The organism is Myxococcus sp. NMCA1, from assembly GCF_026810205.1.
Lineage (GTDB): Bacteria > Myxococcota > Myxococcia > Myxococcales > Myxococcaceae > Myxococcus > Myxococcus xanthus_A.
On the sequence record NZ_CP113950.1, the window covers coordinates 7,006,882 to 7,064,360 of the forward strand.

Below are 57,479 nucleotides of genomic sequence, written 5' to 3' on the forward strand. Positions count from 1 at the left end.
ACGTTGGCCTTCGGCGTAACAGGGATGGCACCGCGCTCCCTCACGGTGGATGTCCCTCTGGAAGGCGACGTGGACCTGGGCGACCTCCACATGAGTCCGGGTCGTTCCGTCCAGGGCCGGCTGCTGGACGCCGCGACCTCCGCGCCCATCGAGGGCGCGAGACTGACGCTCTATTTCAGGGCCGGTACCGCAGGACAACGGGTTTCGCATGACAGCGACGTGTCGAATCCGGATGGCACCTTCACCTTGGAGCATGTGAGTGATGCGCCCTCGGAGCTCGTCGTCGACGCCGTGGGCTACCATCGCTACATCGGCACCGTGACAGGAGGAGAGACTCCGCTGATTCGACTTGAGCCTGGCGTTGTCGCCGACGTGACGGTACGGAACCACCAAGGCGCGCCTGTCGAGGCGATGCTCCAGTTCTGGCGGGATGGCGCCCACCAATCAGACACGCTCCTCGTCCGGAACGGAAAAGCAACACATCCAGGTCTGGAGCCCGGATTCTACACCGTCAGAGCCAGCGCGACCTCGGCCGCGGACGGCGCCGTACCCCATTTCGCGCCTCAGCGCGTTCACGTTCCCGACGGCGGCCGACTGACGATTGACTTCGTCGAGCAGACAACAGGCGCGACGGTCACCCTCCTCAATCCCAGCATCAGGGGCGTGTACCTCTCCTTGCATCCCGGGCGGATTCCCGCGCCGACCACCGAGGCCGCCGCTGAGTTCCTCGCAAAGGGGCGGGGATTCATCAATCCCGGCGAGGAAGACGCATCGTTGGAAGAGCACGACGCGCCCAGTCGGACGACGCGCTTCCGCAATGTGCCTCCAGGTCCCGCCACCATCTTCCTGCTGAGCGGATACGTCCCCGTTCATTTCCACCGGGAGGAGTTGACGATTCCGGCCTCCGGGGAAATCGTCCACACGTTGGTTCCCAACTGGCAGCCACTGCCCTCACCTGTGGAATGACGGGACGGTCCATGAACGACTACGAGTTGATTGGCTCACCAGGGTGTGGTTCGGCCATCGTGGAGATGGCGCTGCGAATCACCGGCATCCCGCACCGGCTCACGGACCTGCCCTACCTGGAGCCGGGCCCTGGACGCGACCGGCTGCTGAAGCTCAATCCCCTGGGGCAGGTGCCCACCCTGGTCCTTCCCGATGGCGCGGTGATGACGGAGAGCGCGGCCATCATCCTGCATCTGCACGACCGCTCGCCTCAGAGCAGCCTGGTGCCGGAGCCCACGGCACCCGAGCGCGTGCGCTTCCTCAACCTCCTGTTCCGCCTCGTGGGCGCGGTGTACCCGACGTTCACGTACGCAGACGACCCGCCCAAGTGGACCCTGGCCGGCCCCGCCGCGGACCGGCTGCGCGACACCGTCATGGAGCGCCGCGCCAACCTCTGGCGCGAAATCGAGGCCCAGGTGGGCACGCCCCACGTGCTCGGCGAGCGCTTCAGCGCGCTGGACCTCTACGTCACCGTGATGACGCACTGGCGGCCTGGCAAGGACTGGTTCGCCCAGAACTGTCCCACCCTGGCAGCGGCCGCCACGCGGGCAAAGAAGAACCCGCACGTCGCCGCGGTGCTCGCGCGGCACTTCAGCTGACGGCACTGGCGGGCAGTCCACCCGCAGTGGGAGGCATCGAAGCACGTACCGCAGGCGCAGGAGCGCAGGCTCAAGCACCTGCTCCTCCTGCTCTGCCTCGCCCCCGCCACACTGCTCGCGCAGCCCCGGCCCGCGGAAGAATGGGTGGTGACCACCCAACTCTACGGCGATCTCATCCACCAACGGCTCTTCCTCGAAAGGGAGGGTCACCGGCTGCGCGGCAGCCTGGACGGAGCCCCACTGAATGGACAGGCCGCCGAGGGGCACGTCCAATTCGTCGTCATCAGCAAGAACGGCGCGACCTACACATACCTCGGCACGCAGCAAGGCAACCACCCACGCCTTCACGGAGAGGTCCGGCCCCGCGCGTCCCCCGCGGCCTCCACGCCATCACCGCTTCGAGCCGACGACGTTCTCCAACACCTTCTTCGCGGACCTCCCTTCGATGCTCACCACCCGCACCGTGGACTCCGGTGGCGTGAATGCCCAGGGCGTCACCCGGGCGGTGCGAGGAGACCATCAACCTCTTCGCCCGCCAGCTCCACGCATCCGCGCAGGAGAACGAGCGGTCCATCCAGAAGCTCGATGCCGCGCGCCGGGAGCTGGAGGAGGAGCTCTCCACCATCGAGCAGCAGCGGCTGGCCATCCGGGACTTGTCCACGCCCATCATCGAGCTGCGGGAGAGGACATCCTCATGCTGCCCCTCGTCGGGGTGATGGACACACAGCACTCAGTGGACATGACGGAGCGGCTGCTGCACCGCCTCTCCCAGGGAAAGGCCCGCTGCGCCATCATCGACATCACCGGCATGGTGGTGGTGGACACGGCGACGGCCAATCACTGCATCAAGATGGTGAACGCGGCGCGCCTGCTCGGCACCTATTGCGTCGGCACCGGCATCAGCCCCTTCGTGGCGCAGACGCTCCCCCAGATTGGCGTCGTCCTCCTCGACGTCCTGTTGGAGACGAGGAAGGCGCAGACGCACGACGCCCACGGCAACCTCACCGTCGACGTCAACGCCTGGTACCCCTTGGAGGACGACCTCAAGGCCGACAGGAAGCTCGACAGCTTGCCCGCCCCCACGACACTTCAGCAGGGTGCCGCCAGAAGGGCGCGAATTCCCGCACCTACCTTGTCCACGGGCTGGTCAGCCCTCCCGGCGGCCCTGGGTTCAGCCTTCTGCCTGACCCGGGGTGTGGTCCGGGTCCGGGTAGGGGTGAACACGGTGCGGCGCGTCCTCGTCGTCGCCCTCCGCGCTCCCCGGCGTGTGGCCCGGCTCTTCCTCCATGTAGCGGCCCTGTCGTTCCTGCGCCTCGTCTGGCGGCTCGGACAGCGGCCGCGGCGCTTCCACATCTGGCATGGCGATGTCCTCCTCTTGGAGAACATAGGCAGTCGCCAGCCATGCGATGGTCGCGCCCATATGACGCTTCACCGATTCCTTGGCACCGCCCGGGGACTGCTGCGGAATGCTGTCGGCATTCCCCTCACGCTGTACAGCGTGCTCCGCCCCGGAAAGAAGGAGGCGGAACGCGCGCAACGCAACGCCGAGACGCTCATCGCGGCCTGCCGCGCCTATCAGGCCCGGCACGGACAGCTCCCCGACACCCTGGAGCAGCTCGTGCCGGAGTTCCTCCCCCAGCTGCCACCCGCCAGGTTCAGCGGCCCTCACTTCGGCTTCACCTACGACGTGAGCGGCCCGGCGGACGCACGCCGTCACGTGCTGGGATGGACGGACAGGATTCCCTTCGGGCGCCCCTTCTTCGTCTTCGAGGAGGAGCGCTGGGGCTACCTGGATTGAGCGCGTCCCGGGCCCACGAGCAGGCAGGCGGTCCGCGCTTCGCCGTGGCTCCAAGGAGCGCTCGGGGCGCGTAGCGCCTCATCCGCCGCGTGCCTACCGTTCCCGGTGCGATTTACGGACCGAAGGGAGGCTCGGAGGGTGCGCGGTGCAAGCCGTGTCGGAGTGTTGCTGTTCGGTTGGCTCGCCCTGCTCCTGGGGGCCTGTGACCTTCCACGGGATACGCACGGGACGCAGGAGCGCATCGTTCGAGACGGAGTGCTGCGCGCGGGGCTCGTGCGCCATGAGCCCTGGACGGGCCTCCAGGACGGCAAGCCCATGGGGCCTGAAGCCGAGGCGGTGGCGAAGCTCGCCGAACAGCTGGGGGCGCGCGTGTCCTGGACGGTGGCACCAGAAGCCGAGCTGATGCACGCCCTGGAGGAGCGAGCGGTGGACGTGGTCGTCGGAGGAATCACCGCGAAGTCCCCCTGGGTGAATCAGCTGGGCGCGGGACAGCCCTACCTCACCACCCGGATGCGCGTGGGCGCGCCTCCGGGGAAGACCGTTCCGGAATCCCTGGAGGGTGCGCCCGTCTCCGTGGTGCGGGGCAATGACGCCGGGCCGAAGCTCCAGGCCTGGGGCGCCCGGGTTCGCGAGGTGGAGCGGCTGCATGAAGCCCCGGGCCTCCGGGCCGCCTGGGATTGGCAGCTCGATGCATGGGGCTACGTCGCGGGCGAAGACGTGCTTCGCGAGGAGCAGCGCATCTGGGTGGTGCCCGCGGGTGAAAACCGCTGGCTGCTCACCGTGGACCGCTTCGTCCTCGACCACGCGGAGCCCATCCGGAGGAGCCTCCTCGCCTCCGCCAGAGCCGGCGAGACACCCACGGCCCCCGACGAGGACCGGCGATGAGCTGGCGCCAACGACGGCACCGCGACGGACATGCGCGCGGCCCGGTGGACCCGGGAGATTTGCCTGACGACAAGCACCGCGTCCTCAAGCGCGCGCAGCGGCTGGAGGCCTGGTCGCTGGCGTACCTGGTGGGCTCGGTGGCGCTGCTCTTCATGGGGATGTGGCTGTTCGTGGAGTCCGTGCTCAAGCTGGTGCGCGCCGAATACCCTTCCATCGGTACCACGCAGCTGTTTGGCCACACCGTGTGGATGGGCTGGCTGATGCTGGCGGCCCTGCTGTGGTCGGCGATTCCGTCCGTATTGCTGGGCCAGGCGAAGCTGCCCTTGGCGGAGTCGCTCCACGACAAGGTGCTTCACGCCGACGCGCTGATGAACAAGGCGGACTGGCTCACCGCGGTCGCCGCCATGTTGGGCATACTGGGCATCGGCATGGGCTGGTGGTGGGCGGACGCGGTGGCGGCGGGAGTCATCGCGCTGGACATCGCCTGGGACGGACAGCGGCACCTGCGCACCGCGCTGGGTGACTTGATGGACCGCACGCCGCGCACGCTCGACTCGAAGCACGCCGAGCCGCTGCCGCGCCGCATTCACGAGGCCCTCTGCGGCCTGGACTGGGTGGAGGCCGCCCAGGTGCGCGTGCGAGAGGACGGACACGTCTTCTGCGCGGACGTGCGCCTGGTGCCGAAAGAGCGGGGACCGGAGCTCGTCACCCGGCTGGGCAACGCCGCCGAAGACCTCAAGCGCCTGGACTGGCGCCTGCGCGACGTGCTGCTGGTGCCGGTGGACCGGCTCGGCTGACCCCGCCCGAGCCGCCGAGGGCACACCGTCAGCGCGCCCCGACGCCCGCGTCGCCGAAGGTGTCACAGGCCTCCAGCGTGCCCTGCTTCAGCCCGCGCCGGAACCAGGTGACGCGCTGCTCGGACGAGCCGTGGGTGAAGGACTCCGGGACGACGTAGCCCTGGGCGCGCCGCTGCAAGGTGTCATCACCAATGGCGCTCGCCGCGGCCAGTCCCTCCTCGACGTCCCCCGACTCCAGCAACTGCCGCTGACGCTGGGCATGGTGGGCCCAGATGCCGGCGAAGCAGTCCGCCTGCAGCTCCTGGAGGACGGACAGGGCATTGGCCTCTTCCGGAGACAGGCGTCCGCGCAGCGACTGCACCTGCCTTGAGATGCCCAGGAGGTTCTGCACGTGGTGCCCCACCTCGTGCGCCACGACATAGGCCTGCGCGAAGTCGCCGGGCGCACCGAAGCGCCGGTCCAATTCGTCGAAGAAGCCGAGGTCCAGGTACACGCGCCGGTCCGGTGGACAGTAGAAAGGCCCCACCGCGCTCTCCTGGAAGCCGCACGCGGACTGCACCGCGTCCGTGAAGAGCACCAACCGAGGCTGCGCGTATTGCACGCCCACGGGCGCGAGGACTTCCGGCCAGGTGTCCTCCGTGTCCGCGAGCACGACGGACACGAAGTCCTTGAGCTCTTCCTGCCGGGGGTCCAACGGCTGGCCTGAACCGCCCGTGCCGTCCACGCTCCGAGGGTCCTCGCCTCCGCCCAGCCCGAGCTCGGAAGGGTCGCCCCCGAGCAGCAGCACCAGCAAGGCCACGACGATGGAGGCCGCGCCGCCTCCCAGCGCCAGCGGGCGGCCCAGGCCACTGCCCCGCCTATCTTCGACATTCGAGCTGCGACGTCCCCCCTGCCACCGCATGCGGCGCTCCCCCTGGCTGGTCCCCGGCGGCCTCAAGATAAGCAGCCAGGGACACGGCGGTGGACGACAGCCCCTGCCCGGCGGGACGGACAGCAGGCAGGGGGCCGTGGTGGACTACGGCTGGGACATGGCCTGAATGGCGGACCGCGCCTGGCCCTCGTCGGCGGTGATGGAGACGACGAGCCGCTGGTAGCAGCCTTCGAACTCCTTTCGCAGGGACTCGGCCGTCACCGACTGGAGCAGCGCGGGCCGGCGCGTCACCGTGTCCGGCTCGAAGCCCCGGACGTGCGCGGTCAGCAGCGCGTTCACCCAGGCCTCCGAGCTGATGAAGGAGACCGCCTGAGCCGCCAGCATGCCCCTGCGGGCCCGCTCCAGCGTGTGCTCGGGTACCTCCTTCGCGAAGGACGCGAGAATCTGACGGACGGTGCTGATGCCTTCACCCATGCGCTGCGCATCCACCGCGCCCTCCAGCACCAGATGGGCCGCGCCGCCGCGCCCCAGCCAGGGCCGCGCGGAGAAGCCGTACGTCGCGCCCCGGCGCGAGCGCATCTCCCCCGAGGCGTGGCCGTGGATCAGCTCCGCCATCAGGGCGTAGCGCGCCTCTGCTTCGGGTGTGGCCGTGGGCAGCCGGCAGGCCAGCTGCACCTGCGCCTGGCTCGCGCCGGGACGCGGCGTGAGCAGGGCCTTCGCGGCCGAAGCCGCCACCGGCAGCTCAGGCGAAGGCGGCGTGGCGACGGGCTTCGCCTTCCCCCGGCTCCAACCGCCGAGGTACTTGCGCGCCAGCCCCTCCACTTCCTTCACGTCGAACTCGCCGGCGATGACGACCACCGTGTTGGCCGGCCGGTACACGTCCTTCAGCCACGCCTCGGCCTCCGTCCAGGACACCTGGGCCAGGTCCGCGCTGGTGACCTCCCGCGCATAGGGATGCGTGCCGTACAGCGCCTTCTGGAGGTGACGCTCGGCCAGGAGCTCCGGATTCGAGTCCACCGCCTGGCGCCAGGGCAGCACCTGCTCGCGGTAGAAGCGCACCACGTCTTCGGAGGTCCGCGTGGAGTCGAGCTGCTCGGCCAGCATCGCCAACATGTTGCCGACGTTGCCCGCCGTGCCGGAGATGCCGACGCGCAGGTGGTCGCGCTGGAACGACGAGGTCGAATGCAGGCCCCAGTCACTGGGGCGGCCCTCGAACCAGGACTCCCGGAAGGAGCCCCAGTTGGCCAGGTCCGCCACGCCCGGCTTCTCGCCGTAGGACGAACCACCGCCCAGCGCCGCGCCGATACGGACCACCGGGAGGCCCGGACGTGGAGCGAGCAGCACCTCCATGCCATTGTCCAGCTTGAGCACCTGCACGGGCGAGTCGAGCGCCGCTGTCATCGACGGCGTCACCTGCTCGGCGGGCGTGGTCCAGGGCTCCTCGTCCGCCGACAGTGTGGCGGCCGCCGTCGCCGCGCCGGGTACCTCACCCGGACGGACGACAATCATTCGAACCCGGTCCCGCTGCAGCCACTGGTAGGAGAAGTCCGTCACCTTGCCGCCGGCGAGTCCCATCAGCGCCACCTGCGAGCGGGTGTAGGAGCGCACGTCCTGCGTGAAGTGGGTGAGCAGCGCCCGGCGCTCGGTGCGGGACATGAGGTCCTCCGACTCCAGCACCATGCCCGTCACCACCTGCCGGCGCATCGCCTGGAAGTCGAACTCGCGGCCCAGCACGGAGCCGGGCTGAATCTCCTGCACCCACGCGTTCTGCACCTGGTCCAACACCTTCCCCGCCGAGCGCGCCGGGTCGTCTCCCCGGCTGAGCCGCACCCGCACCACCAACAGCGAGGCACGCGTCCCCGGAATCAGGTTGGTGGAGATGTCCGCGATGTCGCCGTCATTGCGCACCGCGCCCCAGAGGTTCTGGCTGAAGCTGGCGCGAACGAAGTCCTGGACCGCGCTGGACTCGTCGAAGCCGCGCGGCAGCACCCAGGACAGATACACCTCCGGGGTGGGCACGGCGGCGGTGAAGACGGGCACCGACTTCTGGGCGGGCGTGGTGGCCGGGGCCGCGGGCTGCGCGGGCAGGCGCGCCTCCAGCGCCAGGGGCGCGCCCGTGCCCACCCAGGCCTCGGGCAGGTTGGTGCGGAGCGTGGCCTCCACGGCCGCCAGGTCCACGTCACCGGCGATGACCAGCGTGACGTTGTCGGGACGGTAGTGCGCCCGGGCGAAGCGCTGCGCGTCCGACAGGCTGAGCGCGGACAGCGACTCGTGCGTCCCGGCGAGAGGACGCGCGTAGGGGTGGCCACCCGGGAAGGCCGCGGCGTTCATCCAGCTGAAGACCTGCCCCACGTAGCCCGTCTCGTTGCGCTGGCGGAGCTCGTTGCGGACCACCTCGCGCTCCACCGCGAACACCTCCGGGCTCACACCCGCGAGCGGCGCGGCCATGCGCTGGCCCTCCAGCTTCAAGAGGACTGGCAGGGCCTCCTTGGGGGCCAGCGTCTCGTAGGACGTGTAATCCAGGCTGGTGGAGGCGTTGTAGAAGCCCGCGCCCGACGTCTCCAGGCGCCGCCACACCGACGGCCCACCCGCGTGGCGGGAACGGAAGGCCAGGTGCTCCACGACGTGCGCCAGGCCCTCCTTGCCGCCCGGGTCACTGGAGCCCCCTACTCCCACCACCGCGACCACCGCCACCACGGGAGAGCGGGCATCCTGCTCCACCACCACGCGGAGCCCCGAGGGGAAGCGGAAGTCCCGCAACGGGAAGGCCACGTCGCGCATGACGATCTGCCCTCGCTGCGGCAGCGTGGCGCACGCGCTCAGCAGCAGCGCCAGGGCAATGATGGCGGCACCGGGCCGCCAGGCGGGAGGAAGGGCAACACGCGGGGGAGACATCCAGGCTCCAAGGACGAGCCCGGGAGCAGCACGCAGGGGCATGCCCCACCGCCTCCCCCGAGCGGAAGTGATTCCTGGCAGCGACGAGGCGAAGGCAATGCGCAAACCGCGCCGGCCCTGGACTCAAGGCCACACGGACCGAATGCTCATACCATCCACGGGAAGACAGGCCAAGAGCCGGGACTTACAGGCGCGTTTGCCAAATCCAAGCACCTCCGCAATCCTGGCAATTCAAAATCCAACAGGACCGTCGTCGCGACGGGAGGCATCATGCGAGCAACGTGGATGGGCGTGGCGCTGGCTGCGATCTTCATGGGGACGGGCTGTGGCGGCATGGACCCGGTACTGGAGGACCCAGCCGGCACGGACGAGACTCACGGAGCCGAAGCCCAGACGCTGACCACCTGTGAAGACTGCCATACCACCTACACCGCCTGCATTCGCCAGGCCCTTGGGGACCCCGAGGAGACGCAGGTCTGCATCGACCAGCGGCACGAGTGCGCGCTGCAATACTGCCCGTGACGGCATGAGCTTGCCGCCAACGTGGCGCTAACGCGCGGGGCGGGAGAAGCGCCGCCCCGCCCCTGCCCTAATCCTACAACTGTAGTTTGAACCGCGCCCCTCGGGTCCAGTAGTGGCACTGCATGGCAACAGCCTGGAGGTGGCGACGCCAGCGACCCCTCGCCCAAACCCGCGTGAGCGGTGCGACTGCACTCCATAGGAGAGCCAGGGGTTCCTCATCATTCCGCGAGAAACAGCGGGGACCCAGCTATGCACGGATGGCCTAGGCAAGACGTTCAATGCGGCCACGAGGCCCTACTGCCCCAATGGGGACAGTCGGCCTTCACGTCACGGCGAGGCAGCGCCCAATCGCGGCGACTGCCTGCATCGCGTCTGTATTAATATTCCCATGCACACCCGCCCCTGAATGTTCCGTGACCATGAACCTTGTCAAAGTCATTTTGATTATTTCCGTCTTTTGGGCTGGTGAAGGACGTGCTCAGGTGTCTACGTCGGGGGCGCAGCCAGTGGCAAATCCGCCTGCTGCCGCGCCTGTACTTGTCGCTAGTTCCAGCACTGCGCACCTTCAAAAGGGGTGGCCGTTGGTCTTGTCGATAGGTCTGCTGCATCCACGCGCAGTCATGCCGGAAGGCCAAGTGCGTTCCGTGGGAGATTTCGTTATCGAGGCGCCTCACGGTGGGTGGGAACAGCATCTATCCATTGAAATTTTCTTTCGACAAAATCGAAATAGCAAACAAGTACAGTTGCCGCTACGGCGGGTGGATGGCCCTGTACGGCGACTGGTCCTGACTTCGGATAAGTCTAGATTCTTCCTGCGCTACACCTTACCACCAGATGAGACGGCGAATTTGACCGCGGGTCAGTATCTCATCGTTGCCAGACTAGACACGACTCGCGGTTCATCTGACAATGGCTGGAGGGGGGTTCTGAACGCCTCTCAGGTATTTTACGTAATGGAACAGTCATCCGCCCTGCCATCCAGCGAAGGCTGCCGTCGTGCGCTGGCGCATAGTGACTATTTTGAAACAATCGGAATCCCTGATGAGGCGCTCAAGGCGCTGGACGATTATTTGCCAACGGCTCAGCCAGGGACGGCTGCAATGTGCTTGAATCGGCGGGCCTCGTTCGCCGAAGCGGCGGGGGATTTGAAGTTGGCGCGGGACTACTATTGCAAAGCTTCTCATGACTCCACGGTGCATATTTGGGAGTTGGAGAAGTCGCGCAAAAAGGGAGAGCAGGCGCCGCACTATACTCGCTCCATTTTCGATGAAAACTGCGAGAGATTAACCAAGTTGTTCGGCAAGATGAAATAACGCCGCAACGAAGGCACGGGCTTCTTCAGAACTACCACTGTAGGGCCGAGCGCCACCGGCGTCCCGAATCCCCCACCGTCTTTCCGAGACAGGCGCGGGACGGGCTCTGTTGACCGCTCGTCATCCGCACTCCCAGCGGCATCGAGGCGCGACGGGCACGTCGGGGCAGGCGGGTACATTGCGCCCCGCCCAGCACCACGCCCGTTCCGGCGTGCGCAGGCGAAAGGGAGCAACCATGGCCTTGCAGAATGATTACCAGGACGTGCTCGACGTGGCGAAGAACGTGGGCGCCAAGGTCGAGTCGCGCGAGGAGAACGGCAAGCTCATCATCAAGGGGTCGGTGGACTACGCCTGGGACCGGGACCGGATGTGGGACCAGATCAAGGCCAGACATCCGAACTGGCAGAACGAGGTCATGGTCATGCTCACCGTCACGCACGAGACGCCGTACGGCCTGTACACCGTCAAGTCGGGCGACACGCTGAGCAAGCTGGCCAAGGACATCTACGGGGACATGAAGCTGTACCCGAAGATTTTCGAGGCCAACAAGGACCAACTCAAGGACCCGGACAAAATCAAGGTCGGGCAGGTGCTGAAGCTGCCGCCCAAGTCCATCGCGAACGCGTGACCTCGAGCGCGCCAGGCGGGAGCACCGGGACGTGCCCCGCCTCGGCCGTAGCGGCCCAGTGAAGGGGCGCCGCGACGCCTGGCCTGCGAGGGAATGTCCCTCAGGTCAGGCGTCGAACGAGCCGGGCAGGAACGCCCGCCACAAATGTGTTCGGAGCGACATCCTCCGTCACCACCGCTCCGGCCCCCACCACCGAGTTCTCGCCCACCGTCACCCCCGGCAATATCGTGACGGCCGCCGCAATCCAGACGTTCCGCTGGAGCACAATGGGCTTCGCGACCGCGAAAGCACGCCGCATGGCGGGCTCCAGGGGATGACTCGACGTGATGATGTTCACCTTCGGGCCGATCATGACGTCGTCAGCGATGTCGATCCCCCCGATATCCATCAACGTGCAACACTGGTTGATGAACACATTCCGCCCGACGCGGATGTTGACTCCATGGTCGGTGTAGAACGGCGGGATGAGCGAAAACGTGCTGTCGACAGTCCTACCGGTCAGCTCACTGAAGAGCGCCCTGATTTCTTCGGCATCATCGAAGGTGCGCTTGTTCAATTCCGCGGTCAGGCGCATCGCTCGCCGGATGTTGCTGAACATGACCTCGGATTCAGGGGTGCCAATCCGCACCTCCCGAGGCAGGAATGGCTTCTCATTCTGCATGGGGCGGTCCTCGTCGGTGCCAGGCAGCCGCTGAACAACTGCGTGCCGTTCAACAGAACCCTAGCCAACGCTACGCGAGGACATCAAACAACTCGATATCCCTGAGACACAACCACTGGTTGTGCCGCCCTCCCCTGGGAGGACGCGAGCGCCGCGATACACTGCCCGGCGACACTGGGGCAACGCAGGCGGGGTGACATGGATTTCGATGGTGTGCGGACCTTCATTGCCGTCGCCGACGCGGGGCAGTTCCAAGAGGCGGCGTCGAGGCTGTCACTCACGCAGCAAGCCGTCTCCAAGCGCATCGCCGCGCTCGAGGCCACCCTCGGGGTACGGCTGTTCGTCCGAACTCCGCGCGGAATTCAGCTCACCATCGACGGCCAGGTATTCCTGCCTCACGCTCGCAGCATCCTCGAAGCGGCAGAGCGGGCAGCCGATTCCGTGCGCCCCGGCCGCCGTCGGCTCCGTGTCGACGTGGTCAAGCCGAACCTCGGGAGCGCACGCATCCTTCGTGACTTCCACAGCGCACATCCTGAGATTGAAATCGATGTCGTCACGCATCTCTTCGACGCGAAGACCGCGTTGGCCGCTGTGCGGGAAGGGAGCATCGACGCGACGTTTCGCGCCATCACCCGGCCCGCGCAACAACTGACCGACGGCGTCGTGGCGACCCGAGTTCTCGACGACGCCGTGGAGCTCCTCACGAGCGATACGCACAGGCTCGCCGCTGCGACTTCGCTGACGCCGGCCGAGCTCGCGAAGCACAAGGTCTGGATGCCCTTCATCGTCCCAGGAACAGAGTGGGCCGCCTATTACGACGAACTCGCCGCGAGATTCGGGCTCACCATCGACACCCTCGGTCCCGACTTCGGCATCGATGCGCTCCTGGAGGTGATTGCCGGCTCCTCCAGTCTGGCCACACTCGTAGGTGAACACATCCGGCTGGTGTGGCCGGCCGAGTACAACCTCCGCCGCATTCCCATCCGCAACCCGATGCTCGTCTACCCACATTCCCTGGTCTGGCGTAGCGACAACGCGCACCCCGCGCTCACGAAGCTCCGCGCCTACCTCGACGCCCGGAAGGACCGCTATCGGCATCCCAAGGCGTGGTCACCCCCATGGACGAACCGCTGAAGGCAGACGCGTCGATGTGAGGCAGGCCCTAGCCCCTACAAGCGCTCAGCGGACCTGCGCCGGCGTCGTCACAGACGCGGGCTTCGGCAGGTCCGCGTCCTTCAGCACCTTGCCCCGCAGCTGCCGCTCCGTCGCGTCCGTGTAGCCCCGGTCCACCAGCCCGCTCAAGTCGAACGGTACGCTCCGAGTACGCTCCAGCTTCTCCGCGCGCGCCTCCAGTGTCTTGGCGGCCACCTTCTCCTCGTACCCCACGCCCACCAGGATGCGGTTCGAGCTCTGCGGCACGATGAACTCATACAGCTGCGTGAAGGCCACCTGCCACGTGTGCACCATGGCGTCGTAGTGGCGGTTGGGCGGAAAGGCCCACACGTTGCCCACCACCGCGCCCTGGGGGCTCAGCTTCGCCCGCACCGCCGCCAGGAACTCCTGCGTGGCCAGGTGCTCAGGGATGCTGTCCGGGCCATAGGCATCCAGGAAGATGAGGTCATACGCGGGCCGCTCGGCTTCGATGAAGCGCCGGCCGTCTCCAACGTGCGCGCGCAGGAGCGGGTCCTCCCGGAAGCCGAAGTAGCGCCTGGCCACCGTCACCACATCCGGATCGATGTCCACCACGTCGATGTGCGCCCGAGGCACCACCTTGCGCAGGAACATGGGCATGGCCCCGCCCCCCAGCCCCACGATGAGGATGCGCTTGGGCGCGGGCACGTAGGCCAGCCCTACCATGGAGACCTGCGTGTACGGCAGCACCAGGTCCAGCGGCTTGCCCGGCCGGACCACGCTCTGCAGCGCCCCCGAGGCATCGAAGCCCAGATACCGGCGCCCCTCCTCGTCCTCCGTCACCGAGATGAGGGTGTAGGGCGATTCCTTCTCGTACAGGACCTTGCGGGACGCGGAGGCCGTACATGCCAGGAACACCAGCCCCACCAGCAGCAGCCGCTGGGTCACACCGCGCATGTCCATCCCTTCCTGGTACAGAGTACCAAAAAGACAGCATTTCTCTCAAGAAAAACAACAGGTTGACGCATACGGCGCCGAGGTTCACCTTGCCGCGCATGAGCCACGTCGAGGCGTCGCTGCCGGACCATGCCCGCGCCATCATCGCCGAGGAAGAGGCCTTGCTGGCCCGTGTTCAGTCCACGCTGGAAGTCGCGCGGCGCAAGTCCGCACGCGGACAGGACACGCAAGGACTTGTCGCCCAGTTGCAGGTGCTGCGGGACGACGCCTCCACCGCGGCCGTGGCGGACCTGCCGCACATCTTCGCGCAGATGAACCAGATGCGCTCTCTCATGGAACGCCAGGAGGGCGTGAAGCTTCCGGACCCACAGGCCCCCTATTTCGCGCACCTGCGCCTCAATGGCGAAGGCGGCCCGCGCGACTACCTGCTGGGCCGCACCACGTTCGCGGACGTGGGCGCTGGCGTGCGCGTCATCGACTGGCGCTTCGCGCCCGTGGCCCGTGTCTTCTATTGCTACGAGGAAGGCGACGACTACGAGGAGTACTTCGGTGAGCGGCTCGCCGAGGGCAGCGTGGAGACACGCCGGCTGGTCATCATCGAGCGAGGCGTGTTGACGCGCATCATCTCCGGCGCGCTGGTGCTGGAGCGCTTGGCGGACGGCGCGTGGCGCAGCGTGAGCCGCGACTTCTCCACCCTTCAGTCGGGCGGCGCGGGGACGGCAGCGCGGCCGGAGTTCCTGGGCACCGGCAAGGGCGCGCGCCGCATCGAGGATGCCTTTGGCGTCACCGCCATGCTGGACGCCGAGCAGTACGAGGCCGTCAGCACCGGCCCGGACCGGCCGCTGCTGGTGCTGGGCAGCGCGGGCAGTGGAAAGACGACCGTGGCGCTGCACCGGCTGGCGAAGCTGGCCTTCGACGACCCGCGGACGTTCCCCCAGGCCCGCATGAAGCTCATCGTCCCGGAAGAAGGGCTGGCGCGGCTGTCCCGCCGGCTGCTGGCGCCGCTGGGCCTGGGCAACGTGGCCGTGCAGACGCGGGATGCCTGGCTGCTCGCCACCGCGCGCTCCGCCTTCAACGTGCCCGGCATCAAGCTGTGGAATGACACGCCGCCGCTGGTGTCCCGCCTCAAGCGCCACCCCACCCTGCGGCGCGCGTTGGCCGCCCGGGTGGGCGTGCCAAAGACAGACGCGGGCACCACGTTGGAGCGGCTGCGCACGCGGATGGCGGACGCGTACATGGACCGGCGCTTCCTGGAGAGCGTGGTCACCGCCGCCAAGGGTGAGATTCCTCGCACCGCCATCGACGAGACGCTGGAGCACACGCGCCTCCAGCTCGCCACGCCGCTGTCCAAGGTGCTCAAGGACATCACCGACGCGGAGCGGCTCATCACCGTGGATGGGCGCTCCATCGAGGACGACACGCCGGACGCCATGGCCGGCACGGTGGACCTGGACGACCTGCCCGTCCTGATGTTCCTCAAGGCCCAGCACTCCTCGCTGGGCCTGGAGCGGCTGGCGCACGTGGTACTGGACGAGGCCGAGGACTTCTCCCTCTTCGAGCTCTTCGCCGTCCGCCAGTTGCTGGGCAAGGGCAAGAGCTGCACGCTCGCGGGCGACGAGATGCAGCAGACGGACGCGGGCTTCGCGGGCTGGCCCGCCGTCCTCAACGAGCTCGACATCCGCGACGCCGCCACCTGCCGACTCCAGGTCTCCTACCGGTGCCCCCGGCCCGTGGTGGAGCTGGCGCGGCAGGTGCTGGGCGCGCAGGCCCCGGAGGCCGCCGCCACCGGCCGCGCGGGCGCTCCGGTGGGCTTCCACCACTTCCCCGACGAGGCCCAGGCGCAGCTCTTCATCGGCGAGGCGCTCCGGGACCTCGTCGCCCGCGAGCCCCACGCCTCCGTGGGCGTCATCGCCAGCAGCCCGGAGTCCGCGCAGGCCATCTACCGCGTCGTCGCCGACCAGCCCTGGGCGCGGCTGGTGAGCGACGGCGAGTTCACCTTCGAGCCCGGCGTGGACGTCACCGACGTGGGCAGCGTGAAGGGCCTGGAGTTCGACTACGTCATCCTCCCGGACGCGACGGCGCGGGCCTACCCGGTGGACGACGAGTCACGCCGCCGCCTGCACGTGGCGGTGACGCGCACCTCCCATCAGCTGTGGGTGGTGTCCTCCGGCGTGCGCTCTCACCTGGTCACGCCGGGTGGCGCGGCAGCTCCACGGTGAAGGTGGAGCCCTGGCCGGGCACGCTCTCCACGAGGATGCGGCCCTCCATGGCGTCCACAATCTGCTTCACGATCCACAGGCCCAGCCCCAGCCCGCCATAGTGCCGCTCGCTGGCCAGCCGCTCGAAGCGCTGGAAGAGGCGCGCGCGCCCCTCCGGCGGAATGCCCACGCCCTGGTCCTTCACCGACAGACAGGCGCGCGACGCATCCGCCCCCACCCGCACTTCAATGGGGCGGCCCCGGCCGTACTTGATGGCGTTGGAGAGCAGGTTCTGCAGCACCTGCTCCAGCCGCAGCCGGTCCCAATGGCCGGTGGCGGCGCCCCCCGCGTCCAGGTGCAGCGCACAGCCCGCGCGCGCCAGGTCCTCGGTGAAGCGGGGCACCACCTCGCGGGTGAGCGCGGCCAGGTCCAGGTCCTCGCGCTCCAGCCGCAGCCGCCCCGCGGTGATGCGGGACACGTCCAGCAGCTCGCGCACCAGGCTCGACAGGCGGGAGACCTGCCGCTGCACCGCCACCACCTTCGTGGAGAGCGCCTCCGGTGACGCGGGGCCATTGCTGGCGCGCGGCTCCATTTCGCGCCGCAACGCCTGGATGTTGAGCATGAGCGAGGTCAGCGGCGTGTTGAGCTCGTGAGACGCCACGGACAGGAACGAGTCACGGGCGCGCACAGCCTCCTGCGCCTCCGTGTAGAGCCGGCCGTTGTCCAGCGAGGTGGCGGCGCGGCGGGCCAGGTCTTCCGCCAGCCGCACGTCCGCCTCCGTGTACCTGCGCCGGGACTCCGAATTGAGCAGCGTGAGCGCCCCCAGCACCCGGCCCCGGCTGATGAGCGGGACGATGATGTACGCGCTGATGCCCAGCGCCTCCACGGCCCGCCGGTACGCCGAGCTGCCCCCCTGGGCGGCGACGAGCATGGCGGGAAAGTCCGGGGTGAACTCGGTGACGCCGGTACGCAGCACCTTGCCGATACCCGCCGCGTCCTCCAGGCGGATGGGATAGCGCGACTGGAAGTCCTGCGCGGGCGCCACCATCTCCTGCCTGGAGAAGGCGGCGGCGGCACGGCGCACCTGCCCATCCGGCATGGGGAGGTCCACCGAGCACGCGTCCGCCAGGATGGGAACGGCGAGGTGAGCCATGCGCTGCAGGATGAGGTCGTGCTCCAGGGACGACGCCAGCACCTCGCTGGCCTGGGCCAGGAAGGCCGCGTGCCGCTGCGCCCGGCGCATCTCGTCGTAGAGGGCCCGAAGCGTCGCCTCCTGCTTCTTCTCCGCGCTGATGTCCCGAGAGAACAGGACGACCCGCTCATGGACGCGAAACAACCGTTTCACGAACCAGCGGTCCTGGGGCTCGGTATGGCATTCGAACTCGGCGGATTCGCCCGTCCGGGCCACCTGGCGGAAGCGCTCCTGGAAGGAACGTTCCGTCCACTCCGGGTGCAGTTCCCAGAGCCTCCGGCCGAGCAGCTCCTGGCGCGGCCGGCCCAGGTGCCGCTCCAGCGAGGGATTCACATGGACACAGACTGCGTCCAGCGAGCAGACCACGACCGCTTCCGGCATCTGGTCCAGCAGGGCGGTATCCAGCCCGCTGGCGTCCGACCCGCCGTGGCTGGCGCCACCAGGGTCCTGTCCGGTCGAGAGTGAGTCCACGCGGTCGGTGTGAGAACGGGCCAAGGCGATGTACCTGCCGCTTAACATTTCCGCCGCGCCCACCCCACTGTCACGCGCCGGAAATCTGCAAGGCAGCCGACATTCTCACAGCTCGGGGGAAACGCCCTTCCCGCCCCCGCGGCGTGCCGGGCGCGCTCGCGGAGGCACTGTCCGGAGGTGGACAGTCTCACCGCCCGCCCGGGAGCGCGCTCAGGGCGACTGGAGGCCTTGGCGCCAGGCCTCGCGGCGGCGCTCCTGGGCTTCCCGCCGGTCGAGCGCGTCCTGCTCCTGCGCCGGCAGCTCCGCCAGCCGCGTGCGGTGCATGTTGATGCTCAGCTCGTAGAGCCCGCGGTCCCGCTCCGGCAGCACGTCATTGAACCGGGACAACACCTCGGTGGAGAAGGTGATGAAGTCCTCGGACACCTGACGGCGGTGGCCGTAGTACTCGCGAATCTGCTCCACCGTGGCGTCGGCGGACAGCACCTTGCCGTAGAGCTCGTTCCAGCGGCGGGACTCCGATTCGCGGCGCTCCAGTTCGGCCGGGTCCTGCGTGGGCGCGCCCATCCGCCAGTAGAGGTTGTCGGGCAGCTTCGCGCGAATCACCTGCAGGTCCACCGGGTGCACCTTCGGCACGTTGTCGTCCGGCACTTCCTCGGGCGGCCGCGTCAGGTCCAACGGCGGCGGCGTGGCCCGCGGAGGAGGAGGCGGCGTTTGCGCCACGGAATGCGGCGCCATGGACGTGGCGGCCTGCTTGACGACGGCGGGCGACTCCGGCGTCACCGGCTCCGTGTCCTGGCGAAGCGCGTACACCAGCGCCGCCACCACGAGGCCCGTCGCCACGACAAGGCCGGGCAGGCCCTTCCTCCATGCATTCACGGCCATGCTGCTCCGAATACCGCGCACGGCGTGGGCGCGGCAACCACCCACCACGAGATAGCGCAACGCATTACATCAGATGCCGCAATGCGTCGCATCCTTGGCGCAACGCAGCACCCGCGTCCCGCTCGTCGGGAACGTGAAACAACCACAATCCTCCTGACTCTGATGCAACGCCATTGTATACACGGTTTTCCCAACTAAACCCGGAGGTCCCCGAATGAAGAACCTGGTCCTGGCTGGACTCACAGCCGCCGCGCTCGTGCCCGCAGCCGCACGCGCGGAGGTGGTGATGTCCTCCATCGTCGACGTGCTGGTGGACGGTGGCAACAACTACAACTGGCAGAAGGTGGAGCTGCCGGGAACCAAGTGTGGCAATGGCTCCCAGTTCAAGTTCTGGGTGCACCGCACGGGTTCGCCCAACCTGATGTTCCTGTTCGAGGGTGGCGGCGCGTGCTGGGATTATGACACGTGTAGCGGCCGCGCGGGCCAGCTGGGCGCCGCCAATCCGAACGGCATCGCCGACGACTACATCACCCAGTTCACGGCCAAGTACGTGTCGCCGCTCGTCAACGGCGCGGACCCGGGCCTGCCGGGGCGCAGCAAGACGGACCTGGTGACGAAGGGTTGGAACATCGTCTACGTGCCGTACTGCACCGGTGACGTGCACGTGGGCAACAACGTGGCCACCTACGTCGATTCGACGGGGCAGAACCCGCCGCTGACGTGGCACCACAACGGCTACACCAACACGCTGGCGGTGGCGAACTACGCGAAGACGCAGTTCCCCAACGTCCAGAAGATGCTGATGACGGGCTACAGCGCGGGTGGCACGGCGACGGCGGCCGGCTACTACTTCCTGCGCAAGGCCATCAACCCGGCGCGTGGCTACCTGCTCAACGACTCCGGCCCCATCTTCCTGGCGCCCAACGCGAACTTCCGCTCGCGCGCGCTGCACGACAAGATTCGCCAGTCGTGGGACCTGAACTCCGTCTTCTCCCTGCTGCCGGGCACGTTCAGCCAGAGCGACTTCGGCACCATCAACCGCATGGTGGCGCAGGAGTTCCCCAACGACCAGTTGGCCTACACGGGCTACTCGCGCGACTACAACTACTCGCGCTTCTCCTATGAGCGATTCCACACGCCCAACGACAAGGAGTCCGTGCTGGGCCACTGGAAGCAGGACCAGGACGCGCTGGTCACCGAGCTGAACAAGTACAACAACTTCAGCTATTTCATCCCGCACGAGCGCGCCATCAACGCCAGCCACTGCAGCACCATCATCACCTTCATCGGCGCGCACGCCTGCCAGCAGATGGAGAAGAAGCGCCACTGGTACGAGTACATGGAGTTCCCGTGGAGCCAGACGTACAAGTGCTACAGCGAGTTCGTGGGCATGGACACGTTCCTGTCGCGGTGGATCAACGGCAACCAGCGCATCCGCATCTACGAGCCCGCCAACGGCTACAACGCCGAGGACCCGGGCATGCAGATTGTCGCGCCGCTCATCAACGGCGCGCTGGGCGGGTAGCCACCGTCTGACGCCGGGCCTGGCCCGGTGACGCCACACCTGGAGCGGGACGTCGGGGATTCCCGGCGTCCCGCTTCGCCGTTTCAGGAGCCGGGCGAATGGCGCCTCTCCTGCCGCTGGCCACGCGGCCCGTGGGGCGATAGACGAAGCCACGCCATGGACAACCTCACCCACGGACTGCTCGGGCTCGCCATTGGCGCCATGCGCAGGCCCGACGTGCGCCCCGGCGCCCCGGAGCGCGCCTCCCCCACGGACCGCGCGGTGCTGGTGGCGTCGGTGCTCGCCGCGGAGCTGCCGGACCTGGACACCCTGCTGGCGCGCGGTGACGCGGTGACGGTGGCGCTCCAGGCCCACCGGGGGCTGTCCCACGCGTTGGTCGCCGCGCCGCTGGTGGCGCTCACCGCCACGCTGGCCGCCCGCGCCTGCTTCCGCGGCGCGCGGCTGGCGCCCGTGTTCCTCACCAGCCTGGCCTCCGTCGTCTTCGCGCACCTCTTGCCCGACTTGTGGACGGGCTGGGGGACGCGGGTGCTGCTGCCCTTCTCCGACAGCCGCCTGAGCCTGGACTGGACGATGGTGGTGGACCCCTGGGTGACGCTGCCGCTGCTCGCCGGAGCCATCCTGGCCTGGCGCCGGCGCGCGGACTGGCGACGGACGCTGCTCTGGGGCGCGGCCTGCTCCGTGGCATACGTGGGCTTCCGCGTGGCCACCTGGGCCGTGCTGACGCAGCGGGTAGAAGCGGCCTACCCCGCCGCGCAGGCCGTGCGTGTCTTTCCCCTGCCCTTCTCCGTGGGCACGTGGCGCTACGTGGCCACCCTGCCCGGTGACGTCTTCGCCGCGGGAGATGTCCCCTTGCTGGGTCCACCGTCGGAGGCCCGGCGCGCGCAGGCTTTCGGTAGCATGCTGCCGGAGGACGTGCAGGCCGTGCCGACGGTGCGCGAGGCGCTCGCCTGGGCCCGCTTCCCGCTCGTCCACGTGGAGCCGCTAGCCGAAGGAGGCCGGAAGGTGCGCATCGCCGACCTGCGCTACCACCTGCGCGGCGAGCCGACGCTGGCCTTCGTCATCCACCTGGACGCGTCCAACGCGGTGACCCACGCGCAGTTGGAGCGCGGTGGCAGCGCCAGCGAGCTGCTGCGCAGGTGGCGGGGCACTGACACCGCGGCGCCCTGAAGAAACACGAAGGCCCCGGCGGAGGCACGCAGCGCCCACCGGGGCCCGGACTTCAAGCCCGAGCGCCGCTCAGGTGAGGCCCGGCAGCTCCCCCGTGTAATCGGGGTTGCCGAACGTATTCACATTCACGCCGAAGGCCCGGGCAATGGACACCAGCAGCTTGTTGTGCGCCACGGCGCCACGCAGCGGCGTGCCGGGGCCCGTCCAGCCGCCCAGCGGGTTGGAGCCCGCGGCGCGCACGCGCAGGAAGCGGCCCATGCGGAAGCGGCCGCCCGCCCCGCCCGCGAGCACGGTGGGGACGCGCACGTTCATGTGGCCGGACGCGTCGCCCAGTTCGTTGCCCCAGTAGATGAGCGTGTTGTCCAGCGCGGTGCCGCTGCCCTCCGGGATGGCGGCCAACTGCGTCATCAGGTAGGCCAGCTGCTCGGCGTACCAGCGCTGCACCTGCACCATCTTCCCGCGGATGGTGGTCCGGCGGGGCTCCTCCTGCACGTCGAGCAGGTGGGCGATGTCGTTGTGTGTGTCCTCGTGGATGCCCAGCCAGGGCATGGACGGCCCCGGAATCGTCATGGAGACGACGCGCGTCAGGTCACACGCGAAGGCGCGCGCGATGAGGTCCATGTGCAGCCGCGTCAGCGCCGGCATGTTGTTGAGGTTGCCCAGGCCGCCCAGACCGTAGGACGGCGGCGCGGCGCCGCCACTGCAAGCGGCCTCGCCGGACTGCTGCTTGGGGAGCGGCGCCGGGTCCATGGCCAGCGCCCCCAGACGCCGCTCGATGTCGCGCAGCGCCTCCAGGTGCGTCTCCAGCTTCTGGCGCTCGGCGCCCGCCAGGCGGTTGCGCAGGCGCGTGGCGTCCTTCATCAGGAAGTCCAGCAGGCTCTTGCGGCGCGCCCGGTTGCTCGCCACCTGCGCCGGGTCGGCGGTCGGCGAGGGCGCGTCACCGAAGAGGCGCTGGTACACGTTGGCCGGGTCGCGCTCGAAGGGGACGCGCGAGCCGTTCGCCGTGAAGCTGATGCTGTTGTAGACGTGCTGGCCACCGAACTGCTCCCAGGCGTTGAGCTGCAGGGAGCGGAAGCGCGTGCCACCACCGATGTGGTTGCCCAGCACCTGGTCCAGCGAGGCGCTCTCCGGCAGGTGGTCCCCGCTGCCGGTGTTGACCTTGCTTCCGGTGAGGAACGTCACCGGGCCGCCTTCATGGCCCGTCAGGCCCTGCTCGTAGAGGACCTGGTAGTCCAGGCCGTCCAGCACCAGGAGCTTGTCCCGGTGTTCTTGGAGCGGCGCGAGCATGGAGTTGGGGAAGTCGAGCGTGAAGTTCGTCTCCGAGCCCTGGGGATTCCAGAGCTCCGGGAGGCAGCCGTGCGAGGTGAACAGGGCCACGAAGCGCAGCGGCGGCGTGGTGCCCTGGGCATAGGCGTCGGTGGTGCCGAGCAGGTTGGCCAAGGGGAGCGCCGCCGTCGAGCCGGCCAGCGCCTGGAGCAGGGAGCGTCGGGAAAGTTCGCGGAGCATGGGGGCTACTCGGGGGAAGAGGTACGCCGGTGGACGAAATACGGGGAGCGCACGAGGCCAACGAGTGCATCGCCCATGCGCCACTCCGGGTTGGCCCGGAACATGGACCGCATGTCGGCCAGCATGTGCTCGTCGACGGGGGCCTCGTCACGTCCCATGGCGAAGCGGAAGAGCTGGAGCGGCACGCAGTCCCCCACGTCGTCGCTGGTCGCCAGCACGCGCGCCAGCGCCGCGGCGCCCGTGAAGGGGACCGTCCCCGTGGAGAGCTCCACGGCGCCGGAGGCATCCACCGCCAGGCCGTTCTCCACCGTGCGGTGCTTGCCCAGGCCGTCGAAGTCCTCGAAGCCGAAGCCGATGGGGTCCAGGGTCCGGTGGCAGCCCGCGCACGTCGGATTGTTGGTGTGGGCGGCGAAGCGTTCGCGCGTGGTGCGGTCCAGCACCGGCTCCGGCGGGATGATGGAGATGGTCGCCGGCGGCGGCGGCACCTCGCGGCACAGCAGGCGGTGCATGATGAACTTGCCCCGGCGGATGGGCGAGCTGGAGTCGAAGAGCGCGTAGGTGGCCAGCACGCTGGCGTGGGTGAGGATGCCCGCGCGCTCGGACGGCAGCGGCAGCCGGCCCAGCGTGCCGTCCGGCATGGAGGGCTGGGTGCCGTAGAAGTACGCCATGCGCGCGTCGGCGTAGGTGTAGTCGGCGTTGAGCAGCTCGCGAACCGAGCCGTTGCGCTCCTTCAGGATGTGGTTGATGAAGGCCCGCGTCTCCGCCTGGCTGGAGACCTTGAAGGCCGCGCTGAAGACCGGGAACACCTGGTTGTTCTTGGTGAGGTTGGCCTGGCCGGTGATGCCAATCCACTCCTCGACGAAGCGGTACAGGTGCCTCTGCGCCGCGGGCGTGGCCAGCAGCCGGCGGGCGTGCTTCTCACGCTCGTCCGGAGCGTCGAGCTGGCCCGCCTCGGCCGCGGCCAGCAGCTCCGCGTCGGCGGGGCCGGCGGTGATGGCGAAGGCCAGCGCGGTGGCGACTTCATGCGGCGTCATCCGCACCACCTGGTTGGCGCCGGCCCCCTCCGCGCCCAGCTCGGTGCGGTACAGGAAGGAGGCCGAGGAGAAGATGCCCTGGAGCACCATGCGGGCCCCGGTGCCCGGGTCCGTCCCCCTGCTCGACTCCTGCCACAGCACCAGGAAGTCGGCGACCTCGTCGTCGGTGACGGGCCGGCGGTAGGCGTGCGAGGCGATGCCGCGGATGAACTTCTCCGCGCACTCCAGCTCCGGAACGTCCGCCGCGCACGTCCAGTCCGCGCGCAGCTGGACCTTGCCGTACTCCGCGAGGTTGTTGGCGGCCACGTCAATCTGGTCCGCCAGCAAGGACGTGACCTGCAGCCGGTCATGGGTGGAGAACCCGAGGATGGTGTCCTCCGGCGCGAAGGCGTACGTCATCACCAGCGGCACCGTCGTGGGGAAGATGGCATTGACGCTGTTGTCGTACTCCGCACGCGTCATGCGCCGCACACGCGTCGCCGAAGCCTCGTCGACTTCAGGAGGCGTCCCCCCTGGCGGGGTTTTGTCGGAAGAGCACGACGCTGCTGACAGCAGCAAGGCCGCGGAAACAGAGAAACGGAAGAGTCGCATACGCAAGGCACCCTCGGACCAGCCACCCCCAGATTGGCCCCCTCTGAAGTGCTGGCTGGCGGACGATTCTAACCGCTTCACCAACACGGTCCGTCACGATTCTAGCGCGGCGCTTCAACGCCCCTGAGCGTCCAGGCGAGCTGCGGGATTGCGCTCGGATTGGCTCCAAACGCCAGCGAATGCAAGGAATGCAGAATATACTGGCCACACAGCCGCCTACGTTGCCGCTGTTTGTCTTCTGGGTGCGAGAGGACTCCGGGTGCGCGAGCACACCGCGTTGACATCAGCGCGCGTGGTGCTCCACGCCCTTCGGACCGGCCACCACCAGGTCCGTGGTGAGGTTCAGGAACAAGCCGTGGCCCACGATTCCCGCGCGCGCGCCCAGGCTCGCGGCCAGCGACGCGGGCGCGTCGATGGGACCGAAGGCACAGTCGAGCACGAGGTTGCCCTGGTCCGTGAGGAAGGGCTCGCCGCCAGCGCCGTGCCGGACGGTGACGCGAGCGCCAAGCGATTCGAGGAAACGCGCCTGGGAGCGCCAGCCGAAGGACAGCACCTCCACCGGCACCGGCCAGTGCGTGCCCAGCACGGGGGACAGCTTTCCCGCGTCCACCACGATGACGACGCGCCGGCTTGCTTGCGCGACGATCTTCTCGCGCAGCAGCGCGCCACCACCGCCCTTGATGAGGGACAGGTCCGGCGCCACTTCGTCCGCGCCGTCGATGGTGACGTCCAGCACGGGGTGCGCGTCCAGCGTCGACACGGGCACGCCCAGCGAGCGAGCCAGCGCCTCCGTGGCGCGCGAGGTGGGCACGCCCACGATGTCCAGCAGCCGCCCCTGCGCGCGCAGCGCGGCCAGCCGATGGACGGCGAAGGCCGCGGTGCTGCCCGTGCCCAGCCCCACCACCATGCCCGACTGGAGGAAGCCGTCCACCGCCCATTCGGCGGCGGCTTGTTTGTAGCGGGCCGTCGCCGCGCCGTCGTCCTGCTGGCTCATGACGGAAGCGTAGCGCGGCGGCGCGCGGTGGCTGCGGGTCCCCGCGCGCGATGTCCCGTGCTGGACGGCGAACGGCTCAGAGGCCCTTGGAGTCCCCTCGGGGCCCCCACGGCCCTGGCTCATCCGGCAACGCGGCGCCATCCAGGAAGCGGTACAGCACCGCGTCGTAGCCCCCCGCGCTGGGGAAGCTGGACGTCTGCCCCAAGGTGTAGCCCACCAGATAGACGGCGCCGTCCTCCGCGGTGGCCACGCCCTGGCCACGGTCCGCCGACGCGGAGCCCACCTGCCGGAAATCCAGCCACGTGCCATGGCTGTCGTAGGTGGCCAGGAACATGTCGGTGCTCCCGAGCGACGGTTCGCCACCCATGGCACCGGAGGTGAATCCCGCCAGGTAGACACGGCCCTCCTTGCCCACCGCCACTGACTGCGCGTAGTCGGTGGTCGCCGTGCCAATCTGCCGCGTCCAATGCCAGTTGCCTTGGGTGTCGTACTTCACCAGCACGGCGTCATAGGAGCCCAGGCGGGCGTTCCCCTCCAGCGCGCCCGACGTGTAGCCCGACACGTAGACGCTGCCGTCGTCCGCCACCGCGACGCCGGTGCCGAACTCGTCATGCGAGGAGCCGAGCTGGCGAACCCACTGCGGCTCACCCAGGACGCTGTACTTCGTCAGGAACAGGTCCACCGTGTTGCCCGGGTTCGTCACGCCGTCCAGGCTGCCGTAGGTGTAGCCCGTGACGAAGACGTCCTCGTTGGGGCTCACGGCCACGCCCAGCGCCACGTCACTGCGCGCGGAGCCGTACTGGCGCAGCCAGTAGGGATTGCCGCCCGTGTCGAACTTGGCCACCACCACGTCGTAGTTGCCTTGCGGCGCCGAGCCATCGAAGCGCCCCAGTGAATAGCCACTGACGAAGACGACGTCATGCGACGCCAGCCGCGTGGCGGCGATGCCCGTGGCGTAGTCATCCGTGGCGGTGCCGAACTGCCGGACCCACTGGAAGGCCCCCTTCGCGTCGTACTTCGCCACGAACAAGTCCGTGCCGCCGGCGTTCTCGTAGAAGCTGAAGCTGCCCCACGTGTAGCCCGCGACGTAGACGTTGCCGGCTTCATCCGCGGACACCGCGAGCGCACGGTCATTCGCGGACGTTCCCAGCTGCCGCGTCCACAGCAGCGCGCCCGAGGCGTCGTACTTCGAAACGTAGGCGTCCTGTCCCCCCGCCGAGGGCTCCGCGCCGAGCTGCCCGCTGGTGTAGCCCGCCGTATAGACGGCGTTGCCCGAGGTCGTGACGGCCTGTGCCAGTTCGTCCTGCGGGCCGCCGGACTGGTGCACCCAACTGGTGACCTGCTGCAGCGGAGGCGCCTTCGCGATTGAGGCCCCGGGAAGACTCAGCAGCGCCCATCCACCCAGGACTCCGCACGCGCTCCACCGCTGCCAACCACGAACCATGGGCGACTCCTCGGGATGAAAATCTCGCCCGCACTCTACGCAGCCAGCAGGCGTTGAGAATCCCGAACGACGACGTCCCTGATAGGGAAACATGTGACGCGGCGTGTTGGCACCGCGTCACTTGAGACTGCGCGTGAAACACAAACCCGGCTACTCCGGATTAGAGGTTCCAGGTCCCGCGAACCCCGAGCATGAGCAAGCCATAGGGGCCATCACCCACCTGCTCCAGCGGCGTCTCCTGCGTGAGATTGACGGCGGGGATGTTCACCGTCGAGGTGCCGCTGCGCGTGGTGTAGCGAGCATACGTGCCCGTCAGGTACGGGCCGAATGACAGCGAATCCGACAGCCGCCACTTGCCGCCGAGGGTCAGGTTCACGAACTCAGGGCCGCGCGTCTGGCCGTCAATCTCCACCGTTCCGGGCGCGGGCTGGGTGATGGGACCGGAGACCTTGTTGTTGAGCAGGACCATGCCCACGCCCAGCCCCACGAAGGGGTCGAACGCGGCGTCCGGCGCGAAGTGGTACTGCACGTGGGGACCGAAGCGGATTTGCGACGTGGAGCAGTCGTAGCCTTCCGGGCACGTGTACGGGTTCGTCTTCGTCAGCACGTGCGAGTACTGGCCGAACGCGCCCACGTACCAGCGCGAGTTGACGCGGTAGCCCGCCTCCAGCAGGAAGGCGATGCCACCATTGGCCGCGTCGCTGAGCTTCAGGTCGCGGACCTGCCGGTCCAGCCCCGCGCCATCCCGGTAGACGTAGCCGGCGCCCACCTGGAAGCCGACACCCACGGTGAGCTCCAGGCCACTGCGCTCATCCCGCGCGGAGGACTCCAGCGCCTGCGCCTCCTCCTGCGCGCTCGCGCTCGTGGAAGCCAGCAGTGACACCACAGCCAGGGCCCAAGACAGCTTTCCCGTCATATACCCCTCCGTCGAAGCGGGTGCTCTCGGAGCACCTCACTGTGAGGGACTGTAGGGCGGCCCGCACACCCGGCATAAGGCGCGCTGCGTCACGCGTCATGAAGCAGCCGGCCCAGCGCAGAGGACGTGGCACGAGCACAGAGAACTGCCTGTATCTGTCTGAAGATTGCACAATGTCGGGCATGAACGTCACGTTGGAGCATGCCCGCGCCCTGGACGCCCTCGCCCGCCACGGCACCTTCACCGCCGCGGCGGAGGCCCTGCGAAAGGGACACACGGCGGTGATGTACGCGCTGCGCACGCTCGAGGCGCAGACGGAGCTGACGCTGCTCGACCGGCGCGGCTACCGCACCCGGCTGACGCCCGCCGGGGAACGGATTCTGGAGCACTGCCGCAAGCTGCTGGCCGCCGAGCGCGAGTTGGAGGCCGCGTGCGCGGAGATTCGCGCTGGCTGGGAGCCCGCGCTGCGCATCGTCTTCGACGGCATCTTCCCCGCCGAGCCCCTGCTGCGCGTGGTGAAGGAATTGCGCGCCGAGGGCGCCAGCACCCGCTTCCACGTCTCCGCGGAGTTCCTCTCCGGCGTGGAAGCAGCCTTCGTGCGCGAGGAGGCGGACCTGATGGTGACGCTGCTGCCGCCCACCGTGCCGGGCCTGCGCACGTACCGCCTGCCGGAGCTCAAGGCCATCCTGGTGGCCCACCGGGGCCATCCCCTGGCCCGGCGGCGGGGACCGTTGAAGGACGAGGATTTGGCCGAGCACCTGGTGCTCACGGTGCGCGGCTCGGACCCTCGGCTCCAGCTCAGCACCGGCGAGCTGGAGGCACGCTCCACGGTGCATCTCAATGACTTCGCGGGGAAGAAGGCGGCCATCCTGGAGGGGCTGGGCTTCGGGTGGCTGCCCGAATACATGGCCGCCCGCGAGCTGCGCCGGGGCGAGCTGAAGGCCCTGAAGCTGGCGGGTGACGCCACCCACGCGTTCCGCCCCCAGCTCCACCACCACGCGGGCATCCCCCTGGGACGGGCCGCCCGCCGAATCGTGCAAGCGCTCACGGAGACGGAATCCACCTCTTGAGTGCGCCAGGAATCAGCTCAGGGTGCGCGTGCTAGCTTCGCGCGCATCATGAAAGGCAGTGACCTCCGAGAAGGCGTCGTTCGCGTGTTGAGCCGGGATCGGCAGCGCGTCCTCGGGACAGGGTTCCTCGTCACCGAGCGCCTGGTGGTGACGTGCTGGCACGTGCTCGACACGCTCAGCGACACCGAGCGCGACGCCATCTGCCTGGAGGTGCTGCAGAGCCAAGAGAAGGCCACGGCGCGGCTGCGGCTCGATGCATCGAGCCCCACGGAGGTGGCGGACCTCGCGGTGCTGGCGCTGACGCGCCCGCTCCGAGGGCCGTCCACGCCGCTGCCCCTGGGCAGTGCGGAGCGGAGCGCGGACCACCGCTTCGCCACGTTCGGATTTCCACGGGGCTTCGATGACACGGGCACGTGGGCCCGCGGCACCATCGGCTACGCGACGGGGGACGGCGACTTTCGCAAGCTGCTGCTGCACGGCTCGGACATCCGGGAGGGATTCAGCGGCAGTCCCCTCTTCGATGAGCAGACGCGGCGCGTGGTGGGTGTGGTGCGCTTCAAGGCCGTGGCCTCGGAGGCGCGGGAGGCGTACGCGACGCCCACGGAGCAGCTGCTCGCGCGCTGTCCGGAGCTGCGTGCTTCGGAGGACTGCCCCTACCGGGACCTGGCGTCGTTCCGTGAATCGGACGCGCGGTTCTGGAAGGGACGCGGGCGGGTGCTGGACGACCAGCTGCTGCCGCTGCTCGCGAGGCTGCCCCGATTCGTGGAGGTCTCCGGCCCTTCGGGCAGCGGCAAGTCGTCGCTGCTCCACGCGGGGCTGATTCCCGCGCTGCGGGACGGAACGTTCATTCCGGGCAGCCAGCACTGGGACGTCCGGACCCTGCGCCCGGGGTTGGAGCCATTCGCCGCGCTGGATGGCGCGGGCCTGCCCGCTGGAGAGGGGTTGGTGGCGCGTGCCCAGGCCTGGCGTGCCGCGAACCCGGAGCCAGGAAAGCGGCTGGTGCTGGTCATCGACCCGTTGGAGGACGTGCTCCTTCGCGGAAGCAGCGCGGAGCTGGCGCAACATCAACGCTTCCTCCAGCAGCTCTCCGCGCTCGCGGATGAGTCGCTGCCCGTGACGTGCGTGGTGGCGCTGCGCGAAGGCTTCGACGCGGTGCTGTCCGAGCGCGCGCCGAGGCTGCGCTCCTTGCTCGGTGAGCACCGGGTGCAGGTGCCATCGGTGCTGACGCCCTCGGAGCTGCGGGACATCATCGCCGGTCCGGCCCGGGAGGTGGGCCTGCGCTTCGACCCACCCGAGGTGGTGGACTCCATCGCCCTGGCCGCGCAGGAGGAGTTCCGCGTGGAGTCCGGCGCGGGCGCTCGCGTCACAGTGCTTCCGTTGCTGGAGGTCGCGCTGACGCAGCTGTGGCAGGCGTCGCGGGATGGCGCGATGACCTTGGAGGCCTTCAACGCCAGCGCGGGGCTGCTCGGTTCGCTGGCGCGCTGGGCGGACAGTGTCTACGAACCGCTGAAGCCCTCGGAGCGCCGGCTGGCGGACCGGCTGCTGCTGGAGCTGGTGCAGTTGGGTGAGGCGGACAGCGGCCTGGAGGACAAGGGGCGCCGGGTGCCGCTGGAGGTGCTGCGCGGGCGCCTGGGTGAGCAGGCCGAGGTGGACGCGGTGCTCCAGGTGCTCGTCAACGGACGGCTCCTGGTGACGGCCCAAGACGGGCACCGGCAGCGGGAGACGGTGGAGCTGATTCACGACGCGCTCCTCACACACTGGCAGCGCTTCGTGAAGCTGCGCACCGTGGACCGGGCCTTCCGCCGCTGGCACGAAGCCGTGCAGGCCGACGCGGAGCGCTGGTGGGAAGCGGAGCGCGCTCAGCAGCGCCAGGAAGCCGAGCACCGGCTGCTGCGAGGCGAGGCGCTCACCAGCGCGCAGGCGATGATAACGCTCCATCCGCATCAAACGAGCGCGCTGGCCCAACGGTACGTCCTGCGGGGCCAGGAAGTGGAGCGCGGACGGCATGGCCGGGCCCGGAGAAACCTGTGGCTCGCCCTGGGGGCATCCGTCAGCGCGCTGCTGGGCGTGAGCGGGTTCTACCTCCGGGCGGTGGATTCCGAGAAGCAGGCCGTGGCCGCGAAGGATGCGGCCGAGATTGCCATGGCCGCCGAGGCCGCGACCTCGAGACAGCTCTCCCTGCAGTTGCGCATCTCCGAAGCCGACTCCGTGGTGAGCCTGTCGCGCAGCCCTGGCCGCGAAGTGGAGGCGCTCACCCAGGCCATCCAACTCGCGGGAAGCCCGCCGACAGGCGCGGACGCAGCCCAGGACGAAGTGACCGAAGCGCTGACCGAGGCCATCGCCGCGTTCCTCTACTCCGCCCCCTTGTCCGCGGAGCTCGAGGCGCGCACCGTCGGCGCGTTCTCTCCAGACTCACGTCATCTCGTCACGCGAGGCATCGTGCTGTCTCCGTCCATGCGGTTCGTCAGCCGGCTCTGGGACGTCCGCACCGCCAGCCTGCTGCGCGAGTTCGAGTCCGTCGACCTGTGCCCGAAAGGCGCGCTCGTGGAATGCACGGACGCGCTGTACGCCGACATTTCAGGGGAGGACACCCACGCCTTTGGCTTCTCGCCTGGAGATGGAACGCTTTGGCTGGGAGGGCGCCGAGGCACCCTTTTCAGGTGGAGCCACCAGGGCGCTGTGCCCTCCATTCCGGATGCCCACGATGACAGGGTCACAGCCATTTCGTTCTCGGACAGCGGCGACCGCATGCTGTCCGCCAGTCGCGACCGCATGGTGAAACTCTGGGATGCGAACACCGGACGGACCTTGCGCGAGCTGACCTTCCAGGAGCCCTGCACCCAGGCCGTGCTGTCGGGCGACTCGCGTTACGCATGGGTGGGGGGTGAAGAAAATACGTGCCTCTACGACCTGACCTCCGATGTGCGCCTCATCCGGTGCATCACGACGCATGACCCGGGCCCTTCGGTCGCCTTCTCCCCTGCGAGCAGACTGGCTGTGCTCGGCGACCGGCGCGGCGAAGTCAGCCTCCGTCTGCTGGAGCTGCCCTCTGGTCAGGACCATCATCGCCCGCTCACGAAACTCGAAGGGCACGCGCTCATGCCGTCCTTCGAAGACGAATGCAGCCTCTCGGCCTTCGACGACATCTTCTCCTCGGCGCTCACCGTGCGCTTCTGTGACAGAGGGCCTGGCAACGCCACCGGAAGCGCGGCCTCCCCGCGGATGCGAACACGCTGGACGCCCAATCCCCTCCATGGACGCCTCTTCGAGAACGGACGGCGCGCCGTCGAGTTCGCCGAAAATCCCGTGGGCGCCCATCCCTTCATCCGGGTTCCCCAGGCCACCCTGCGTTGGATGTTTCGCCAGGGGCCCCTGGACTCCCGGGCGGAGCGGGCCCTGGTCGCGCCGGATGGACGCACGCTCCTCGTCCAGGCCGAACCCGGCCTCACGCGGAAAACCATCGATATCTCCACCTGGAGCGAGTACGTGCCGGGCGGCTTCGCCGTGTCCAAGGACTTGCGTTGGATGGTGGTGAGGGAGCCGCAAAGCGGCCAGCTCTCACTCGTTGACAGGGAGACCTCGCGCCAGACTGCGCTGGGCGCGTGTGACGTCAAGGGCGTGTATCCGCCCCTGGAGGGCGCCTTCTCTCACGACGGGAGGTTCCTCGCCGTCCGCTGCGGCGTGAAGGTCCGGTTCTGGGACGTGGCGCAGGCGAATCTTGGACCGCGCACACAGCCGCCGCCCATCGAAGAAGGAATCAACCTGACCTCGCTCCCCGCGCACTGGCGATGGCGACACGTCACCCCCACGGAGGACCACGCCACCGAGAGCTTCCTGGCGTCGCCTCGCGCCCGTGCGCACCTCCAGCGGACCAAGGTGCCTGGCGAGGACGCGTGCCAGACGCAGAGGACGTTCTCCCAGAGCGCCCTCGTCGAGTTCGCCCCCAGCGGCAGATACTTCGCGATCGAGGACGAGGGCTCCGTCTACCTGGGCGCTGCCCGAGACTGCCGGCTGACGCGGGAAGCGCCTCTGGCCACCTCTGCGATGACATCCCAGGGTGCCTCGTTTTCACCGGACGGCGAGCGTTTCGTCACCATCTCCAACGTGCCCGAGTCCTCCGCGCTCTGGGAAAGCGCCACGGGGAAGTGGCTGGCGCCACTGCCCACGAGCCTGGGGGCCGCCGTCATGGCGTTCTCACCGGACTCCAAGTACTTCGCGGTCGCCAACCATCCCGACGTCTACTGGATGGGACAGGCCTACCTCTTCGACGCCACCCACGGCGAGAAGAAGCCCCTGGCGGCCATCGACGGGAAGGTCAAGGCGCTCTCCTTCTCTCCTGATACGTCCCGACTCGTCGCGGTGACGGACGATGCCATCCACCTCTTCGACCCGAATTCAGGCGCGCTCGTGCGCAGAATCGACCTGAGCACGGATATCCACGTGAAGGTCCGCCATGCACAAGAGCGCTTCGGTGTCTCGGACACGTCGGGCAAGCTCCACTTCTGGCGAACCTCCGATGGCCGGCACGTGGCCGAGTTGCACCAGGGCCACCGCTCCGGCCTGGAGATGGTGCCCGATGAGGCGGGCACGCGCGTTGCCACCTTCGACTCGGACGGAGCCTATGTCTACTCGCTCCGGCTGGACGACCTGCTGCGACAGGCCTGCACGCTCATGCGCGGACGGCGCGAGTACGCACCGGTCCAGTCCATCTGCGGCACCGTCCTTCTCCCAGCGGCCCCCCTGGCGGGCCGTCCGACGCCGTGAGGCACGACGTCTCCATGAGCACCACCGCGCAAGGCCGTGAGCCGTTGCACCGGGCACGCCGCACCCTCCGCGACCTGCCGAAGGTCCGCGAGTCGCTTCACCCCGAGGGCGTGGAGGCGCTCGTCGCCACGCACTTTCCACCGTCCTGGCGCGTGCCCACCTCCGTCGTCGGCAAGGTGACTGCCGACGCCCTGCGCGACGAACTTCGTGAGCTGCTGACGACGGGCGCGCAGGTCCTCGCGCGGCTGGAGCATTCGGGGGAGGACACGCCCCTCTCCGAAACCGAGCGGACGGCGCTGGAAACGGTCGTCGCCTTCTTCGGGCGCCCTGCCCTCGCCATCCGGAACGGCAGCTTCGGTGCGCCGCCCGTGGGGTGGGAGATGTTGGAGCAACACCGCGAGCACATTGAGCGGACCATCGACGCCACCGGGCGCATCGAGCTGGCCGGAAGCGGCATGCTCGGCACGGGCTTCCTGGTGACCGATGAGCTGGTGATGACCAACCGTCACGTCGCGCAGCACTTCTGTCGGCAGGCGACGGACAAGTGGGTGCTGCGGCTCGGCGTGGTGCCTCGGGTGGACTGGCTGGGTGAGCACCAGCGTGATGCCCAGGCCACCTTCCCCATCCAAGGCGTCGCGGCGGTTCACACCGTGCATGACCTGGCGCTGCTGCGACTGGGCGCTCCCAAGGGAGCGGTGCTGCGTCCCGCCCCGCTGCGGCTCGCCACCCAAGCACCGGACGCGACGGACTCCCGCACCTTGTACTGCGTGGGCTACCCGATGAAGGACCACAGCCGGACGCCGCCCGAGGTGCTGCTGCGCATCTTCGAGGACACCTTCGGCGTGAAGCGACTCCAGCCCGGAGAGCTGCTCTCGCTCGACCCGGCCCGGCAGCAGCTCTCCCATGACTGCTCCACGTTGGGAGGCAGCTCCGGCTCGCCCATCGTGGATTTGGAGACGCACGCCGTGCTCGGCCTGCACTTCGGTGGCACCCGGCAGGAGAACCACGCCGTCGCGCTGTGGCAACTGGCGGACGACCCGCAGCTGAGCCGCGCGGGCGTCCGCTTCGCCAATCCGTGACGGGCCGCTACTGCGTCACCACGCCGCAGTCGCCCGTCATGTTCGTGGCCGGCTGTCCATTCACCGTGTTGCCAGTGAAGACGTTGTCGCGGGTGATGACCAGCTCGCCGGTGTTCGACCCGCGGTTGCAGGTGATGACACCTCCGGCCCCACCCCGGTTGTTCACGAAGCGGTTGCCTCTCATGACGACGGTCCGGGAGCCACCGATGTCCTCCAACTGGACGGCCGCGCCGGGGCCCAGCGGGATGAAGTTGCCGTCGAACACGTTGCCCTCCAGCAGGTCATTGTCCGGCTGGAAGTAGTGGATGGCGGCACCACCGCCCAGGTCAAAGATGCCCTGCGGGTTGGGCCACGTGAGGATGGGCCGGTCCCAGAGGTCGCTCGTCAGCGAGCCGCCGAAGGCCTGCACGAAGTTGCCCCGGAACGTGTTGTTGCGCAGCACCGTGTTGCGACCGTGGGTGATGCACACCGCGCCACCGCCAGCCATCGAAGAGGTGCCCGGCTGCGCGAAGCGGTCGATTTCACGGATGCGGTTGTTCTCGAAGACGGTGTTCTCCACCCGCGAGCCGTCGGTGAACATCAGGTCCAACGCGCCGCAGTTGGCGGAGGACTCGTTGTCACGGAACACCGAGTCCGTAATCGTCACCGCACCCGGGTAGTAGACCCACAGCGCGCCACGCGTCCAATCGCGGTCGCTGTTGTATTGGTTCTTGCGCACCTTCTCGAAAACCATGTGCTCGAACACCGGGTCGCCCGAGCCCACGGAGTTGGCGCCATAGAAGTTCATCCCCCACCAGCCATAGGGGTTGGTGGACGTCAGCAGCACGGGCGCATCCGCCGTTCCTCGGACCTGGATGGCGCCGTACACGCGGACCTCCACGCGACCCGCCTGGTGGTTCATCACGTTGTCGGGGGCGTCCGAATCCACGTCCCGCTCCGACACCTCCGGCCGGCCACGGAAGTCCAGGATGACGCCCGGCCCCACCGTCAGCACCTGCCCGCGGGGAATGGTGACGACCCCGTTTGAATCCCCCTCCACCCGGTACGGCGAGCCCTCCACCGTGAGCCGTCCCGTCAACGTCCCCCTGACAATCGTGCCGCCATCCTCGGGGATCTCGATGTCCGGCCCCGCGTCCGGCGTGCCCGCATCGGTGCCACTGTCCGGCGTGCCCGCGTCGGTGTCACTGCCCGCGTCACCATCACTGCCCGCATCCGCGCCGCCGTCCGGCACGCCCGCGTCGTCTCTGGGAGCGGGCCTGTCATCCGGCCCCGACGAACAGGCAGCAAGCACCAGGACCACAGGTAGCGCGAACAGCGAACGCGGGAAGCGGAAGGCTTTCATGTCCCTTCGCGCTAGCACGCGCTGCTGGCGGCTCGCAAACCGGGTCCGGACGACCCGGGGACTCATCGCTGGGAGGGACGCGGGTGCCCTGTTACAAGCGCGCGCATGGCGAAAGACGTCCTCGTACTCTCTTACTCGGGCTGTGGCACCTGCAAGAAGGCGCTGAAGTGGTTGCAGGAACAAGGTGTTGCCCACCAGGTGCGCCCCATCGTCGAGATGCCGCCCACCGTGGCGGAGTTGAAGCAATGGATTGCTCGCAGCGGTGTCTCTGTCCGCAAGTGGCTCAACACCAGCGGCCAGAGCTACCGCGCGCTCGGAAAGGCGAAGGTGGATGCCGCCAGCGACGCGGAGCTGGTCGAGTGGCTGGCCGCGGATGGAAAGCTGGTGAAGCGTCCCGTACTCGTCACCGGTGACACCGTCCTCGTGGGCTTCAAGCCCGAGGCCTACGAGCAGCTCTTCGCCTCGCGCGGCTGAGCCCCGCCAGCAAGGCAGGCGACCTGGCGAGCCCACGGCGGGCCGCCTCTCGCCGACCGGGGCGTCGAGTGAAGACTTCATGTCTTCATGGAGACTGGCTCACGACGTCTGCTCGGCGAGATTCTCCTGGAACAGGGAGTGCTCAACCGCGCCCAGCTCCGGGTGGGATTGGTGCATCACCATGAGGTGCATGTCCCGCTCGGGAGGGCGCTGGTGCGAGAGGGCCTCTGCTCCGAAGCCGACGTGCTTCGCGGACTCGCCGAGCAGTTCGGCGTGGACGCGGTGGACCTGGACCGGACCCCGCCAGACTCCAGGCTGCTGAACCACATCCCCGCTCGCGTGGCGCGCCAGTATCAGGTCGTCCCGCTGCGCATCGAAAAGGTGCTGCTGGACCAGGGCGAGCGGGAAGTGCTCCACATCGCGCTGCCCGCCCCCGTGTCGCTGGATGCGGTGGACGCCGTCCGCGCCGTGTCCGGAATGCCACGCGTCGAGGCGCACATCGCCTCGGACGCGGCGCTGACCCGTGCGCTGGCCGACCTCTATGGCATCGAGCCGCCCGCCGAGCCGCCCGCGCCCCCCTCGCTCGCGCCCGGGGGCCCCCTGCTGCTCTATGGCTGGCCGCCCGTCACGGCAGTGCTCATCACCCGGCTGCTGGCGAGGAACGGCCTCCAGGCCCGCACCGCCACCCCCTTGGAGGTGCTGCACACCGGGCCGGAGGACGTCGTGCTCGCGCCCCTCCAGGCCATGGAGGGCCTGCTGGCCGGGGAGGTCCACATCGAGGGCGCCCTCATCGTCCACGGCAGCGATGACGAAAGCTTCGACCGGGTCCGCGAGCTCGGCGCACGCGGATTCCTGGCCAGCCCCCGGGACGAGGAGCTCCTGCTGCGCGCCGTCCGCCGGCTGAGGCCCCACCCGGGCTCGCCCGACTCGGTCCCACACTCGCACTGAGTCCTACCCAGGCGCCCATGTGGTCACATTCACGCGCTAGGTGGGGCGAAAACTCACCCAGTTCGAGAAAACTCCGGCCTCGATTCTCAAAAAATGAAGGGGCCAGGCAACTGGGGAATCGGATCACGGAAAATGGGGACAGATGGCGTCCTTCCGGGCGCCCCTGAATCTCGCTGGAGCCCCCATGTCCCCCCGCATTGGCAACCGTCCGCAGCCGCCCCCGCCGCCGCCGCCCCCGCCGCCGGCTCGCGACACCCGGCCCCCTGCCCAGGGCGGACGTAACGGCCCGCGCGTTGACACCCAGGCTTCCGCGTCCGGTTCGGTGGAGCAGTCGCGGCACAATGCGCTGAGCGGCCAGTCCAGCTTCACGGCCGGCGGCGCCCGCGCCGATGTGAGCGGCACCGGTCCCGGTGGCATCGACACGCGCGCCCACGTCCAGGGTCCCACGTTCTCCGCGGATGCGCAGGTGGACGCGGACATCGGCCTGTCCGGCATCGACGTGAGCGTCGACATCGACATCGAGGCCAACCTCATCGAGGCGGGCGCCGGGGCCTCCAAGACAGTCGAGTTCGAGATTGCCGGCGAGGAGTACTCCGTCGAGCTGGACCTGGAGGCGCTGGGCAAGATTGGCGCCGAGGGCAGCATCGAGCTGGACCTGCACGTGGGCACCGACGGCAACGTGTCCATCAACGCCGCGGCCTCCGGCTTCGCGGGTGCGCAGGCGAGCCTCACGGGCTCCATCGAGCTGAAGCACGAGGACAACACGCTCGCGTCCGGCAGCATCACCGCCAGCGCCAGCGCAGGTGTCAGCGGCGACGCGCACGCCAACATCGGCATCGAGAACGGCAACCTGGAGTTCGACGTCGGCGTGGAGGCCACCGCGGGCCTGGGCCTGGGCGTGGAGATTGAAGGTTCCGTCAATCCCGGCAACGTGCTGAAGGCCGTGGGTGAGACGGCCGCCGCTGCCGGTGGCGAAATCCTGGAGAACGTGGTCGACGGCGCCATCAACGCGGGCGGCGCGGTGGCCGAAGCGGCGGGCCAGGTCTTCTCCAATGCGGCGGACGCCGTGACGGACTTCGCGGGCGACGTGGGCAACGGCATCAAGAACGCCTGGGAGTCGGTCTTCTAGAGGTACCCACCTCGCGCCCCCCACCGCTAGAATCGGTGCCCATGGCCGTTTCCAAGCTGGCAGCCTCCGCCGCGCGTCTGATGAAGCAGGGCCTGCTGAAGGAGGCGGCCCGCGACTTCGAGCGCGCCATCGAACAGGACCCGAAGGATGCCAGCGCGTTGCTGGGACTGGCCCGGTTGCGGCTGGCCCAGCACGACGAAACGGCGGCCCGCGCGGTGCTCCAACGGCTGGTGGCGCTGCACCCCACCCACCCGGAGGCGCTGAGCCACCTGGCCCGGTTGGACGCGGAGAAGGGTGATGCGCGCCAGTTGGACCTGCTGGCCGCGCTCGCCGCGCAACCCAAGGCGGGCTTCTTCGAGGTCATCAACTACGGCCGCGCCCTGCTGGGGCATGACCGGTACGCCACCGCCATCCCGGAGCTGGAGCGCGCGCTGGCGCTGCAGCCCGGCAATGCCCAGACGCTGACGTACCTGGGCATGGCCCTCCAGGGTGACAAGCAGTTGGACCGGGCACTGCGGCGCTATCAAGAGGCCGCGGAGGCCAACAAGACGGAGCACCTGCCGCTCCAGCTCGCCGCGCGTGTGCAACTGCTGCAAGGGCACGTGGGCGCGGCCATCGTCACGCTTCGGCAGGCCATCCTGCGCAGCCCTCGGGAGACGGCCCTCTTCCGGGAGTTCGCTTCACTGTGCTTGATGGCCGGCGCGCCCGAAGCGGCGATGCGCGCCGCCATCGAGCTGCGCCTCCAGCTCCCCGACAGCGCGGACGCCATCTACCTGCACGGCATCTCCGCCTTCGTGGCCGGCAAGGACGAGGACGCGGACCGCATCCTCCGCGAGGCGCTGGCCAAGGCCCCGGAGTCCGTGCCCGTGCGCGTGGCGCTGGCCAAGGTGCGCCGCAAGCTGGGTGACGACGCGGAGGCCCAGAAACTGCTCGAGGCCGCCATGGCGACGGACCCGTCCGAGGCCGGCGCCGCCAACGATTTGGCGGTACTGCACCTGTCGCGTCCCAGTGGTGCCGCCGCCGCGCGCGCCATCCTCACCGAGGCCTTGAAGCACCACCCGGATGACGCGGGCGTCCACCTCAACCTGGCGCTGGCCCTGGCGGACAGCGACAAGGCCCAGGCGCTCACGCACGCCAGGCGCGCCCAGGCGAGCACCCACCGCGACATCCGCGAGCAGGCCGAGCGGCTCGTCACCGCCCTGAGCCCGCGCTGACGCGGCCTTCACCGCGCCGCTAGCCCTGCTGGAGCAGGCCCAGCACGCCCAGCACCTCAGGGTACACCTTGTTGGCGAAGTAACGGCCGCCCGCGACGGTGAAGTGCACGCCGTCCTCCATGCGCAGGCGCATGGGCTTGCGGAAGCCATCCACCCGGGCCTGACGCAGCGCTCGCCCCTTCGCGTCGGTGAAGAAGGGGCGCGTGTCCAGGTGCACCGCATCCTGCCGGGAGGAGATGACCTCGCGCTGGAGGGCGCGGATGATGCTCAGCTTCTGCTCGAAGCGCTTGAGCCCCGTGGCCGGCAGCTCCAACCAGACAATCTTCCGGCCGGGCGAGGAGAGCACGGCCAGGAAGTCATTGATGCGCTGACGGTAGCCGGCCTCCCACTCCGCATGTCCCCAGTGGATGGCCTTGCCGCCCTTGGTGTCCTGGAGCGACTGCCCGTCGTTGCCCCCGAGGATGACGACGACGACGTCCGGCTGGTGACGCTCCACCTCCTCGCGGCCCACGTCCATCCAGTCGAAGAAGTCCGGACGGGCCAGGCCCGTGGAGGACTTGGCGCGGCGGGCCGACTGGATGCGCGGGTGCGCGTCCAACTGGGCCTGGAGGTACTCCCCGAAGCCGGTGGCGATGAGGCTGTCCCCCAGCAGCAGCACCTTGTGCTTGCGCGCCACTTCGGGCGACGGAGCGGGAGCCTCCGGTGCCGCGGCGGCCGGCGGTACGGCCGTGGGCGCCACGGTGGAGGGCGACGGCTCCTGCACGGAGGCAGCGGGCGCGGGCGTCGCGGAGACAACGAAGAGGGTGACGAGCAATCGCGTGAGGCGGTTCTGCATTGGCGCCCGAAAGGTAGCGATCCCGGCGCCATCCGTACATCCCCCATGTTGGCCCGACGGAGCCCCGCACCGCCCCTGCCGGGCTGCGTCAGGCGGCGCTGCTCTCCACTTCGGGCGCCGCCGCCGCGTCCAGGGCCGCCAACCAGGGCCGCAGGAGCCCCGCGCACGCCTCCGGGTGCGTGAAGTAGGGCACATGCCCCGCGCCCCGCAGCAGGTGCCGGGGCGTTCCCGGCGGCAGCGACGCGGCCAGGCGCTCCACCGTGGACGGCGGCACCAGCACGTCCCGAGTGCCCTGGATACAGACGCAGGACACGGGCAGCCTGCGCAGCTCCGGTGGGGGCGCCTCGCCCCGGATGGCCAGGGCGCGATGCCAGGTGGAGCTGCGCTCCAGCGCCGTGGTGGGAACGACTTCGGGCACACGGGCGAAGGACACCGGCGTCCAGGCCGCGAGCCCCGCAGCCACCGCGCCCGGCCGGGCCCACCGGGCGATGGGGCCCATCATGCCAATGGCGAGCCCGCGCACGCCCAGGTGCTCGGTGCGGGTAAAGGCGCCCAGGAAGGCCACGCCTCGCGCCGCGCCAGCCGCCGCCAGGTGCGCGGCCACCATGCCCCCGAAGGAGCTGGCCACCACCGCGTCCACCTCCCCCACGGCCCGCAGCACCTGCCGCGCCAAGGCGCCCGCGCCGCACGCGGCCGCCTCGCCTTCGGGGTACTCCACCAGGATGGGACGGGCCCAGGGTAATAACTGGTGGGCCAGCGCCTGGAAGCCGGAGCCACGCGCGCCCAGTCCGGGCAGCAGCAGCACCCGAGGCCCCCGCCCCTGCCCCCACTCCATCCACTGGACCTCTCGACGCATGCCACTCCTTCGCGGGACGCGGCGAGGAACACCGCCGGTGCGCCGGTTCTGCCCGGCCCGTCCGTCAGCATGCCCGGCGGGCGGGCCGCGATGCCAGTGAGGCGCTCAGGCCCCCAGGGTGCGCAGCGCGGGGACTCGGCCCAGGCCCAGGAAGGCGCGCGTGCGCTCATGGTGTGGATTGGCGAGCACCCGGGCGGGCGGGCCCTCTTCGATGATGTGCCCACCGTGCAGCACCAACACGCGCGAGGCCAGCTCGTACGCGAAGCGCATCTCGTGGGTCACCGCCACCAGGGTGAGGCCGTCCGCGCGCAACTGCTCCAACAGGTCAATCAGTGCCCCCACCCGCTCCGGATCCAACGCGCTGGTGGGCTCGTCCATCAGCAGCACCTCCGGCTCCATGGCCAGGGCCCGGGCAATGGCCACCCGCTGCTGCTCGCCGCCGGAGAGCTCGGAGGGGTACGCGTCCTCGCGGTGGGACAGGCCGACCTTCGCCAACAACGCCCGGCCCCGCTCGTTGGCCTCTTGCCGGCCCACGCCCTTCACGTGCATGGGGGCCTCCGTCACATTGCCCAACGCCGTGCGATGCGCGAACAGGTGCCACTGCTGGAAGACGAAGCCGACGCGGCGGCGGATGCGGCGCACCTTCTCGCCCTGCGCGCGGACGTCGCCCGGTGCCAGCGTGTCCGGACCCACGCGCACCACGCCCCCGTCGAAGGACTCCAGCCCGTTGAGGCAACGCAGCAGCGTGCTCTTGCCTCCACCAGAGGGGCCCACCAACGCCGTCACCTCGCCCGGGGAGAAGACGGCGTTGATGCCCTCCAGCACCGGCCGTCCCTCATAGCGCTTGCTCAGCTTCTCGACTTCAATCATCCGCGCTCCAGCCTCGCTTCCAGGTGCCTCGCCAGCCGGGACAAGGGATAGCTCATTGCCAGGTACATCAATGCGCACAACGCGCCAGGTATCAGCCAGCTTCGAACATCCACCGCGGTAATCGTCATCCGCTTCGTGAGCTCCACCACGGAGATGACGGATACCAGAGAGCTGTCCTTGAGCAGCGCGATGAAGTCGTTCGTCACACCCGGCAGCGCCACCCGGAAGGCCTGGGGGAGGATGACCCGCCGCAGCGCCAGCCGCAGGGGCATTCCCAGTGCCATCGCCGCCTCCAACTGCCCTCGCGGCACGGCCAGCACACCCGCCCGGTAGACCTCTGACTCGTAGGCCGCGTAGTTCAGGCCCAGCCCGAGGATGGCCGCGCTGATGGGGTCCAACCGGAGCACTCCGGCCAGCCCGTAGTAGAGGATGTAGAGCTGAAGCAGCACCGGCGTGCCGCGAAACAATTCCACGTAGCCGGTGGACAGCCGGGCCGCCCAGCCAGGCCCGTACAACCGCGTCAGCGCCAGCCCCACGCCCAGGGGAATGGCCAGCACCATGGCGCCCACGGACACCAGCAGCGTCACGCCCGCGGCCTGGAGGAACAGCACCAGCTGTCCCCAGCCCATGCGCGCCGTCTGCGTGGGCGCCAGCACCTCGCGGGTCTGCGCGTCCGTCCAGTCGACCATGCGCTGCTGTTCGGCGTTGTCGATGCCCCAGCGCTGGAAGATGGCGCGCAGCTCGCCCGAGCGAGCGATGTTCCCCAGCGCCGTGTCCAGCGCCTCCCGCAGGTCCTCCTCACCGGGCCGCACGGCGATGGCGTAGTAGCCTTCCCCCACGTCGCCCACCACCCGGAGCCCTGGACGTGGCTGCCCGTAGCGCTGCGCGATGATGTCGTCCATCAACACGGCGCGCACCCGCCCCTGCCCCAGGTCGATGTAGGGCTCCTCCACGCCTTCGTAAGGAACCGCCTCCACGCCGCTGCGCTGGAGCAGGTCCCACGCCAGGGAGTTGGCCAGCGTCCCCACCCGCTGGCCCTTCAGCGCATCCAGCCCGGTGACGGCCGCATCGTCCCGCCGCGCCAGCAAGCGCAGGTGGAAGACGTAGTAGGGCCGCGTGAAGAGGATGCGCCCGGAGCGCGACGGCGTGACTTCGAGGCCGTTGAGCGCCACGTCGAACGAGCCGCGCTCCAACGAGGGGACCAGGCTGGACCAGTCGTTCTGGACGAACCGGGCCCGAACCCCCAGCTCACGCGCCAGGGCCTCCGCCAATTCCACCTCGAAGCCTCGCATGCCCCCGGGTGCGTCCGGGTCCTCCATGGCGTAGGGCTCTCCCCCTTGGGCATCCGCGCCCCAACGCAGCTCCCCCGTGCGGCGCACCCGCGCCAGTCCCGAGTCCTGTTCCGCGCCACACGCGCTCAGCAGCGCCAGCAGCACCAGCACGGAGGGCAGGAGGAATGAAGGCCTTCTTGCCTGGGACAGTGACGGGCTCCTTCTGGCGTGTGTGAAGCCCCCCGACATATGCCAGGAGCCGCCCCACCGCCAGTCGCTCCTGACAGCGCCGCCCCGCACTGGTAGGTCGATGACCATGAGCGGCATTCCGCCGGCTCCCGTACCTGGGGATTTCGATGGCGTGGTGGGTCTATGCACTGCTCTCCGCGGGCTTCGCGGCACTGACGGCGGTGCTGGCGAAGGTGGGCGTGGAAGGCATTCCGTCCACGCTCGCCACCGCCATCCGCACCGTCGTGATTCTGGTGTTCGCCTGGAGCATCTCCCTGGCGCGCGGGGAGCATCACGCCCTGCCTTCCATCAGCCGCAAGACACTCCTCTTCCTGGTGCTCTCCGGCGTGGCCACGGGCCTGTCGTGGCTGGCCTACTTCCGCGCGCTCCAGCTCGGGCCCGCCTCCCGCGTGGCGCCCCTGGACAAGCTCAGCCTGCCGCTCACCCTCCTGCTGGCGTTCCTCATCCTCCACGAACCCCTCACGTGGCGGATGGGTGTGGGCGTGACGCTCATGGCCGTGGGTGCATTGCTGACGTTGAAATGAACCCCAGGTGCAATGCGGCGAAGCAATCACACCCACCCTGTCGCAGGTGCGCGCATGACCCGGCATTCATTTTCCAGACCCTGGGATTTTCCGTAGGTGCCCGGTCTAGAGTGCGCGCCCGAGGAGCGACGTTGTCATGGATGCGTTCAAGGTTCTGGTGGTCGACGATGAGCAGCCCATCGCACGCGCGCTGCAGCGTCTGTTGAAGCGAGAGGGATTCGAGGTCCAGATTGCCTTCAATGGCAACGAGGCGTTGGAGCGGCTGGAAGGATTCAGCCCGGACATCGTCCTGACGGATTTCCGGATGCCAGGAATGACGGGCAGCGAACTGCTCCAGCGCCTCAAACGCAGCCATCCGCTGGCCCTGCGCCTCATCATCTCCGGCTATGCGGACTTCAAGTCCGTGGTGGCCTCCGTGAACGAGGGCGAAATCTGCCGGTTCATCAGCAAGCCCTGGGACGACGCGGAGCTGGTGACGTACCTCAAGGGCCTGCTGCGGCACCGCGAGACGATGGCGTGCCTCTACGCCCCCTTCCGGGAAGCGCCGGACGGAGTGAACGCGGAGGTGGGTATGTCGGCCGCGTCCATGGTGCTCAAGGTGCAGGTGGCCGACCCGTCCTTCCCGGCGGACCAGGCCGTTTCGCTCATCGAGCGCTTCGCGGGCCTGCTGGCCGACGACCGCCTCAAGGTGGTGGGTGGATTGCTCGAGCGCTACGGCGGGCGCCTGTCCTTCATGGCGGACGTCGGTGGTCCCCAGCGGCTCCGGCTGGAGGTGCCGGTGCCCACCCTGGAAACCGTCAACGCCCTCCGCCCTGGCGCGAGCGACGCCTGACAGCGACACCATCCGCCCGACATCCACACACCAACCTCGCCCGATAACGCATCGCGCCGTCCGATTTCACCGAAGGGAATCTCCCCGGCCCGTTCTCACCGTGCGCAGGGGGCAGCCCACCGGTGGAACGACACGAGAGCAGGACAACAGAGGGCCCCGCCGCGCCGGGCGATGGGCACCGCCGTCAATTCGACGCGTTCGCGCGAGCACGGCGGCCGGCGTTGGTTCGAATCGCCCGGCGATTGTGCTCGGGTGGAGCCATCGACCCGGAGGACCTGGTGCAGGAGACGCTGGAGCGCGCCTACCGCCACTTCGACAAGCTGGTGGAGGAGAACACGGGGGCGGTGAGCGTCTGGTTGAGCACCACGATGAGCAACCGCTTCCTGGACCACTGCCGGCGGCGGCGGACCGAGGTCATGGGCGCGCCCATGCTGCGCCTGGTGCAGGACCTGGACGCCGAAAGCGAAGCGGCGCCCCAGGAGCGGTGGGAACGCGTGTCTCGCGACGAGTTCCAGCGGGCCATCGACCAGCTGCGCCCGCCGCACCTGCGCGACGCCTATCGCCTGCACGTCGCGGGGTTGCGGTACCGGGCCATTGCCCAGCAACTCCGCTCGACGGAAGGGACGGTGGGACGGTGGCTCACGGAGGCGCGGCAGGCGCTGCGCGAGCTGCTGGGCGGCAAGGACGCCTCGCACGAAGGCATGGCTGAATCATGAGCAGCGTCTGCGACAACCTGGAGCGTTTCGTCGACGGGGAGATGCTCCCCGCGGACGCGGAGAACTTCCGCCACCACCTGGCCCGCTGCGCGGCGTGCGAGTCGCGGATGAAGGAGCTGCTCGCCCTGGAGTTGCTCTCCGACGACGCGCTGAACAGCCCGGGGCCGGAGCGCCTCGGCGCGACTTCGCGCTGGAGGAACAAGTCCTGGCTCATGGTGGTGCCGCTCGCGCTCGCCGCGGGCCTGGCCGCGCTCGTGCTGGTCCCCCAGACGCAGCCCACCGACGCCGCCCCCGAGCTCTGGCTGGCGGAAGCGGCCACCCGGCCCCTGGAAGTCCGCCTCACCCATCCCGGCGCGGACGGACACCGGCCCTACCAGGTGATGCGCAGCGGCACGGGCGCCCGGCCCCAGGCCCTGGCGCTGCGCGAGCTGGCCCGGCTGGAGGAAGCGGCGGACCACCGGGGCATCGCCTCGGCCTTCCTGCTGCGCGGTGACCTGGCCCAGGCCTCCGCGTTCCTCGACAAGCTGCCCGCCTCCGCCGACCTGGACACGGACCGCGCGGCCCTGGCGCTCCAACAGGATGAACCGGAGAAGGCGCTCGTCCTGCTGGAGCGCGCGCTGAAGCGGAAGCCTCGCCATGCCCAGGCGCTCTGGAACCAGGCGCTGGCGCTCCAGCGGCTCGGCCTGTCACTGCGCGCCGCGGAGTCCTTCGAACAGGTGGCGCAGCTCGGCGAGCGCGGTTGGAGCGACGAGGCCGCCCAGCGCGCCCAGGCGCTGCGAAACGCGGCGGAGCAGGAGCGGAAGGACTGGAAGGGCATGCGGCAGGACTGCCAACGCATGGTGGATGGCGGCGCGCCACTCTCCACCGCGCAGGCGGAGACACTGCCAGGCATGGCGCGCGTGTGCCTCTACAACGCCCTGCGCGCCGCGGCCTCGCCCGAGCGCGTGGAGTCCCTGCATCCCCTGGCGGTGGTGCTGGACCGCAAGGAGGACGGCACGCACCTGGAAGATGCCCTGCGTCGCACCGCGCGGCGGGACTTCTCCGCACGCACGCCCCTGGCCAGTGAGTACGCACGCCTCACCCGGGGCGAGGTGAAGGGCGCCGCGCTGGAGTCCTTCCTGTCGCGGCTGCGCGAAGCCCGGCAAGAGGACCTGCTGCTGGGCGCGCTCGCCTATGCGGACCCGCGCCAGTTCCCGGACGAGTACCGGGCGCTCGCGTTGGAGACGAAGGACCCGTGGTTCGCGCTGCTGGCCGAGGAGCGGCAGGCCCGGGCGGACGCCCTGGCGGATGCCCCGCAGCGCGCGCGGGAGCGGCTCCAGGCCGCGGTGAAGACGTGCACGGCCTCCGGGAGGCAGCTGTACCGGTGCATGTTGATGCAGCGGGAGCTGGGGCTGGTGATGGCGCGGCTGCACCGCCCCGTCGATGCACGCGCCCGCTTCGTGGGCGCCCTGCGCGCCGCGCGCGACAGCCGGGAGTGGGGTTCGCAGCGGAACCTGCTCCAGGACTTGGGACAGGTGGCCCGGACGCAGGGAGACCTGGTGCTGGCCCGGGCCTACGTGGAGGAGCTGCTGCTCCAGACGCCCGAGGGCTGCGCGGACTCCGAGGTGGCGCTCACCAGCCTGGCGCTCGCGCACCACCGCGCGCTGGATGTCGCGGGTGCCCGGGAGCTGCTCGACCGGGCCATCCAGTGCAGTCAAAAGCCCTCCATGGCGCGGCTGGCCCTGCTGGCCGACCTGGCCCGCACGCCCTTCCGCAAGCCGGAGGACGCGCGGCTGCTGGAGCAGGGCCTGGAGGCGCTGCGCGATTCGGGCACGCAGGACGCGGGGGACCTCGCGCTGCTGCGCCACATCGAGGGACGCTTCCACCTGGAGCAGGACGCGCACAGGGGGCAGGCGCTGTTACGGCAGGCGCTGGCCGACACCACCAAGCTGCCGGCGGCGAACGTGAGCGCGCGCAAGGCCCGCGTCTACAGCTACACGTCACTCATCTTCGACGCGGGCCGGACGGGCGAACTGGCGCAGGGGCTGGCCCTCTTCGCCGAGGAGCACGCCATGCCCGCACCGGAGCGCTGCGTGCTGGGCGTCACGGTGGACGACGAGCGGACCTTCGTCGTGGCCCGGGACGCGGAGGGACGCCTCCTCGGCCACCACGACACCGGCCGGACGGCGCCGCTGGAAGGCGTCGAAGGCCTGGTGCCCGGCGCGGTGGTGAAGGCCCTGCGCGCCTGCCCCAGCGTGGACATCCTCGCGAGGCCGCCGGTGCAGGGGCGCGCGGGGCTGCTGCCGTCCGATATCGCCTGGTCCTACCGGGTGGGCGGCCTGCCCAATACGCCGCCGTCCCAAGCGAAGGCCCAGCGGCTCATCGTGACGGACGTGCTGGCGCCCGCGTCGCTGCACCTGCCCACGCTGCGCGCGTGGAACCCGGCCAGCGACACGGGCGAGGGCCTCACCCTGCTCCGCGGAGCCGAGGCCACGCCGCCGCGCGTCCTCGCCGCCATGCGGGATGCAACCGAGGTGCAGGTCCACGCGCACGGCATCATCGACCCGTCGGTGGCGGATGCCTCCGTCCTCGTGCTCTCACCGGAGGCCACGGGCGGGCGCTTCGCGCTCACCACGGGCGACCTGAAGGGACAGCGGCTGCGGGGCCGGCCGGTGGTGCTGCTCGCGGCCTGCTACGCGGGCCATACCAGCGCGTACCTGCATGAGAACTTCGGACTGCCGCTGGCCTTCATCGAATCCGGAGCGCGGGCCGTCCTCGCCGCCACGCAGGAGATTCCCGACGACGAAGCGCACGCCTTCTTCGAGCCCGTCCTCGCGCGGATTCGCGAAGGCGTCCCCGCGACCGTGGCCCTGCGCGACGAACGTCAGGCATGGTTGCGGCGACACGCCAGCTCCTGGGTCCAGCAGGTGCTCCTCTTCGAGTAGTCCCCTCCCCTCATCCATCGAGTGAGTTCATCCCCATGAAGAAGTACCTGCTCCCCCTCTCGTGTCTGTTCCTGGCCTCGGCCTGCCGGCACATCGGCAACACGCCGGACTGGAACCCCTCGGAGGACATCCCGGCGGGCACCGATGTCCGCATCACCCTGCAAGACGTCCGCAATCCCCAACGGCGCTCCACCTACGTGGTGGACCCGCGCACGGGCACCGTGGTGGAGCGACGGGATGGCAAGCGTGCATACGCGGTCGCGGACCCCCAGTCGCTCGACACCGAGTCCACGGGCGAGGCCACGCAGGCGGCCCTCGCGCCCACCAGCAGCGTCACCGTTGCCATGTCCGTCAACTGCCGGGACTCCCTGACGTCGCCGGATGGCTGCGTGGACCTGGCCATCGACCCCAAGCATGAGACGTCCGGCGACCCGAACCCCATCAAGGAGGAGAAGCGGCGCATCGCCATCACGGAGCGCTACGTGAAGCAACTGGCCGTGAACGTCCTGCAGACGGCGCACCGCGCCGGCGTCCAGGTGCACGTGCCCGCGCCCCGGCGCATCTCGAAGTAACGGTCCACGCGGGGCTACCGCGCGTCCGCCCCCGAGGCTCCCTCGGGGGATGGAGCCGCCGGCACGAGCCCGCTCAACGTCTCCACGTAGGTGGCGGCCACGCGGAGGAAGCGCGCGCCCTTCACTCCGGTGAGGTACTGCCGCTTCATCGCGCGCGTCGCGCCCACGTAGAACATGGCGCGGCGGATGCGCTCGTTCTCCCGGGCCGAGCGCTCGCGGGCACCGGCCATCCACTGCTCCGCGGTGTCCAGCGCGTCCAGGCCCGCGAAGAAGACGATGGGGCATTCGTGCCCCTTGCAGGAGAACACCGTGGTGGCGCGCACGTGGTCCACGCCACTGACGCGGAAGTCCGTCACGTTGCGCCCACCCTTGCCGCCGTAGGCCTCCGCGGGCACGCCCGCGCGCTTGAGCGCCTCCGTGTACTGGGAGGGCATGACGGGGGCCACCACGAGAATGTCACTGGGGTGGACCCCCTCCTCGCGGATGAGGCGGGCCACCTCGCGAGCCACCTGCCGCGCCTCGCTGGCGCTGGAAGCGAAGCCGCGCACCTGGGGTAGCACGCCGCCGCGCTCGGTGGACTGCACGCGGAAGAGGCCTTCCAGCGTCTCTTCCGGAAGCCAGACGAGCCCCTCGCGCGCCAGTTCGCCCACCTTCATGTATTCGCGCATGCCGGGCTCGGCCGCGGCGTGCTGGCGCAGCGGGTCCAGCACCACGTTGAAGGCCACGTCGAGGATGTCCCGGGTGGCGCGGAACGTCTCCTTGAGGACGCGGGTGCGGCCGCGGAACGACAGCCCTTCAGGCAGCTGTTCCTTGAGCGCGTCGATGGGCACCTGGCCATAGACGTTCTGCGAGTCGTCCATGAAGAGCTGGAAGCAGCGCACCTCGCGCCCGTCCGGCAGCGTGTCCGGACGCACCAGCGCGTGGAGCATGGCCAGCGCCTTGGCGTCCATGTCCTGCGCCTCGTCCACGAAGACGCCATCGAAGGAGGCGGGCGCATGACGGCGCAGCGCCCCCACGTGCCGCACCGTCACCCGCGCGCGCAGCTCGCGCACCCGCAAGCGGCCCGCGCGCTGGGCCAGCGCCTCCACCAACAACTTGTCCACCAGCGGGGCCAGCGCACGGTTGAAGAAGGACACCAGCACCTGCGCTTCGGAGTGCTCCAGCAGGTAGCGCGCCACCCAATGCGCCAGCACGTACGTCTTGCCGCTGCCCGCCACGCCCCGCACCAGGTGGTGCCCGTCGTCGAAGCGGCGCTCGAAGAGGGACACCTGCTCGTGTGTGAAGAGGGGCTTGCCGGGCCGCGCGCCCGAGATTTCCGCGCCCAGGTCCACCGGCACCGGCGGGGGGGGTGGCGGCGGCGCGCGCTGCGGCACGGGCAGCGGCTCCAGGCGCAGCGGCTCACCGGGGTGCACACGAAGGCGCGGCAGCAGCGACAGGAAGCGCTGGGGAATGGTGGCGGCGCGGGCCTCGTCGCGCGAGGCCAGGACCAGCAGATAGTCCTTCGCGCGGCTGGCGGCCACGTTGAGCATGGGCACCAGCGTGTGGGGAGGAAAGGGCCTCCCTCCGGCGACGGTGTCCACCAGCACCACGTCATACTGGGTGCCCTGCTGGCGATGGATGGTGGACGCGCTGAAGACGTCCCCGCGCAGACCCGCGGCATTGCCCAGCCGGCGCAGCAGCGCGGCCTGCGCGCGGTAGGGCGTGACACACAAGACGCTGAGGCCGGAGCGCACCGCCTCGCGCGCCAGGGACACGGCGAGGTTGGCGGACAGCTCGCGCTGGTAGCCGGAGCCCGTCTCCCCGCGTCCGTGCGTAAGGCGCTTCGAATCTCGCGTGAGCCCGTCCAGCACCACCCAGCCCGCGCGCACCGCGGGGAACGAGGCCACCGGGGCGGGCCGCTCCGCGCGCTGCTTGACGACGTCGCCGTCCTCCAGCGCGCCGCCGTAGCAGAAGTGGCTCACCACCTTCGCGATGTCCGGGTGCATGCGGTGCTGGGTGCGCAGCAGCAATACGTCCGCGCGCGCCGCGTCCTTCACCGCGTCTTCCAGGTGCGACAGCCCGCTGCCGCGAAGCCACTTCTGCGTGCCCTTGCCCGCGCCCTCCGCGGCGCGGCTCACCGGGCCAATCTGCTTCGGGTCACCCGCCAGCGTCACCCGCTCCGCCAGCGGCCCCATCAACGCGGTGGCCGCGCGGGTCACCATGCCGGCCTCGTCCACCACCAGCCGCGCGAAGTGCCGCTTTCCCTCCAACTCCGACACCAGACGCAGCGCGCGGTGCACGGTGACCACCACCAGCGGGCAGTCCCCCTTCTCCACTTCCTTGAGCGTGGGGTCCTTCACCTTGCCGCGCAGCCCGCGCAGCTCCGCCTGGAGCTTGGCCAGCTCATGGGCGGGACCGCCTCGCACCCGCTGGAGGATGAGCTCCCGCTCCCGCTCCTCGATGCTGGCGCGCAGCTTGCCGCCCTTGGTGTCCTCCAGCATGACGGTGGGCAGCTTCACCAGCGCCTCGCTCGCGCCGGTGCCGCCACGGAAGATGCTGCGCGCCAGGGGCCGCAGCGGAATGGGCTCGCGCTCCAACAGCGCGCTGACGCGGAGGACCAGCTCGTCCGCGGCGCGGTTGGTGGGCGCCACCGCGAGGATGCGCTCGCCAGGGAAGGCGCGCAGCGCCCGCGCGATAAGGTCCGCCACGGCCGTCGTCTTGCCCGTACCGGGAGGTCCCCAGATGCAGCCCCAGGGCTGGCGCCACAGCCGGTCGGCCGGAATCAGGGCCTCGTCCCGAGGCGTCAGAGAGACCGGAGGCGCCTCCCCACAGGCGCGGCTCAGAGACTCGGCGAGGGCGTCCTGCCGCTCTTCGTACGCGGAGGCCGCCGCGCACAAAGCCTCTGCGAAGTCATAGGGCCGGTAGCACCAGCGGTCCGCGGTCAGCGCGCGGCGGTCCACGTCATCACCGTGGCTGGGCGCGGCGAACACCCGCCCCGATTCGAAATCCAGGTGGACGACGTCTCCGCCGAAGACGCACTCCTCCCCCAGGAAGCCGAGCACCGAACCTCCCGACCAGTCCGGGTCCGCCGCCGGTCGCGGGATGAGCGACAGCACCCCCGGCCCCTGGAGGCTGACCTCGCGCACGTCCTGCAGCAGCTGCGCTCGGTATTGGCTGCGCTCGGACAGCAGCGCCTCCCGCAGGTCCTCCGGAAGATACGCGGGCGGAGCCCAGAGCTCGCGGCGCTTCCCGGTGGCCACCGCGGCGCGCATCGCCTCGCGCTCCGCGGGGCTGACGTCCTCTGGCGCGGAGACATCCCGGGACGGAACGTCCTCTCCGCCTTCCCGTCCTCGCGCCATCCGGGAAACGAGCAGCAACGGATTCGGGGCCCGGGCCACGTCCGCCTTCTCCTCGGTGGGCTCGGGTGCCTGGGGTGGCTCCACACGCACCGCGGTCTCGGTGCGCCGCAGCGCCACCTCCTCCTCACGACGCGGCTCGGGTGCCTGGAACGTGTTGCGCCAGCGCGGCACTGAACCTACCCGCTGGGGCGGAGCGGCTTCGGGCGGAGGCGCATCGTCGTACTCGACATGCAACTCACGCGTGGACGATGGCGCCTGCGAGTCCCCGTCTCCGGGCTCCGCCGCCTCGCCCGCCCGTCCCGCCTCCGGCCCACGCATCATCGGACGCGCGGCCTCCACACCTCGCCTCGCACCGGCCCTGGGCCACCGGTGCCATGCGGGGCCGTTACATCCGGCAGGGCTGGAGAAGACGCTGCGGCTGCCATGGCGAACACTCGCAAAACCTACACTTCATGACCTGCCCACCCGAACAGGTCGCCACATGTAAGAGGCCGGCCAAGGTAGGGGAGGCTTGGATCGCCGTCAATGCGCCACACCCAGGGTGCATGCGCGGTGGGTAGGAAGGCAGGCCGCCCCGGTGTACACCCTCTCCAGCCGGGCTTGCTTCCGCGTCCTCCCGATGTTCTGGGTGGAAGCCCCCCCGCCCCCTCACTGACATGGCCTATTCGACGCGCTACGCCCATCCCTTCCTGCCCACCACCCGTGCCGACATGCAGGCGCGCGGCTGGGAGCAGTGCGACATCATCATCGTGACGGGGGACGCGTACGTGGACCACCCGGCCTTCGGGCCGGTGCTCATCGCGCGCTTCCTGGAGGGGCGCGGCTTCAAGGTGGGCCTCCTCCCCCAGCCGGACTGGCACTCGGCCGAGCCCTTCAAGGCGCTGGGGCCGCCGCGCATGTTCTTCGGCGTGGCCGCGGGCAACCTGGACTCGATGCTCAACCGGCTGACGGCCCAGAAGAAGAACCGCTCGGAGGACCAGTACAGCCCCGGCGGGCAGACGAACTGCCGGCCGGACCGGGCCACCATCGTCTACGCGCAGCGCTGCCGTGAGGCCTACCCCGACGTCCCCATCATCCTGGGTGGCATCGAGGCCAGCCTCCGCCGCATCGCCCACTTCGACTACTGGAGCGAGAAGGTGCGCCGCTCCATCCTCTTCGACGCCAAGGCGGACCTGCTCGTCTTCGGCATGGGCGAGCGCCCCATCATGGAAGTCGCGGACCGCATGCGCCAGGGCGAGCGCATCCAGGACATCCGCGACGTGCGCGGCACCGCGTACACCATCAACGACGAGGAGATGCGCGCCCTGGAGGCGGACCCGGCCAGGCGCGCCGCGGACCGCAAGACGGTGGTGCTGCCGTCCTACGAGCAGGTCATCGAGGACAAGCACGCCTTCGCGGTGATGAGCCGCGACTTCCAGATGGAGACCAACCCGGGCAACGCGCGTCCGCTGGCGCAGCGCCACGGCAACCGCGCCATCTACATGAACCCGCCCGCGCTCCCGCTGGAGGACGGCGTGGGCACCGCGGGCGCCGAAGGCAAGTCCGTGGCCATGGACGAGCTGTATGACTTGCCCTTCAACCGCGTGCCGCACCCGATGTACCGGGAGCGCATCCCCGCCTACGAGACGGTGAAGCACTCCATCGTCCTCATGCGCGGGTGCTTTGGCGGCTGCACCTTCTGCTCCATCACCGAGCACGAGGGCCGCGTCATCCAGAGCCGCTCCGCGGAGAGCGTGCTGCGCGAGGTCCGCGCCCTGCGCCGCATGGGCGACTTCCGGGGCACCATCACCGACCTGGGGGGCCCCACCGCCAACATGTACAAGCTCAAGTGCAAGAGCGAGGACATCGAGAAGCGGTGCCGCAAGCTGTCCTGCGTCCACCCGGGCGTGTGTGAGAACCTCCAGACGGACCACGGCCCCCTCATCAGCCTCATGCAGGACGTGCGCAAGGAGGACGGCGTCAAGCACGTCTTCATCGCCAGCGGCGTGCGTTACGACCTGGCGGAACGCTCGCCGGAGTACGTGAAGGAGCTGGCCGCGCACCACGTGGGTGGGCAGCTGTCCGTGGCGCCGGAGCACGTATCCCCGCGCGTGCTGGAGAAGATGAAGAAGCCCGGCATCGAGAGCTTCGAGCGCTTCCAGCAGATGTTCGCGTGCGCCAGCGAAGAGGCCGGCAAGGAGCAGTACGACATCCCCTACTTCATCAGCGGCCACCCGGGCTCCACGTTGGAGGACATGGTGGAGCTGGCGCTGTGGCTGAAGCAGAACGGGAAGCGGCCCCGGCAGGTGCAGGACTTCATCCCCACCCCCATGGCCATGGCCACCGCCATGTACTTCACGGGCCTGGACCCGCTGAAGATGGAGCCCGTCTACACGGCCCAGGGCCTGCGCGAGAAGCGGCTCCAGAAGGCGCTGCTGCTCTACTGGAACCCGGAGCAGTGGCCGCTGGCGCGAGAGGCGCTGAAGCTGGCCGGCCGCGAGGACCTCATCGGCCGCGGGCCCCACGCGCTCGTCCCGCCGGAGTCGCCCGGGGAGGCCGCGCGCCGGCAGCGTACCGAGCGCGACACCGGCGCTGGTGCTTCCGCGCCGCGTCACGAGGCCGCGCCCCGGCCCGGACCGCAGGGAACCGCGCGTCCCCGGGCGCGCCGTCCCGGTGGGCCTCGCGCCCGCTGAGCGCCCTGGGACATGGGAGCCCGAACGCGCGGTTTGAATAAACCGCCGCGATTTTCGTCGGGCCTCCCACCATGCTCAGCCTCCTCTCCGCGTTGTGGCTCGCCACGGCTCCCGTGACGACCTCGGAACAGCCCGTGGTCCGCCCCCCGCCTCCGCAGTGTGTCTTCTCCCAGGGACGCTCGGTGTGCGGCTACCAGTGCAAGACGACCGGAACACAAACAGCCTGTGCCCGGACGCCCTACGGCATCTGTGAGGTCCTGGTGGGAAGCGTGCACTGTTGGGACCCGCCCCTGGTCGCCATCCAGCACCCGCCCACCACGAGCGCGAAGCCGGAGTGCAAGGAGAGCCGGGGCCAGGTGGCCTGCGGCTACAACTGCCGCCAGTTCAACGGCGAGGTGGCCTGCAACCGGACGCCCTACGGCGTCTGCTCCACGAACTTCAACAAGCTGACCTGTTGGGACCCGCCGGACGCCGTCATCCACCAGTACGGCGCGGAGACGCCCGCGCCCCGCTGCCTCAACGCCTCCGAGGACATGGCCTGCGGCTATGACTGCAAGGCCACGCGCACCGAGGTGCAGTGCGCCAACACGCCGGACGGCGTGTGCCGGCTCGACAACCAGCGCTTCACCTGCTTCGACCCGCCGTCGTTGCTGCACTGCGACCACAGCGCGCCGCCGCCGCCCCGGCACTGAGACCACACGTCCAGCGCGTGTGCCTCCGCACGCGAGTCATGCCCGCGAAGGGGAGGCCCAGGCCCCCTTTGCGGCGCTACACGGCTCCGGATAGGGTGCGCCGCCTTTCGCAACATCGCGACACACCCAGGAGCACGTAGACGATGGCCAGGACAACCCAGGAGCAGACCCAGGAGCGCCACGCGTTTCTGCTCGACCTCTTCCGCCAGCAGCCGGACATCAGCAGCAAGGAGGCGCTGGAGTCCTTCAAGGATAAGTTTGGCGGCACCATCAACATGAAGACGTTCAACCAGCTCCGAGAGCAGGCCGAGGACGAAGCCGCGACGGCCGTCGCCGCCGCGCCCGCGCCCGCCCCCGCCCCGGAAGTGGAGGCCGAGCCCGAAGCCGAGGAGACCGAGGCGACGGGGGACGACGCCGCCTCCCGCCTGAAGGCCGCCGCCGCGGCCCCCGAGGCCATCAACGGCGCGGCCGGCGCCCCCGCCAAGAAGGCCAAGGCGAAGGGCAACGGCCCGAAGAACATCTTCGTGGACGCGCCCAAGGAGCACCTCACCTTCCTGGAGGGCATCATCCAGCAGTTCCAGGAGGCCGGTGCCGCCAACATCCGCATCGACCACGCCACGGACCGGTGGATGGTCGTCGTGGTGGACTCGAAGTAGCAGGACCGCTCCCGGGCCAGGCGGAGTGCCCGCCTGGCTGGGAGGTGCGCCGTCAGCGCTCGGCGGACGGCGCCAGCATCTCCAGAGGAAGCAGCGCGGAACCTGACAGGCGACTCACCTCCAGCGCCTGGCCCGCCCCACTCACGCGCGCCCCCTGGAATCCCGTGGCGTCAGCGGCGCCCTCTTCCCACGCCACGAACCAGGCCGCCCCGTCCCACACCACCACGGGCGCGCGTGACGTCGCCCCGGCGGGCAACACGACGGGCACATCGAGCAACTGTCCATCCAGGCTCACCCGAGCGGCCAGCATGCCCGGCGTGCCGGAGAGATTCTCACTCCAGACCGCCAGATAGGCATCGGGGCCCCGCGAGGCGGCGACCGGAGGCTTGTGGCCCCACGGGCGCGTGAGGCGCAGCGCCGGCCTGTCCTTCACCGTGTCATCGTGCGTCACACGGGTCGCCAGGATTTCG

Annotated in this window: 46 protein-coding genes (1 of these 46 running past the window's edge); 28 read left to right on the forward strand and 18 right to left on the reverse strand. The window is 69.6% G+C overall.

What is annotated here, in order from left to right; all coding sequences use genetic code 11:
- The first annotated feature begins 69 nt into the window (after positions 1–69).
- From OZ403_RS28835 to OZ403_RS28860, 6 genes are all read left to right on the forward strand, one after another.
- A complete protein-coding gene (locus OZ403_RS28835; protein ID WP_268782286.1) occupies positions 70–966 on the forward strand; it encodes an MSCRAMM family protein in 897 nt (298 codons plus the stop codon).
- A gap of 11 nt (positions 967–977) precedes the next feature.
- A complete protein-coding gene (locus OZ403_RS28840) occupies positions 978–1,604 on the forward strand; it encodes a glutathione S-transferase family protein (protein WP_268782287.1) in 627 nt (208 codons plus the stop codon).
- A 482-nt stretch (positions 1,605–2,086) separates the two neighbouring features.
- On the forward strand, positions 2,087–2,320 hold the full coding sequence (locus OZ403_RS28845; RefSeq protein ID WP_268782288.1) for a hypothetical protein: 234 nt from the start codon (positions 2,087–2,089) through the stop codon (positions 2,318–2,320).
- Positions 2,299–3,402 (forward strand): STAS domain-containing protein, encoded by a 1,104-nt coding sequence (locus OZ403_RS28850; RefSeq protein ID WP_268782289.1) that lies wholly within the window; start codon positions 2,299–2,301, stop codon positions 3,400–3,402. Before OZ403_RS28845 ends, OZ403_RS28850 begins: the two co-directional genes overlap by 22 nt.
- 138 nt (positions 3,403–3,540) lie before the next feature.
- Positions 3,541–4,287, forward strand: a complete 747-nt coding sequence (locus tag OZ403_RS28855) for a transporter substrate-binding domain-containing protein (protein WP_268782290.1) — start codon at positions 3,541–3,543, stop codon at positions 4,285–4,287.
- On the forward strand, positions 4,284–5,084 hold the full coding sequence (locus OZ403_RS28860) for a cation transporter (protein ID WP_268782291.1): 801 nt from the start codon (positions 4,284–4,286) through the stop codon (positions 5,082–5,084). Before OZ403_RS28855 ends, OZ403_RS28860 begins: the two co-directional genes overlap by 4 nt.
- Before the next feature lie 28 nt (positions 5,085–5,112).
- Here the strand turns inward: OZ403_RS28860 and ypfJ are convergent, their stop codons facing one another.
- Positions 5,113–5,985, reverse strand: a complete 873-nt coding sequence (ypfJ, locus tag OZ403_RS28865; protein WP_268782292.1) for a KPN_02809 family neutral zinc metallopeptidase — start codon at positions 5,983–5,985, stop codon at positions 5,113–5,115.
- Between the two features lie 114 nt (positions 5,986–6,099).
- On the reverse strand, positions 6,100–8,850 hold the full coding sequence (locus OZ403_RS28870) for a M16 family metallopeptidase (RefSeq protein WP_268782293.1): 2,751 nt from the start codon (positions 8,848–8,850) through the stop codon (positions 6,100–6,102).
- A 270-nt stretch (positions 8,851–9,120) separates the two neighbouring features.
- On the opposite strand from OZ403_RS28870, the gene OZ403_RS28875 reads away from it, so the two are divergent.
- The 3 genes from OZ403_RS28875 (at position 9,121) to OZ403_RS28885 (ending at position 11,313) form a co-directional block, all read left to right on the forward strand.
- Positions 9,121–9,372 carry a hypothetical protein gene (locus OZ403_RS28875; protein ID WP_268782294.1) on the forward strand — a complete coding sequence of 84 codons (252 nt, stop codon included), beginning with the start codon at positions 9,121–9,123 and terminating at the stop codon, positions 9,370–9,372.
- A gap of 419 nt (positions 9,373–9,791) precedes the next feature.
- Positions 9,792–10,685: a hypothetical protein gene (locus tag OZ403_RS28880; protein ID WP_268782295.1), complete on the forward strand. Its 894-nt coding sequence runs from the start codon at positions 9,792–9,794 to the stop codon at positions 10,683–10,685.
- 235 nt (positions 10,686–10,920) lie between these two features.
- The gene (locus tag OZ403_RS28885) at positions 10,921–11,313 is read left to right on the forward strand and encodes a LysM peptidoglycan-binding domain-containing protein (RefSeq protein WP_140794531.1); all 393 of its coding nucleotides are present in this window, start codon (positions 10,921–10,923) and stop codon (positions 11,311–11,313) included.
- Between the two features lie 100 nt (positions 11,314–11,413).
- Here the strand turns inward: OZ403_RS28885 and OZ403_RS28890 are convergent, their stop codons facing one another.
- A complete protein-coding gene (locus OZ403_RS28890; RefSeq protein WP_140794532.1) occupies positions 11,414–11,974 on the reverse strand; it encodes a sugar O-acetyltransferase in 561 nt (186 codons plus the stop codon).
- Positions 11,975–12,172: 198 nt separating this feature from the next.
- Between OZ403_RS28890 and OZ403_RS28895 the strand changes: the two genes are divergently transcribed.
- A complete protein-coding gene (locus tag OZ403_RS28895) occupies positions 12,173–13,108 on the forward strand; it encodes a LysR family transcriptional regulator (protein WP_140876753.1) in 936 nt (311 codons plus the stop codon).
- A gap of 45 nt (positions 13,109–13,153) precedes the next feature.
- Here the strand turns inward: OZ403_RS28895 and OZ403_RS28900 are convergent, their stop codons facing one another.
- Positions 13,154–14,068 (reverse strand): spermidine synthase, encoded by a 915-nt coding sequence (locus tag OZ403_RS28900; RefSeq protein WP_140794534.1) that lies wholly within the window; start codon positions 14,066–14,068, stop codon positions 13,154–13,156.
- Positions 14,069–14,160: 92 nt separating this feature from the next.
- Between OZ403_RS28900 and OZ403_RS28905 the strand changes: the two genes are divergently transcribed.
- Complete coding sequence (locus tag OZ403_RS28905; RefSeq protein WP_268782296.1) at positions 14,161–16,281, forward strand: ATP-binding domain-containing protein; 2,121 nt, start codon at positions 14,161–14,163, stop codon at positions 16,279–16,281.
- On the opposite strand, the gene OZ403_RS28910 is transcribed toward OZ403_RS28905, so the two are convergent.
- Together OZ403_RS28910 and OZ403_RS28915 are read right to left on the reverse strand one after the other, a co-directional pair.
- On the reverse strand, positions 16,250–17,971 hold the full coding sequence (locus OZ403_RS28910) for a PAS domain-containing sensor histidine kinase (protein WP_328285473.1): 1,722 nt from the start codon (positions 17,969–17,971) through the stop codon (positions 16,250–16,252). The genes OZ403_RS28905 and OZ403_RS28910 overlap by 32 nt on opposite strands.
- 162 nt (positions 17,972–18,133) lie before the next feature.
- Entirely contained in the window at positions 18,134–18,805 is a 672-nt protein-coding gene (locus tag OZ403_RS28915; RefSeq protein ID WP_268782298.1) for a hypothetical protein, read from the reverse strand.
- Between the two features lie 214 nt (positions 18,806–19,019).
- Here OZ403_RS28915 and OZ403_RS28920 point away from each other — a divergent pair, with 214 nt between their 5' ends.
- Both OZ403_RS28920 and OZ403_RS28925 read left to right on the forward strand, forming a co-directional pair.
- The gene (locus OZ403_RS28920) at positions 19,020–20,330 is read left to right on the forward strand and encodes a pectin acetylesterase-family hydrolase (protein WP_140794538.1); all 1,311 of its coding nucleotides are present in this window, start codon (positions 19,020–19,022) and stop codon (positions 20,328–20,330) included.
- A gap of 156 nt (positions 20,331–20,486) precedes the next feature.
- Entirely contained in the window at positions 20,487–21,497 is a 1,011-nt protein-coding gene (locus OZ403_RS28925; protein WP_140794539.1) for a metal-dependent hydrolase, read from the forward strand.
- A 69-nt stretch (positions 21,498–21,566) separates the two neighbouring features.
- Here the strand turns inward: OZ403_RS28925 and OZ403_RS28930 are convergent, their stop codons facing one another.
- From OZ403_RS28930 to OZ403_RS28950, 5 genes are all read right to left on the reverse strand, one after another.
- Positions 21,567–23,003, reverse strand: a complete 1,437-nt coding sequence (locus tag OZ403_RS28930) for a DUF1552 domain-containing protein (protein WP_268782299.1) — start codon at positions 23,001–23,003, stop codon at positions 21,567–21,569.
- 5 nt (positions 23,004–23,008) lie between these two features.
- Positions 23,009–24,715, reverse strand: coding sequence for a DUF1592 domain-containing protein (locus OZ403_RS28935; RefSeq protein WP_140794541.1), 1,707 nt, complete (start codon positions 24,713–24,715; stop codon positions 23,009–23,011).
- Positions 24,716–24,911: 196 nt separating this feature from the next.
- Positions 24,912–25,622: a ribose-5-phosphate isomerase RpiA gene (gene rpiA / locus OZ403_RS28940; protein ID WP_140794542.1), complete on the reverse strand. Its 711-nt coding sequence runs from the start codon at positions 25,620–25,622 to the stop codon at positions 24,912–24,914.
- Between the two features lie 76 nt (positions 25,623–25,698).
- Positions 25,699–27,066: an SBBP repeat-containing protein gene (locus tag OZ403_RS28945; protein WP_237077519.1), complete on the reverse strand. Its 1,368-nt coding sequence runs from the start codon at positions 27,064–27,066 to the stop codon at positions 25,699–25,701.
- Positions 27,067–27,226: 160 nt separating this feature from the next.
- Positions 27,227–27,982, reverse strand: coding sequence for an outer membrane beta-barrel protein (locus tag OZ403_RS28950; RefSeq protein WP_140794543.1), 756 nt, complete (start codon positions 27,980–27,982; stop codon positions 27,227–27,229).
- Positions 27,983–28,164: 182 nt separating this feature from the next.
- Here OZ403_RS28950 and OZ403_RS28955 point away from each other — a divergent pair, with 182 nt between their 5' ends.
- The 3 genes from OZ403_RS28955 to OZ403_RS28965 all read left to right on the forward strand — a co-directional run bounded on the left by OZ403_RS28955 (position 28,165) and on the right by OZ403_RS28965 (position 34,895).
- Positions 28,165–29,052 carry a LysR family transcriptional regulator gene (locus OZ403_RS28955; RefSeq protein WP_237077520.1) on the forward strand — a complete coding sequence of 296 codons (888 nt, stop codon included), beginning with the start codon at positions 28,165–28,167 and terminating at the stop codon, positions 29,050–29,052.
- An 84-nt stretch (positions 29,053–29,136) separates the two neighbouring features.
- Positions 29,137–33,816 carry an nSTAND1 domain-containing NTPase gene (locus OZ403_RS28960; RefSeq protein WP_268782300.1) on the forward strand — a complete coding sequence of 1,560 codons (4,680 nt, stop codon included), beginning with the start codon at positions 29,137–29,139 and terminating at the stop codon, positions 33,814–33,816.
- 14 nt (positions 33,817–33,830) lie between these two features.
- A complete protein-coding gene (locus OZ403_RS28965) occupies positions 33,831–34,895 on the forward strand; it encodes a trypsin-like serine peptidase (RefSeq protein ID WP_268782301.1) in 1,065 nt (354 codons plus the stop codon).
- 7 nt (positions 34,896–34,902) lie between these two features.
- Here the strand turns inward: OZ403_RS28965 and OZ403_RS28970 are convergent, their stop codons facing one another.
- Positions 34,903–36,237, reverse strand: coding sequence for a right-handed parallel beta-helix repeat-containing protein (locus OZ403_RS28970; RefSeq protein ID WP_268782302.1), 1,335 nt, complete (start codon positions 36,235–36,237; stop codon positions 34,903–34,905).
- A 105-nt stretch (positions 36,238–36,342) separates the two neighbouring features.
- On the opposite strand from OZ403_RS28970, the gene OZ403_RS28975 reads away from it, so the two are divergent.
- The 4 genes from OZ403_RS28975 to OZ403_RS28990 all read left to right on the forward strand — a co-directional run bounded on the left by OZ403_RS28975 (position 36,343) and on the right by OZ403_RS28990 (position 40,002).
- Positions 36,343–36,711, forward strand: a complete 369-nt coding sequence (locus tag OZ403_RS28975; protein ID WP_268782303.1) for an arsenate reductase family protein — start codon at positions 36,343–36,345, stop codon at positions 36,709–36,711.
- 87 nt (positions 36,712–36,798) lie between these two features.
- A complete protein-coding gene (locus tag OZ403_RS28980) occupies positions 36,799–37,659 on the forward strand; it encodes a general secretion pathway protein GspE (RefSeq protein ID WP_140794549.1) in 861 nt (286 codons plus the stop codon).
- 184 nt (positions 37,660–37,843) lie between these two features.
- Positions 37,844–38,788, forward strand: a complete 945-nt coding sequence (locus OZ403_RS28985) for a Circumsporozoite protein (protein WP_268782304.1) — start codon at positions 37,844–37,846, stop codon at positions 38,786–38,788.
- A gap of 41 nt (positions 38,789–38,829) precedes the next feature.
- Entirely contained in the window at positions 38,830–40,002 is a 1,173-nt protein-coding gene (locus OZ403_RS28990; protein ID WP_268782305.1) for a tetratricopeptide repeat protein, read from the forward strand.
- A 19-nt stretch (positions 40,003–40,021) separates the two neighbouring features.
- Here OZ403_RS28990 and OZ403_RS28995 read toward each other — a convergent pair whose 3' ends face one another.
- The 4 genes from OZ403_RS28995 to OZ403_RS29010 form a co-directional block, all read right to left on the reverse strand.
- On the reverse strand, positions 40,022–40,837 hold the full coding sequence (locus OZ403_RS28995) for an SGNH/GDSL hydrolase family protein (RefSeq protein ID WP_237077523.1): 816 nt from the start codon (positions 40,835–40,837) through the stop codon (positions 40,022–40,024).
- An 88-nt stretch (positions 40,838–40,925) separates the two neighbouring features.
- Positions 40,926–41,693: an alpha/beta fold hydrolase gene (locus OZ403_RS29000; protein ID WP_268782306.1), complete on the reverse strand. Its 768-nt coding sequence runs from the start codon at positions 41,691–41,693 to the stop codon at positions 40,926–40,928.
- 105 nt (positions 41,694–41,798) lie between these two features.
- A complete protein-coding gene (locus OZ403_RS29005) occupies positions 41,799–42,563 on the reverse strand; it encodes an amino acid ABC transporter ATP-binding protein (RefSeq protein WP_140794553.1) in 765 nt (254 codons plus the stop codon).
- Positions 42,560–44,005, reverse strand: coding sequence for an ABC transporter substrate-binding protein/permease (locus OZ403_RS29010; RefSeq protein ID WP_268782307.1), 1,446 nt, complete (start codon positions 44,003–44,005; stop codon positions 42,560–42,562). Before OZ403_RS29010 ends, OZ403_RS29005 begins: the two co-directional genes overlap by 4 nt.
- Before the next feature lie 185 nt (positions 44,006–44,190).
- Here OZ403_RS29010 and OZ403_RS29015 point away from each other — a divergent pair, with 185 nt between their 5' ends.
- The 5 genes from OZ403_RS29015 (at position 44,191) to OZ403_RS29035 (ending at position 49,651) form a co-directional block, all read left to right on the forward strand.
- Positions 44,191–44,607, forward strand: coding sequence for an EamA family transporter (locus tag OZ403_RS29015; protein ID WP_140794555.1), 417 nt, complete (start codon positions 44,191–44,193; stop codon positions 44,605–44,607).
- 136 nt (positions 44,608–44,743) lie between these two features.
- The gene (locus tag OZ403_RS29020) at positions 44,744–45,439 is read left to right on the forward strand and encodes a response regulator (RefSeq protein WP_140794556.1); all 696 of its coding nucleotides are present in this window, start codon (positions 44,744–44,746) and stop codon (positions 45,437–45,439) included.
- A 122-nt stretch (positions 45,440–45,561) separates the two neighbouring features.
- Complete coding sequence (locus OZ403_RS29025; RefSeq protein WP_140799596.1) at positions 45,562–46,155, forward strand: RNA polymerase sigma factor; 594 nt, start codon at positions 45,562–45,564, stop codon at positions 46,153–46,155.
- Complete coding sequence (locus OZ403_RS29030; RefSeq protein ID WP_268782308.1) at positions 46,152–49,079, forward strand: CHAT domain-containing protein; 2,928 nt, start codon at positions 46,152–46,154, stop codon at positions 49,077–49,079. Before OZ403_RS29025 ends, OZ403_RS29030 begins: the two co-directional genes overlap by 4 nt.
- 35 nt (positions 49,080–49,114) lie before the next feature.
- A complete protein-coding gene (locus OZ403_RS29035; RefSeq protein WP_140799598.1) occupies positions 49,115–49,651 on the forward strand; it encodes a hypothetical protein in 537 nt (178 codons plus the stop codon).
- A gap of 14 nt (positions 49,652–49,665) precedes the next feature.
- Here OZ403_RS29035 and OZ403_RS29040 read toward each other — a convergent pair whose 3' ends face one another.
- Complete coding sequence (locus OZ403_RS29040; protein ID WP_140799599.1) at positions 49,666–53,310, reverse strand: AAA family ATPase; 3,645 nt, start codon at positions 53,308–53,310, stop codon at positions 49,666–49,668.
- 335 nt (positions 53,311–53,645) lie between these two features.
- On the opposite strand from OZ403_RS29040, the gene OZ403_RS29045 reads away from it, so the two are divergent.
- The 3 genes from OZ403_RS29045 to OZ403_RS29055 all read left to right on the forward strand — a co-directional run bounded on the left by OZ403_RS29045 (position 53,646) and on the right by OZ403_RS29055 (position 57,009).
- Positions 53,646–55,661, forward strand: coding sequence for a YgiQ family radical SAM protein (locus tag OZ403_RS29045; protein WP_140794561.1), 2,016 nt, complete (start codon positions 53,646–53,648; stop codon positions 55,659–55,661).
- A gap of 71 nt (positions 55,662–55,732) precedes the next feature.
- Positions 55,733–56,353, forward strand: a complete 621-nt coding sequence (locus tag OZ403_RS29050) for a hypothetical protein (RefSeq protein WP_140794562.1) — start codon at positions 55,733–55,735, stop codon at positions 56,351–56,353.
- A 143-nt stretch (positions 56,354–56,496) separates the two neighbouring features.
- Positions 56,497–57,009 (forward strand): hypothetical protein, encoded by a 513-nt coding sequence (locus OZ403_RS29055; RefSeq protein WP_140794563.1) that lies wholly within the window; start codon positions 56,497–56,499, stop codon positions 57,007–57,009.
- Between the two features lie 52 nt (positions 57,010–57,061).
- On the opposite strand, the gene OZ403_RS29060 is transcribed toward OZ403_RS29055, so the two are convergent.
- On the reverse strand, positions 57,062–57,479 hold the 3' portion of the coding sequence (locus OZ403_RS29060; RefSeq protein WP_140794564.1) for a hypothetical protein. The gene runs 1,220 nt beyond the window's last position; 418 of the gene's 1,638 nt are visible here — the last part of the coding sequence; the start codon falls outside the window, past its right edge; the stop codon is at positions 57,062–57,064.

What these genes read in the sequence shown, in the direction of transcription:
- OZ403_RS28910 (WP_328285473.1), bottom strand. Translation starts at nt 17,971, where the DNA reads ATGTTAAGCGGCAGGTACATCGCCTTGGCCCGTTCTCACACCGACCGC.
- OZ403_RS28845 (WP_268782288.1), top strand. Translation starts at nt 2,087, where the DNA reads ATGCCCAGGGCGTCACCCGGGCGGTGCGAGGAGACCATCAACCTCTTC.
- OZ403_RS28955 (WP_237077520.1), top strand. Translation starts at nt 28,165, where the DNA reads ATGAACGTCACGTTGGAGCATGCCCGCGCCCTGGACGCCCTCGCCCGC.
- rpiA (WP_140794542.1), bottom strand. Translation starts at nt 25,622, where the DNA reads ATGAGCCAGCAGGACGACGGCGCGGCGACGGCCCGCTACAAACAAGCC.
- OZ403_RS28850 (WP_268782289.1), top strand. Translation starts at nt 2,299, where the DNA reads ATGCTGCCCCTCGTCGGGGTGATGGACACACAGCACTCAGTGGACATG.
- OZ403_RS28980 (WP_140794549.1), top strand. Translation starts at nt 36,799, where the DNA reads ATGGAGACTGGCTCACGACGTCTGCTCGGCGAGATTCTCCTGGAACAG.
- OZ403_RS28970 (WP_268782302.1), bottom strand. Translation starts at nt 36,237, where the DNA reads ATGAAAGCCTTCCGCTTCCCGCGTTCGCTGTTCGCGCTACCTGTGGTC.
- OZ403_RS29035 (WP_140799598.1), top strand. Translation starts at nt 49,115, where the DNA reads ATGAAGAAGTACCTGCTCCCCCTCTCGTGTCTGTTCCTGGCCTCGGCC.
- OZ403_RS28895 (WP_140876753.1), top strand. Translation starts at nt 12,173, where the DNA reads ATGGATTTCGATGGTGTGCGGACCTTCATTGCCGTCGCCGACGCGGGG.
- OZ403_RS28870 (WP_268782293.1), bottom strand. Translation starts at nt 8,850, where the DNA reads ATGTCTCCCCCGCGTGTTGCCCTTCCTCCCGCCTGGCGGCCCGGTGCC.
- OZ403_RS28900 (WP_140794534.1), bottom strand. Translation starts at nt 14,068, where the DNA reads ATGGACATGCGCGGTGTGACCCAGCGGCTGCTGCTGGTGGGGCTGGTG.
- OZ403_RS28990 (WP_268782305.1), top strand. Translation starts at nt 38,830, where the DNA reads ATGGCCGTTTCCAAGCTGGCAGCCTCCGCCGCGCGTCTGATGAAGCAG.
- OZ403_RS29040 (WP_140799599.1), bottom strand. Translation starts at nt 53,310, where the DNA reads ATGATGCGTGGGCCGGAGGCGGGACGGGCGGGCGAGGCGGCGGAGCCC.
- ypfJ (WP_268782292.1), bottom strand. Translation starts at nt 5,985, where the DNA reads ATGCGGTGGCAGGGGGGACGTCGCAGCTCGAATGTCGAAGATAGGCGG.
- OZ403_RS29005 (WP_140794553.1), bottom strand. Translation starts at nt 42,563, where the DNA reads ATGATTGAAGTCGAGAAGCTGAGCAAGCGCTATGAGGGACGGCCGGTG.
- OZ403_RS29000 (WP_268782306.1), bottom strand. Translation starts at nt 41,693, where the DNA reads ATGCGTCGAGAGGTCCAGTGGATGGAGTGGGGGCAGGGGCGGGGGCCT.
- OZ403_RS28925 (WP_140794539.1), top strand. Translation starts at nt 20,487, where the DNA reads ATGGACAACCTCACCCACGGACTGCTCGGGCTCGCCATTGGCGCCATG.
- OZ403_RS28965 (WP_268782301.1), top strand. Translation starts at nt 33,831, where the DNA reads ATGAGCACCACCGCGCAAGGCCGTGAGCCGTTGCACCGGGCACGCCGC.
- OZ403_RS28920 (WP_140794538.1), top strand. Translation starts at nt 19,020, where the DNA reads ATGAAGAACCTGGTCCTGGCTGGACTCACAGCCGCCGCGCTCGTGCCC.
- OZ403_RS28840 (WP_268782287.1), top strand. Translation starts at nt 978, where the DNA reads ATGAACGACTACGAGTTGATTGGCTCACCAGGGTGTGGTTCGGCCATC.
- OZ403_RS28890 (WP_140794532.1), bottom strand. Translation starts at nt 11,974, where the DNA reads ATGCAGAATGAGAAGCCATTCCTGCCTCGGGAGGTGCGGATTGGCACC.
- OZ403_RS28945 (WP_237077519.1), bottom strand. Translation starts at nt 27,066, where the DNA reads ATGGTTCGTGGTTGGCAGCGGTGGAGCGCGTGCGGAGTCCTGGGTGGA.
- OZ403_RS28880 (WP_268782295.1), top strand. Translation starts at nt 9,792, where the DNA reads ATGAACCTTGTCAAAGTCATTTTGATTATTTCCGTCTTTTGGGCTGGT.
- OZ403_RS28930 (WP_268782299.1), bottom strand. Translation starts at nt 23,003, where the DNA reads ATGCTCCGCGAACTTTCCCGACGCTCCCTGCTCCAGGCGCTGGCCGGC.
- OZ403_RS29015 (WP_140794555.1), top strand. Translation starts at nt 44,191, where the DNA reads ATGGCGTGGTGGGTCTATGCACTGCTCTCCGCGGGCTTCGCGGCACTG.
- OZ403_RS28975 (WP_268782303.1), top strand. Translation starts at nt 36,343, where the DNA reads ATGGCGAAAGACGTCCTCGTACTCTCTTACTCGGGCTGTGGCACCTGC.
- OZ403_RS28885 (WP_140794531.1), top strand. Translation starts at nt 10,921, where the DNA reads ATGGCCTTGCAGAATGATTACCAGGACGTGCTCGACGTGGCGAAGAAC.
- OZ403_RS28995 (WP_237077523.1), bottom strand. Translation starts at nt 40,837, where the DNA reads ATGCAGAACCGCCTCACGCGATTGCTCGTCACCCTCTTCGTTGTCTCC.
- OZ403_RS29030 (WP_268782308.1), top strand. Translation starts at nt 46,152, where the DNA reads ATGAGCAGCGTCTGCGACAACCTGGAGCGTTTCGTCGACGGGGAGATG.
- OZ403_RS28915 (WP_268782298.1), bottom strand. Translation starts at nt 18,805, where the DNA reads ATGGCCGTGAATGCATGGAGGAAGGGCCTGCCCGGCCTTGTCGTGGCG.
- OZ403_RS29045 (WP_140794561.1), top strand. Translation starts at nt 53,646, where the DNA reads ATGGCCTATTCGACGCGCTACGCCCATCCCTTCCTGCCCACCACCCGT.
- OZ403_RS29055 (WP_140794563.1), top strand. Translation starts at nt 56,497, where the DNA reads ATGGCCAGGACAACCCAGGAGCAGACCCAGGAGCGCCACGCGTTTCTG.
- OZ403_RS29050 (WP_140794562.1), top strand. Translation starts at nt 55,733, where the DNA reads ATGCTCAGCCTCCTCTCCGCGTTGTGGCTCGCCACGGCTCCCGTGACG.
- OZ403_RS29020 (WP_140794556.1), top strand. Translation starts at nt 44,744, where the DNA reads ATGGATGCGTTCAAGGTTCTGGTGGTCGACGATGAGCAGCCCATCGCA.
- OZ403_RS28905 (WP_268782296.1), top strand. Translation starts at nt 14,161, where the DNA reads ATGAGCCACGTCGAGGCGTCGCTGCCGGACCATGCCCGCGCCATCATC.
- OZ403_RS28860 (WP_268782291.1), top strand. Translation starts at nt 4,284, where the DNA reads ATGAGCTGGCGCCAACGACGGCACCGCGACGGACATGCGCGCGGCCCG.
- OZ403_RS28985 (WP_268782304.1), top strand. Translation starts at nt 37,844, where the DNA reads ATGTCCCCCCGCATTGGCAACCGTCCGCAGCCGCCCCCGCCGCCGCCG.
- OZ403_RS28875 (WP_268782294.1), top strand. Translation starts at nt 9,121, where the DNA reads ATGCGAGCAACGTGGATGGGCGTGGCGCTGGCTGCGATCTTCATGGGG.
- OZ403_RS28950 (WP_140794543.1), bottom strand. Translation starts at nt 27,982, where the DNA reads ATGACGGGAAAGCTGTCTTGGGCCCTGGCTGTGGTGTCACTGCTGGCT.